This is a genomic window from Aeromonas sp. S13(2024), from assembly GCF_041402405.1.
GTDB classification, from domain to species: Bacteria; Pseudomonadota; Gammaproteobacteria; order Enterobacterales; family Aeromonadaceae; genus Aeromonas; species Aeromonas veronii.
Genome location: NZ_JBGLRA010000002.1, coordinates 286,422 through 343,499, shown reverse-complemented (window position 1 = coordinate 343,499; position 57,078 = coordinate 286,422). Strand labels below are relative to the sequence as shown.

General features: G+C 59.8%; 49 protein-coding genes, 5 tRNA genes and 1 pseudogene (2 of these 55 running past the window's edge). 34 read left to right on the top strand and 21 right to left on the bottom strand.

The window, feature by feature from the left end; all coding sequences use genetic code 11:
- Positions 1–601 carry the 3' portion of a TSUP family transporter gene (locus tag ACB042_RS05375; RefSeq protein WP_005333472.1) on the top strand. Its footprint begins 176 nt before the window's first position, so only the last 601 of its 777 coding nucleotides appear in the window; the start codon falls outside the window, past its left edge; its stop codon occupies positions 599–601.
- A gap of 76 nt (positions 602–677) precedes the next feature.
- On the opposite strand, the gene ACB042_RS05370 is transcribed toward ACB042_RS05375, so the two are convergent.
- Together ACB042_RS05370 and ACB042_RS05365 are read right to left on the bottom strand one after the other, a co-directional pair.
- Complete coding sequence (locus ACB042_RS05370; protein ID WP_371177970.1) at positions 678–1,544, bottom strand: LysR family transcriptional regulator; 867 nt, start codon at positions 1,542–1,544, stop codon at positions 678–680.
- Between the two features lie 69 nt (positions 1,545–1,613).
- The gene (locus ACB042_RS05365) at positions 1,614–2,531 is read right to left on the bottom strand and encodes a DMT family transporter (protein WP_371177969.1); all 918 of its coding nucleotides are present in this window, start codon (positions 2,529–2,531) and stop codon (positions 1,614–1,616) included.
- A 173-nt stretch (positions 2,532–2,704) separates the two neighbouring features.
- Between ACB042_RS05365 and ACB042_RS05360 the strand changes: the two genes are divergently transcribed.
- The 3 genes from ACB042_RS05360 to ACB042_RS05350 all read left to right on the top strand — a co-directional run bounded on the left by ACB042_RS05360 (position 2,705) and on the right by ACB042_RS05350 (position 6,400).
- Positions 2,705–3,583 (top strand): helix-turn-helix domain-containing protein, encoded by an 879-nt coding sequence (locus ACB042_RS05360; RefSeq protein WP_005333465.1) that lies wholly within the window; start codon positions 2,705–2,707, stop codon positions 3,581–3,583.
- Positions 3,584–3,845: 262 nt separating this feature from the next.
- Positions 3,846–5,483, top strand: coding sequence for an ATP-dependent endonuclease (locus tag ACB042_RS05355; RefSeq protein ID WP_005333463.1), 1,638 nt, complete (start codon positions 3,846–3,848; stop codon positions 5,481–5,483).
- Between the two features lie 197 nt (positions 5,484–5,680).
- Positions 5,681–6,400, top strand: coding sequence for a hypothetical protein (locus tag ACB042_RS05350; protein WP_371177968.1), 720 nt, complete (start codon positions 5,681–5,683; stop codon positions 6,398–6,400).
- A gap of 94 nt (positions 6,401–6,494) precedes the next feature.
- Here ACB042_RS05350 and glgX read toward each other — a convergent pair whose 3' ends face one another.
- A complete protein-coding gene (gene glgX / locus ACB042_RS05345) occupies positions 6,495–8,558 on the bottom strand; it encodes a glycogen debranching protein GlgX (protein WP_371177967.1) in 2,064 nt (687 codons plus the stop codon).
- A gap of 196 nt (positions 8,559–8,754) precedes the next feature.
- Between glgX and ACB042_RS05340 the strand changes: the two genes are divergently transcribed.
- The 6 genes from ACB042_RS05340 to yjjG all read left to right on the top strand — a co-directional run bounded on the left by ACB042_RS05340 (position 8,755) and on the right by yjjG (position 11,698).
- Positions 8,755–8,831 (top strand) — tRNA-Met (locus ACB042_RS05340).
- A gap of 94 nt (positions 8,832–8,925) precedes the next feature.
- Positions 8,926–9,002 (top strand) — tRNA-Met (locus ACB042_RS05335).
- An 88-nt stretch (positions 9,003–9,090) separates the two neighbouring features.
- Positions 9,091–9,167, top strand: a tRNA-Met gene (locus tag ACB042_RS05330).
- An 88-nt stretch (positions 9,168–9,255) separates the two neighbouring features.
- Positions 9,256–9,332: transfer RNA gene (locus tag ACB042_RS05325), tRNA-Met, on the top strand.
- A gap of 171 nt (positions 9,333–9,503) precedes the next feature.
- A complete protein-coding gene (locus ACB042_RS05320; protein ID WP_371178017.1) occupies positions 9,504–11,003 on the top strand; it encodes a leucyl aminopeptidase family protein in 1,500 nt (499 codons plus the stop codon).
- Between the two features lie 14 nt (positions 11,004–11,017).
- Positions 11,018–11,698 (top strand): pyrimidine 5'-nucleotidase, encoded by a 681-nt coding sequence (gene yjjG, locus ACB042_RS05315; RefSeq protein ID WP_371177966.1) that lies wholly within the window; start codon positions 11,018–11,020, stop codon positions 11,696–11,698.
- Between the two features lie 116 nt (positions 11,699–11,814).
- On the opposite strand, the gene ACB042_RS05310 is transcribed toward yjjG, so the two are convergent.
- The 3 genes from ACB042_RS05310 to dusC all read right to left on the bottom strand — a co-directional run bounded on the left by ACB042_RS05310 (position 11,815) and on the right by dusC (position 14,106).
- Complete coding sequence (locus tag ACB042_RS05310) at positions 11,815–12,534, bottom strand: transporter substrate-binding domain-containing protein (protein WP_335848449.1); 720 nt, start codon at positions 12,532–12,534, stop codon at positions 11,815–11,817.
- A 161-nt stretch (positions 12,535–12,695) separates the two neighbouring features.
- On the bottom strand, positions 12,696–13,064 hold the full coding sequence (locus tag ACB042_RS05305; protein ID WP_005333451.1) for a hypothetical protein: 369 nt from the start codon (positions 13,062–13,064) through the stop codon (positions 12,696–12,698).
- 97 nt (positions 13,065–13,161) lie between these two features.
- The gene (gene dusC / locus ACB042_RS05300; protein ID WP_335865500.1) at positions 13,162–14,106 is read right to left on the bottom strand and encodes a tRNA dihydrouridine(16) synthase DusC; all 945 of its coding nucleotides are present in this window, start codon (positions 14,104–14,106) and stop codon (positions 13,162–13,164) included.
- A gap of 123 nt (positions 14,107–14,229) precedes the next feature.
- Between dusC and ACB042_RS05295 the strand changes: the two genes are divergently transcribed.
- From ACB042_RS05295 to nfo, 5 genes are all read left to right on the top strand, one after another.
- Positions 14,230–14,607: a YbaN family protein gene (locus ACB042_RS05295; RefSeq protein ID WP_019445809.1), complete on the top strand. Its 378-nt coding sequence runs from the start codon at positions 14,230–14,232 to the stop codon at positions 14,605–14,607.
- Between the two features lie 134 nt (positions 14,608–14,741).
- Complete coding sequence (gene apt / locus ACB042_RS05290; RefSeq protein ID WP_005352403.1) at positions 14,742–15,287, top strand: adenine phosphoribosyltransferase; 546 nt, start codon at positions 14,742–14,744, stop codon at positions 15,285–15,287.
- A gap of 172 nt (positions 15,288–15,459) precedes the next feature.
- On the top strand, positions 15,460–18,066 hold the full coding sequence (gene dnaX / locus ACB042_RS05285) for a DNA polymerase III subunit gamma/tau (protein ID WP_371177965.1): 2,607 nt from the start codon (positions 15,460–15,462) through the stop codon (positions 18,064–18,066).
- A gap of 114 nt (positions 18,067–18,180) precedes the next feature.
- Entirely contained in the window at positions 18,181–18,510 is a 330-nt protein-coding gene (locus ACB042_RS05280; protein ID WP_005333445.1) for a YbaB/EbfC family nucleoid-associated protein, read from the top strand.
- A 316-nt stretch (positions 18,511–18,826) separates the two neighbouring features.
- Positions 18,827–19,669 carry a deoxyribonuclease IV gene (gene nfo / locus ACB042_RS05275; protein WP_069555787.1) on the top strand — a complete coding sequence of 281 codons (843 nt, stop codon included), beginning with the start codon at positions 18,827–18,829 and terminating at the stop codon, positions 19,667–19,669.
- A 96-nt stretch (positions 19,670–19,765) separates the two neighbouring features.
- Here nfo and ACB042_RS05270 read toward each other — a convergent pair whose 3' ends face one another.
- The gene (locus ACB042_RS05270; protein ID WP_235461184.1) at positions 19,766–20,671 is read right to left on the bottom strand and encodes a LysR substrate-binding domain-containing protein; all 906 of its coding nucleotides are present in this window, start codon (positions 20,669–20,671) and stop codon (positions 19,766–19,768) included.
- A gap of 102 nt (positions 20,672–20,773) precedes the next feature.
- Here ACB042_RS05270 and ACB042_RS05265 point away from each other — a divergent pair, with 102 nt between their 5' ends.
- The 4 genes from ACB042_RS05265 (at position 20,774) to ACB042_RS05250 (ending at position 25,214) form a co-directional block, all read left to right on the top strand.
- Positions 20,774–21,766: a TDT family transporter gene (locus ACB042_RS05265; protein ID WP_199415472.1), complete on the top strand. Its 993-nt coding sequence runs from the start codon at positions 20,774–20,776 to the stop codon at positions 21,764–21,766.
- Between the two features lie 256 nt (positions 21,767–22,022).
- Positions 22,023–23,012, top strand: coding sequence for a lauroyl-Kdo(2)-lipid IV(A) myristoyltransferase (gene lpxM / locus ACB042_RS05260; protein ID WP_031227861.1), 990 nt, complete (start codon positions 22,023–22,025; stop codon positions 23,010–23,012).
- Positions 23,013–23,162: 150 nt separating this feature from the next.
- Positions 23,163–24,158: a lauroyl-Kdo(2)-lipid IV(A) myristoyltransferase gene (locus ACB042_RS05255; RefSeq protein ID WP_162518405.1), complete on the top strand. Its 996-nt coding sequence runs from the start codon at positions 23,163–23,165 to the stop codon at positions 24,156–24,158.
- Positions 24,159–24,353: 195 nt separating this feature from the next.
- On the top strand, positions 24,354–25,214 hold the full coding sequence (locus ACB042_RS05250) for a PA4780 family RIO1-like protein kinase (RefSeq protein WP_100653643.1): 861 nt from the start codon (positions 24,354–24,356) through the stop codon (positions 25,212–25,214).
- A gap of 60 nt (positions 25,215–25,274) precedes the next feature.
- On the opposite strand, the gene ACB042_RS05245 is transcribed toward ACB042_RS05250, so the two are convergent.
- The 3 genes from ACB042_RS05245 to ACB042_RS05235 form a co-directional block, all read right to left on the bottom strand.
- Positions 25,275–25,799: a GNAT family N-acetyltransferase gene (locus ACB042_RS05245; RefSeq protein ID WP_371177964.1), complete on the bottom strand. Its 525-nt coding sequence runs from the start codon at positions 25,797–25,799 to the stop codon at positions 25,275–25,277.
- Positions 25,796–27,034, bottom strand: a complete 1,239-nt coding sequence (locus tag ACB042_RS05240; protein ID WP_371177963.1) for a GGDEF domain-containing protein — start codon at positions 27,032–27,034, stop codon at positions 25,796–25,798. Before ACB042_RS05240 ends, ACB042_RS05245 begins: the two co-directional genes overlap by 4 nt.
- A 263-nt stretch (positions 27,035–27,297) precedes the next feature.
- Positions 27,298–27,792 (bottom strand): prolyl-tRNA synthetase associated domain-containing protein, encoded by a 495-nt coding sequence (locus ACB042_RS05235; RefSeq protein ID WP_371177962.1) that lies wholly within the window; start codon positions 27,790–27,792, stop codon positions 27,298–27,300.
- Positions 27,793–27,958: 166 nt separating this feature from the next.
- On the opposite strand from ACB042_RS05235, the gene ACB042_RS05230 reads away from it, so the two are divergent.
- Both ACB042_RS05230 and ACB042_RS05225 read left to right on the top strand, forming a co-directional pair.
- The gene (locus tag ACB042_RS05230; protein ID WP_371177961.1) at positions 27,959–30,385 is read left to right on the top strand and encodes a DNA polymerase II; all 2,427 of its coding nucleotides are present in this window, start codon (positions 27,959–27,961) and stop codon (positions 30,383–30,385) included.
- A gap of 74 nt (positions 30,386–30,459) precedes the next feature.
- A complete protein-coding gene (locus ACB042_RS05225) occupies positions 30,460–30,711 on the top strand; it encodes a DinI family protein (RefSeq protein ID WP_005333426.1) in 252 nt (83 codons plus the stop codon).
- 176 nt (positions 30,712–30,887) lie between these two features.
- Here the strand turns inward: ACB042_RS05225 and ACB042_RS05220 are convergent, their stop codons facing one another.
- The 5 genes from ACB042_RS05220 to dcuC form a co-directional block, all read right to left on the bottom strand.
- Complete coding sequence (locus ACB042_RS05220) at positions 30,888–31,751, bottom strand: DUF2927 domain-containing protein (RefSeq protein WP_371177960.1); 864 nt, start codon at positions 31,749–31,751, stop codon at positions 30,888–30,890.
- A gap of 26 nt (positions 31,752–31,777) precedes the next feature.
- A complete protein-coding gene (locus tag ACB042_RS05215) occupies positions 31,778–32,281 on the bottom strand; it encodes a M48 family metallopeptidase (protein ID WP_005333421.1) in 504 nt (167 codons plus the stop codon).
- Between the two features lie 144 nt (positions 32,282–32,425).
- Entirely contained in the window at positions 32,426–34,069 is a 1,644-nt protein-coding gene (locus tag ACB042_RS05210) for a hypothetical protein (RefSeq protein ID WP_371177959.1), read from the bottom strand.
- Positions 34,070–34,255: 186 nt separating this feature from the next.
- Entirely contained in the window at positions 34,256–35,902 is a 1,647-nt protein-coding gene (locus ACB042_RS05205) for a bifunctional UDP-sugar hydrolase/5'-nucleotidase (protein WP_371177958.1), read from the bottom strand.
- Between the two features lie 91 nt (positions 35,903–35,993).
- Entirely contained in the window at positions 35,994–37,346 is a 1,353-nt protein-coding gene (gene dcuC / locus ACB042_RS05200) for an anaerobic C4-dicarboxylate transporter DcuC (protein ID WP_005336914.1), read from the bottom strand.
- A gap of 195 nt (positions 37,347–37,541) precedes the next feature.
- Here dcuC and ACB042_RS05195 point away from each other — a divergent pair, with 195 nt between their 5' ends.
- Both ACB042_RS05195 and ACB042_RS05190 read left to right on the top strand, forming a co-directional pair.
- On the top strand, positions 37,542–38,006 hold the full coding sequence (locus tag ACB042_RS05195; protein ID WP_069555799.1) for a hypothetical protein: 465 nt from the start codon (positions 37,542–37,544) through the stop codon (positions 38,004–38,006).
- Positions 38,007–38,189: 183 nt separating this feature from the next.
- Positions 38,190–38,786 carry a DUF922 domain-containing protein gene (locus tag ACB042_RS05190; RefSeq protein ID WP_042055397.1) on the top strand — a complete coding sequence of 199 codons (597 nt, stop codon included), beginning with the start codon at positions 38,190–38,192 and terminating at the stop codon, positions 38,784–38,786.
- 95 nt (positions 38,787–38,881) lie between these two features.
- On the opposite strand, the gene mnmC is transcribed toward ACB042_RS05190, so the two are convergent.
- Positions 38,882–40,900, bottom strand: a complete 2,019-nt coding sequence (mnmC, locus tag ACB042_RS05185) for a bifunctional tRNA (5-methylaminomethyl-2-thiouridine)(34)-methyltransferase MnmD/FAD-dependent 5-carboxymethylaminomethyl-2-thiouridine(34) oxidoreductase MnmC (protein ID WP_371177957.1) — start codon at positions 40,898–40,900, stop codon at positions 38,882–38,884.
- 90 nt (positions 40,901–40,990) lie between these two features.
- On the opposite strand from mnmC, the gene fabB reads away from it, so the two are divergent.
- Positions 40,991–42,202: a beta-ketoacyl-ACP synthase I gene (fabB, locus tag ACB042_RS05180; protein WP_005336905.1), complete on the top strand. Its 1,212-nt coding sequence runs from the start codon at positions 40,991–40,993 to the stop codon at positions 42,200–42,202.
- Between the two features lie 351 nt (positions 42,203–42,553).
- Here the strand turns inward: fabB and ACB042_RS05175 are convergent, their stop codons facing one another.
- Positions 42,554–44,239: an aspartate:alanine antiporter gene (locus ACB042_RS05175; RefSeq protein WP_005336899.1), complete on the bottom strand. Its 1,686-nt coding sequence runs from the start codon at positions 44,237–44,239 to the stop codon at positions 42,554–42,556.
- Between the two features lie 137 nt (positions 44,240–44,376).
- On the opposite strand from ACB042_RS05175, the gene ACB042_RS05170 reads away from it, so the two are divergent.
- A complete protein-coding gene (locus tag ACB042_RS05170; protein WP_236271367.1) occupies positions 44,377–44,541 on the top strand; it encodes a hypothetical protein in 165 nt (54 codons plus the stop codon).
- A 470-nt stretch (positions 44,542–45,011) separates the two neighbouring features.
- Here the strand turns inward: ACB042_RS05170 and ACB042_RS05165 are convergent.
- Positions 45,012–45,087 (bottom strand) — tRNA-Asn (locus ACB042_RS05165).
- A 133-nt stretch (positions 45,088–45,220) separates the two neighbouring features.
- Between ACB042_RS05165 and uvrB the strand changes: the two genes are divergently transcribed.
- The 3 genes from uvrB to ACB042_RS05150 all read left to right on the top strand — a co-directional run bounded on the left by uvrB (position 45,221) and on the right by ACB042_RS05150 (position 48,314).
- Entirely contained in the window at positions 45,221–47,233 is a 2,013-nt protein-coding gene (gene uvrB, locus ACB042_RS05160; protein ID WP_371177956.1) for an excinuclease ABC subunit UvrB, read from the top strand.
- Positions 47,230–47,487 carry a YkvA family protein gene (locus ACB042_RS05155; protein WP_201905226.1) on the top strand — a complete coding sequence of 86 codons (258 nt, stop codon included), beginning with the start codon at positions 47,230–47,232 and terminating at the stop codon, positions 47,485–47,487. The genes uvrB and ACB042_RS05155 overlap by 4 nt, the downstream gene beginning before the upstream one ends.
- A 179-nt stretch (positions 47,488–47,666) precedes the next feature.
- Positions 47,667–48,314, top strand: coding sequence for a DedA family protein (locus ACB042_RS05150; RefSeq protein WP_041202713.1), 648 nt, complete (start codon positions 47,667–47,669; stop codon positions 48,312–48,314).
- Between the two features lie 77 nt (positions 48,315–48,391).
- Here ACB042_RS05150 and dsbB read toward each other — a convergent pair whose 3' ends face one another.
- Both dsbB and nhaB read right to left on the bottom strand, forming a co-directional pair.
- Entirely contained in the window at positions 48,392–48,913 is a 522-nt protein-coding gene (gene dsbB / locus ACB042_RS05145) for a disulfide bond formation protein DsbB (RefSeq protein ID WP_005336895.1), read from the bottom strand.
- A 98-nt stretch (positions 48,914–49,011) separates the two neighbouring features.
- A complete protein-coding gene (gene nhaB / locus ACB042_RS05140; protein ID WP_371177955.1) occupies positions 49,012–50,592 on the bottom strand; it encodes a Na(+)/H(+) antiporter NhaB in 1,581 nt (526 codons plus the stop codon).
- Between the two features lie 333 nt (positions 50,593–50,925).
- Between nhaB and fadR the strand changes: the two genes are divergently transcribed.
- The 4 genes and pseudogenes from fadR to ACB042_RS05120 all read left to right on the top strand — a co-directional run.
- On the top strand, positions 50,926–51,639 hold the full coding sequence (fadR, locus tag ACB042_RS05135; protein WP_026034983.1) for a fatty acid metabolism transcriptional regulator FadR: 714 nt from the start codon (positions 50,926–50,928) through the stop codon (positions 51,637–51,639).
- A 265-nt stretch (positions 51,640–51,904) separates the two neighbouring features.
- Positions 51,905–52,045 (top strand): TIGR02808 family protein, encoded by a 141-nt coding sequence (locus ACB042_RS05130; protein ID WP_005345965.1) that lies wholly within the window; start codon positions 51,905–51,907, stop codon positions 52,043–52,045.
- A 188-nt stretch (positions 52,046–52,233) separates the two neighbouring features.
- Positions 52,234–52,791, top strand: a complete 558-nt coding sequence (locus ACB042_RS05125; RefSeq protein WP_371177954.1) for a YaeQ family protein — start codon at positions 52,234–52,236, stop codon at positions 52,789–52,791.
- Positions 52,792–52,803: 12 nt separating this feature from the next.
- Positions 52,804–53,091 (top strand): annotated as a pseudogene (locus ACB042_RS05120) (AEC family transporter); the annotation flags it as partial.
- Positions 53,092–53,367: 276 nt separating this feature from the next.
- Here ACB042_RS05120 and ACB042_RS05115 read toward each other — a convergent pair.
- A complete protein-coding gene (locus ACB042_RS05115; RefSeq protein ID WP_139493910.1) occupies positions 53,368–54,114 on the bottom strand; it encodes a helix-turn-helix transcriptional regulator in 747 nt (248 codons plus the stop codon).
- Between the two features lie 408 nt (positions 54,115–54,522).
- Here ACB042_RS05115 and ACB042_RS05110 point away from each other — a divergent pair, with 408 nt between their 5' ends.
- A complete protein-coding gene (locus ACB042_RS05110; protein WP_371177953.1) occupies positions 54,523–56,736 on the top strand; it encodes a DNA-binding protein in 2,214 nt (737 codons plus the stop codon).
- A gap of 42 nt (positions 56,737–56,778) precedes the next feature.
- Positions 56,779–57,078 carry the 5' end (the start) of an AAA family ATPase gene (locus tag ACB042_RS05105; RefSeq protein WP_029300291.1) on the top strand. 423 nt of this gene lie beyond the right edge of the window, so 300 of the gene's 723 nt are visible here — the first part of the coding sequence; it begins with the start codon at positions 56,779–56,781; its stop codon lies beyond the right edge, outside the window.

Genomic DNA, 57,078 nt, shown 5'->3' with positions numbered 1-57,078 from the left:
CTCCGCCACCTGGTTCTATGCCCGCAAGGGGCTGCTGGAGTGGGCCATGATCTGGCCTGCGGTGATCTGCACCTTTATCGGTGCGGCCATCGGCACGCTGGCGGTGCAGACCATAGACGCGGCCATTCTCGAGCGCCTGCTCCCTTTTCTGCTGATGGCCTTTGCCTGCTACTTCTACTTCTCGCCGCGGGTAAGCGATGCCGAGAGCTCCCGCCGTCTGACTCCCATGCTGTTTGCGCTGCTGGTGGGGGGCGGGGTCGGCTTCTATGACGGCTTCTTCGGGCCGGGGACCGGTTCATTCTTTGCCATCGGTTTCGTGGCGCTGGCGGGTTTTGGCATGGCGCGCGCCACCGCCCATACCAAGCTGCTCAACTTCACCTCGAATATCGCTTCCCTGCTGTTCTTTGCGCTCGGCGGCAAGGTGGTGTGGAGTGTCGGTTTTTGCATGGCGCTGGGGCAGTTCATCGGCGCTCGTTTTGGCTCCAAGATGGTGCTGAAAAAAGGGGTGAAGCTGATCAAGCCGCTACTGGTGACCGTCTCCTTGCTGATGTCCGCCAAGCTGGTGTGGAGCCAGTATCCGGAGCTGTTTGCCTGGATCTGATGTGCGCCTTGCTTGCCGCATCGCAATTGTTAACGGGGCCCTCGGGCCCCGTTGTCATATCTGGTGTTTTACAGCGCTAGCGCGGTGTGTCGCTGCGGTGGCGAAAGTGTTGTTGCAGGGCGCTCACCAGCCTGGCAATCCGCTCGCGCTTGAGGCTGTTTGGCCGGTAGACCAGATGCAGGGGGCGGCCCAGCCCGGGCAGTGGGCGGGCCATCTCCCCCTGTTCTCCCACCAGCCCCAGCAGGCCAGCGGGGAGCAGCACAGGGCCAATACCTGCCTTGGCGAGTTCGATGAGCGCAAGATAGGAGTCGAGCTCCATGGCGGGCTCCAGCCCCAAATAAGCCAGCGGTTCGCGCAGGTAGCGGTTGGAAGGGTTCTCCAGATCCATGGTGAGGATCTTGCGCCTGCTTTCTGCGCTGGCTGGCGGCAGGATCTGCTGCGCCTCGCCAACCAGATAAAAGGGCTCCTCAAGCAGCAGATCGGCGCCGAGGCCATGGCCGGGCGGGAGCCGACCGGCGCAGATGCCGAGCAGGGCATCACCGCTGCGTACCCGCACCAGAATGACCGGCGTGTGGTGGGTAGAGAGGGCAAGGTGGGGATCGCGCTCCAGATAGTCGCGTATAAAGTGGGCGAGATAACCGGCCAGCAGGGTTTCGGAGCAGGCGATGGGGAGGGGGCTCTGATCCGCCAGATCCTGACTATCGGCCAGCACTCCCTTCATTTCGGCCAAGCTCGGGGCCACTCTCTCCAGCAGCTCCTGCGCCTGCGGGGTGAGCCGGATCTGGCGCCCCTCCGGCTCGATCAGCTTCTTGCCAAGGCGCAGCTCCAGCTGGGCAATCCGCTTGCTTACCGCTGACTGGCTGATATAGAGGCGACTGGCCACCTTGGCCATGGTCCCTTCACTCGCCAGCAGGCTCAGCGTCTCCAGCCCTTCCAGTAACATCTCGCCCCCTTGTTTATCGCCATCAGGATCGTCACAGATTGATCAGCGCTACCTTAGGGGCTGACTGGTTCAGGAGCAAGGGTCGTTTGCTGCCTTGGCCGGTCGAATGCGCCACTCGCTCAAGGGCGGTGCGAAGATCACCAGATTGCCGATCAGGCTGATCACCACTCCGGCCACCGAGACCGGCTGCCAGACAAAGCCTTCATGGAAGGTAGAGAGGGTAAGCGCCACCAGCGGAAAGAGCACGGTGGCGTAGGAGGCCTTGCTGGCACCGATGCGTCCCACCAGCGTCAGATAGGCGGTAAAGGCGAGCACCGAGCCAAACAGGGCGAGGTAGACCATGGCCGCCAGATAGTGGCCATCGGTCGGCACCACCAGTTGCTGCCCGAGCAATGTGACCCAGCCCAGCAGCAGCACCACGCCGTAAACCATGCCCCAGGGCACCAGTTGCAGTACGTGGTAGCCATGGCGCTGGCCCCGGGCCGAGACCAGATTGCCCAGCGAAAAGCAGAGGGTGCCGCCGCAGGCGAGCAGCAACCCCTTCCAGCCGTTTGCACCCAATTGCGCATCTGCCAGCACCGGCCAGAACAGCAGCAGGGTGCCAAAGAGCCCCAGTAGCGACCCTTGCAGCCAGCGCAGACTCGGTCGTTTGCCCTCGAACAGCCAGAGGTTGAGGCCGTTGAAGATGCTGGCGCTTGCGAAGATCACCGCCGACATGCCGCTCGGAATATAGCGGGTGGCGTGGTAGAAGCAGAGAAAGTTGGTGGAAAAGAGCAGGGCACCGAGCAGTGCGGCGTAACGCTGGCCGTGCCAGGGGAGGCGTGGAAAGCGGCCGCTGGCGGTAAGCAGGGCAAACAGTGCCACCGCCGCCAGCAGGAAGCGGTAGAGCACCGACACCTCGATGGGGATGGGACCAAGTTGCCAGGCGATGGCAATCCAGGTGCTGCCCCAGATAAGCACGGTGGCAAGATAGAGCATCAGGTTCATCACAGTTCCGGTGAGTCAGGGAGAGATGACCCACTATGGGGCGAGCCCTGATGGCTGGATTGCACCATCTTGCGGTTTTTCATCGCCCTTCGCTGTCATCTGCGGGCGCGGTCGGTAAGATGGGGGGCAGCGGCATAACACGTACACATAACCGGAACAGGCGGCAGGGGCGAATGAAAACAGCAGGGGTATTTGATGCACTGGTCAGCACCGGCGCCCGGCTGGAGGACGCCTGCTGGCTCGAACCCGGGCTTGGCGTCGCCAGTTGGCGAAACTGCTATGACCAGACCCGCTATCACAAGCCGGGCCACCACACCCTGAGCGTCTATCTGCAAGGAGGCGAGCAGACCGAGCGACTCGATGGGCCGGGTGGCCACGGTGGCACCGGCAAGGTGTGCATCATGCCGGATCACCACAGATCCGAGTGGCTGGTGCGCGAAGAGTTTCGCTTCTTTCATCTCTACTTCACCCCGGCTCACCTCACCCGTATCGCCGAGGAGGTGTGTGACAAGGAGGGGCGCCACCTGCAACTGGTGGACAAGACCTTTATCGACGATCCGCAGGCGGCCGGGCTGGTGCAGCGCCAGTTGATGCAACTGCAGTGGCAGCACGGGGTCGATCGGTTGGCACTCTCCCACGGCGCCTGGATGTTGATCCTCCACGCCTATCGCCACCACACCGAGGAGGCTCCCGGCCTGCCGCCTCTGCGCGGCGGGCTGGCGCCCGTGGTGATCAAGCGGGTGCAGGAGTATCTGCAAGCCCATCTGGCCGATTCGGTCACGCTGGCAGAGCTGGCCCAGCAGGCGGGGCTGAGCGAGTATCACTTTGCCCGCATGTTCGGCCAGAGTCTCGGCTGCCCGCCCCATCGTTATCTGCTTGGGCTGCGGCTCAAACGGGCCAAGCAGCTGTTGGCTGGCCCCGAGCCGCTGGCCAGCATCGCCAGTCAGTGTGGCTTCTCTTCCCAGGCCCATTTCGGTAATCGTTTTCGCGAGGCGTTTGGTTTGACGCCGGGGCAGTGGCGGGCGCAATTGTCATCTTCTCGTCACAGATAACCCTGAGACTTTGGGCAAAAGAGGTGTACTCTCTACCACTTATCCATTGAAAGGAATGCCCATTGAATTATCGCAAACGTCAAATCCGTACCCGTCATCTCTGGTTCAGCCACTGGAATGCCCCGCAAGATCGCACCGCTGTTGTTACCCCTCCCGAACCTGCAGTGCCTCACAGTTCACGTTGAAAAAGCCCCGCCTGCGATAGGATTTTTCCGGTAACTTTGCCACTATTGCCCCATCACAATGATGTGGACATGGCTGGATGTTTCTGGAACGTATTGAAGTCAAAGGTTTTCGCGGTATAAATCGCCTGTCGCTCGGGCTGGATCAGACCACAGTGCTGATTGGTGAAAATACCTGGGGTAAATCGAGCCTGCTGCGCGCCCTCTGGTGTCTGCTGGGGCAGGATGCCGAGCCCTATCAGTTCACCGCCGAGGATTTTCACCAACCGGAAGATCCCGAATTGGCCCCGGCGCGCCACCTGCAACTGGTGCTCACCTTCAGTGAGCACAGACCCCAGATGTGTCAGCACTCCCGTCGGCTGGCCCGTCTTTGCCCCTCCTGGGTGCTGCACAAGGACAAATTCCACCGCATTCACTATCGCGCCAGCGCCGAGCTGCAGGCGGATGGCTCTGTGCTCACCATTCACGACTTTCTCGACGGGGTAGGCAAGAGCTTGCCCATCGCCAATACCCACGAGCTGGTCTGCATGCTCATCACCATGAACCCGGTGTTCCGGCTGCGGGACGCCCGTACCGCTCGCAACGGGGTGGAGACATTGCAGTGGGGAGATCTCTCCGAGCATCGCCTGAGCGAGCTGGCGGACAAGCTGATCGACGAACCCCAGCGGATCGGCGAACCGGAGCTCAAAGAGGCGCTGCAGGCGGTGCGCCAGCTGATGGATCACTACTTCAACGCCCTGGCCCCCATCAAGAACAAGCCGCGCAGTCAGCGCGACATCATCAATCGCCCCATGACATTGCGCAACCCGGGCAACCTGCATACCCTGCTGCGCCGCGCCGATAACCGCGCGCTGCAGCTGGCGATGGCAGGGATGGCGGCTACCCTGTTGCAAGCGCGGGGCAACCGCGAGCTGGAGGAGGGGGCCCGTCCCATCATGATCCTGGAGGATCCTGAGAGCCGGCTGCACCCGACCATGCTGGCGCTGGCGTGGGGGCTGCTGGAACAACTGCCGGGCCAGAAGCTGCTCACCACCAACTCGGGGGACTTGCTCTCCTCCCTGCCTCTCAATCAGGTGCGGCGGCTGGTGCGCCGTCAGCAGGATATCCTCTGTCACCAGCTGGGGGGCGAGCGTTACAGCAGCGACGATCTGCGCAAGATCGCCTTCCACGTGCGGATCAACCGCCCCATGTCGCTGTTTGCCCGTTGCTGGCTGCTGGTGGAGGGGGAGACCGAGATCTGGCTGCTCTCCGAGCTGGCGCAGATCTGCGGTTACAGTCTGCGGGCCGAAGGGGTGCGGATCATCGAGTTTGCCCAGTGCGGCCAGTCGCCGCTCATCAAGGTGGCGCGGGACTTTGGCATCGAGTGGCACCTGCTGACCGATGGCGACGAGGCGGGGCTCAAGTATGCCACCTCGGCCCGGGGCCAGCTCAAGGGAGAGCGGGAGCGGGACCGACTGACCCAGCTCCCTGCCGCCGACATCGAGCACTACCTCTATCACAACGGTTTTGAAGCTGTGTTTCGCCGCGAAGCCGGGGTGGGCGGGCGCGCCATGTGGAGCGCCAGTCACATCATCAATAAGGCTATTCATCACCGCAGCAAGCCGGGAATGGCGCTGGCGGTGGTGGAAGAGGCGGAGCGGCTCGGCGCCGAGCATATTCCTCCGGTGATCCGCCAGATGTTTGCCCGGGTGGTGGCGCTGGCCCGCGGTCAGGGCTAAAGCCAGCGCCGTATCCCGTCCCTATGGACATGGCTGCCAGCAGGGCACCCTTCAAGGTGGGCCCTGCTGGCGCAAATTGCCCCGGATTGTTTGCCCGCGATTGTTTGTCGCGATTGGGGATAGCCGCCGGTTTGGGTATACTCGCCCCTCTCTGGCGCCCCGGTGGCGCACCTCGAATCTTTACTGCTGGAGGCGTCGTGTTCGTCCAACTCCCTTTTTGGCTCTTTCCTCTCACCGGATTGATGGCGCTTGGCGCCCTGATCGCCCTCGGCATCGTGCTGTGGCGCGGTGATATCTGCCCTGGCCAGCGCTCGCGCATCAGTCAGCAGCTCTTCTCCATCTGGGTTATTACCGCGCTATCTCTGATGCTGGCGGTCGAGGCCAAGGCGGCCAGCTGGCTCATCTGGAGTGGTGGGGCTGCACTGGTGCTCGGGGTTGGCTTGTCGCTGGCCCAGTCACGGCTGGAAGGCAAGCGTTCAGTCCCCTCGACACTGCTCTGGCTACCAGCGTTGCCGCTCGCTCTCTATGGCATCGGGCTGCTGCAACTGCAGGGCTGGGTGAGCGGCCTGCTGCAGATGGCGATACTGGGGGCGGCCTTTGCCCACCTGATGCTGCTGCGGGCCCGTCATCGTCTCAAGGCATTCAACACCCTGTTGCCGCTGGCCGGTCTGGTGGGGGCGATGGCCAGCCTTGTCTGGCTGGCAGTGCTGGTGGGCTGGCAAGGGGGGGAGGCCAATCTTGATGCCCTGATCCCGGCGGTGGTGACCCAGGCAGCGTTGCTGGTGGCCTCTCTGCTGCTCTGGTTCAGCCCGCTCTATTTGCAGCGTGATACCGCGCCAGTGGTGGTCTCCACCTCCCTGTGTGGCCTGCTGATCGCCCAGATTGCCGCTACCAGTGTGTTGCACCAGCTGATCTGACACTGGCGCTGAAAAGAGAAAGCCCCGAGCCTTGGCTCGGGGCTTTTGCATATCTGGCTTGCAGGAATCGCAACTATCAATTCACAGCAATCGATCAATAGAAATCGTCGGCCCCGCAGATAAAGAGGCAGCTGCTGCGCGGCTGGGCGAGATACTCCCGGGTCAGCCCCTCCAGCGGCATGCCGAAGGTGCAGATATCTTGCGGCGAGGGGAGGGCGGTATCGAGGATCCGCCGCCAGTAGCCGCCGACCCCCTTTGGCGGGCTCGGCAGGTTGAAGGTGAGGGGCTCCCAGTAGGCGTTGAACAGCACATAGAGCGCCAGCTTGGTTTCGCTCGACAGCGCCGACATGGCGATGGCGTGGGAGTGGGGGCTGAAATCCGGTTGCCCGGCGTTGACCCCGTGCCAGCAGATCTCGCTGTGGCGCAGGATCTCGGTGAGTGACAGCGGCATGCTCTCCTGTTCCGGGCGCTGAAACAGGTGTTTGCGGTACTGGATCAGCTCCTTCATAAAGCGGAACATCTCCTGACTGCGGGCATTGGGCAGCCAGTTCATCCAGCAGGTGGCGTTGTCCTGACAGTAGCCGTTGTTGTTGCCCCGCTGGGTGCGCAGCAGCTCGTCTCCCATCAGCAGCATGGGGGAGCCCACCGAGAGCAGGGTCGCCACCATCATGTTTTTGGCCTGGCGCATCCGCAGGGCGTTGATCTGGGGATCTTCTGTCACCCCTTCATGGCCGTGGTTCCAGCTGAAGTTATGATCGCAGCCGTCACGGTTCTCCTCCCCGTTGGCCTCGTTGTGCTTGCTGTTGTAACTGGCCCAGTCCCACAGGGTAAAACCGTCGTGGCAGGTAACGAAGTTGATGCTTTTCTCGGGATCGGCGTGGTGATAGTGGTAGATGTCGGGACTGCCGCACAGCCGCTCGACAAAGGCGGTGACGCTGTTGTCATCCCCGCGCAGGAAGCGGCGCACATCATCCCGGAACTGGCCGTTCCACTCACGCCAGCGGGCGCCGGCCAGTGACCCCACCTGATAGAGTCCCCCCGCGTCCCAGGCTTCGGCAATCAGCTTGATGTCGGCGATGTTGGGGTCGGTATCTATGGTGCGCAAGGTAGGCGCATTGGCCTGCGGTTGACCCGATTCATCCCGCGACAGAATGGCAGCCAGATCAAACCGAAAGCCATCGACGTGCATCTCCTGACGCCAGAAGTGGAGGCTGTCCATGATCATCCGCAGCACCACCGGATGGGCGCCGTTGAAGGTGTTGCCGCAGCCCGAATAGTTGGTGTCCTTCTGGTTGTTGTCGAGGATGTAGTAGGCCTCGTTGTCGATGCCGCGAAACGAGAAGGTGGGGCCATCATTTCCCCCTTCGGCGGTGTGGTTGTAAACCACGTCCAGGATCACCTCGATATTGGCCTTGTGCAGCGCCTTGACCATGTCGCGAAACTCGGTCAGCGGATCATCGCCGCAGGCGTATTGGGCGTGGGGGGCGAAAAAGGACATGGGGCTGTAACCCCAGTAGTTGGAGAGTCCTTTGGGCGCATCCTGAGGATCGAACTGGAACACCGGCAGCAGCTCGACGGCGGTGACACCGAGAGATTGCAGGTAGGGGATCTTCTCAATCAGCCCTAGATAGGTGCCACGCAGCGCCGGATCGACCCCGGAGCTCGGGGACTTGGTAAAGCCCCCCAGATGCAGCTCGTAGATCACCGAGCGGGAGAGGGAGTGAGCGGGCAGTTTGTCTCCTTCCCAGTCGTAGTAGCGAGTATCAACCACCTTGTTCTTGGCGCAACAAGCCAGATTGCTGCCTGGACGGGCCGCCGCCCATCGATCGTAATTGGCGCCAAGCTCGATGCTGCGGCCGTAAGGGTCGAGCAACACCTTCTCGGCATCGAAGCGGGTGCCGCCATATGGGCGCCACGGGCCCTGAATGCGATAGGCGTAACGTTGCCCGACCGAGATCCCCTCCACATGGATATGCCAGTAGTAGGCGGTGCGGTTTAGGCGCGGGGAGAGGGGGATCACCTCGGGGGTCGCATCGTCTGCGCTTGCGAAGAGCAGCAGTTCGACCCGGCTGGCGAGGCGTGCCCAGATCGCAAAGTTGACGCCGTTACTGTCGGGTGTGGCCCCCAACTGACGGCAGTGACCGGCGGAGATGCGCATATTCTACCTACCCAAAATGAGGAGTGTTCACCTTATTGAGTGTAGTGCCGGATGCCTGGCAAGGACTCGATTGCCTGAAAAAACAGCATGATGCTGCTAATGACCGCACTATTTGTCCGATTAATCTACGAATAAACTTTTTTTGAGATATTTACTTGCAATCTGTGCGCTGGCGCCTATTATTGGCGACCTCAGACGCGGGGTGGAGCAGCCCGGTAGCTCGTCGGGCTCATAACCCGAAGGTCGTCAGTTCAAATCTGGCCCCCGCAACCATCTGAGATCCTGACCAGTCAAGCCGGTGTAACCGGTTGGTGGGAAAGGAGAAATCGAACTGGCTACTGCTCGGCCACTTCGAGAAAAATTCGGACGCGGGGTGGAGCAGCTCGGTAGCTCGTCGGGCTCATAACCCGAAGGTCGTCGGTTCAAATCCGGCCCCCGCAACCAACTTTTTCGTCAGTTTTCGATTGTATAAACAGTCGAAAGCAGACAAACGCCAACAAGCTACTGCTCGGCTTGAGGGTGACAATTCGGACGCGGGGTGGAGCAGCTCGGTAGCTCGTCGGGCTCATAACCCGAAGGTCGTCGGTTCAAATCCGGCCCCCGCAACCAACTTTTTCGTCAGCTTGCGATTGTGTAAACAGTCGAAAGCAGACAAACGCCATCAAGCTACTGCTCGGCTTGGGGGTGACAATTCGGACGCGGGGTGGAGCAGTTCGGTAGCTCGTCGGGCTCATAACCCGAAGGTCGTCGGTTCAAATCCGGCCCCCGCAACCAACTTTCTGAACGTTCCCTTCCTGCATTGCCAATCATTGAACAATCCTTCTTGATGCTCGTCACCATCTGGTGATTGCTGCTATTTCTGACGCTTTTTCAAGACCAAAACTGGTCGTATCAACCATTTGTTGGGTATCATCAGGTATCTCTTCATGGATGAGGCACGCGCCTGTGATCACTCCCTTCACCTATCTTCCTCCTGCTATTGAAAGCCGGGATGCCACGCTGGCCGAAGCCCTTGCCCAAGGGCTGCCGTTGCAACTGCTGCTGATCGCCGAAGAGCAGAAGGAGTCCTTGCTTTCGCTCCCCGCCCTTGCGGGTCTCCAGACCCAGCTTGCGCTGGGGAAAAAAGCGCCCTTTACCCTGATGCATGGCAATACCCTGTTGCAGGTGATGTTTGTGGCCGGCAGTGTGACGCGGGATCACCGCCTCTATAAACAGATCAGAGGCTGGATTGCTCCTCTTTCTGGGCTCAATGTGGAGCGGCTCGGGCTGCATCTGGAAGGTTTTTCTCCCTCTGAGCGAGTGATGCTGGCCGAAGTGATGTTGTCGACCCTGCTTGCCGCCAATATTTCGTTGCCCACCAGCAAGCGCCGCAGTGAAATCAGCTGGAGCTATCAGCAGATCAAGGTTTCACCCGCAGTGGTGCTGGACTTGGCACGCCTTTACAGCGAAGCGGGGGGCAACGGGCTGGCTCGCCATCTGGCGGTGTTGCCTGCCTCCGAGCTGACGGCCGCCAGCTATCGCGAGTTTGTCAGCAAGCTGGCGCAAGATGAGGGGTGGCAGTGCCATCACTATGATCAGGCGCAGCTGGCCGAGCTGGGGGCGGGGGCGTTTCTGGCTGTTGCTCGTGGCTCGGAAGACAATCAGGGGGCCATGGTCAAGCTCAGCTACTACCCACCCAAGCCGGTGCGCCGCATTGCGTTGGTGGGCAAGGGGATCTGCCACGACTCTGGCGGTTACAACCTCAAGGTCTCTGGCAGCATGTATGGCATGCATCTGGACATGGGGGGCAGTGCAGTGGCGCTTGGTACCCTCTACGCCATCAGCCGAGCTCAGCTACCGTACGAGGTACACTGCTGGCTGGCCATTGCCGAGAACCATATCGGCCCTCACGCCTATCGCCCCGGCGAGGTGGTGACTGCCATCAATGGCACCTCCATCGAGGTGGTCGATACCGATGCCGAAGGGCGGATGGTATTGGCCGACACCTTGGCGATGGCGGTGCAGGATACTCCGGATCTGCTGCTTGATTACGCGACCCTGACCGGGGCCTGCAAACGGGCGCTGGGTAGCCGTTACAGCGGCGTCTTTACCAATCGCAGCGAATGGATGGCATCGCTGGTCAATCTGGGTCAGCGCAGCGGCGAGCGGATCTGGCCCTTCCCGCTTGATGACGATTACGACGACAACATCGAAAGCGAGTGGGCCGATCTGTTGCAGTGTGCGCCGGGCAGTTCGCCGGATCACATCGATGCGGCCCGTTTCCTCGCCCACTTCGTGCCCGAGCAGACCCCCTGGCTGCACTTCGACCTGAGCGGTTTTCGCAACAAGGGGGGCAATGGGGTGGTCTCCAGCGAAGTGACCGGCTTTGGCGTGCGTCTCACGCTGGATCTGCTGGCCAGCCCGCTTGGCAGAGTTGGTCGTCAAGCCTCTGAACAATCTGAATGATAACAAGGAGTTCTGTGAAACAACCAAGCTATGACTGGGTGCTGTTCGATTTGGATGAAACCCTGCTCGATTTTCCGGTCGCCTCTGCGCTGACGCACACCTTGCAGATCTATGGCGTACAGGCTGATGACGCCAGCATGGCGCAGTATCACGCCCTCAACCATGGGCTCTGGCAGCAGTACAACGACGGCGAGATCGATGCAACGGCGTTGCAGCAGACCCGCTTCTCCCTCTTTGCCCAGCAGGTTACCGCCGATCCCATGGCGATGAACAACACCTTTCTGGAGCAAATCATTGCCCTTAGCATGCCTCTCGAAGGGGTGGTCGAGACCCTGCAGCAGCTGCGCAGCAAGGTGCGGATGGGGATCATCACCAATGGTTTCAGCGTGCCTCAGCGGGGGCGGCTCGGCAAACTGGGCTGGAGCGAGTGGTTCGAGCCGCTGGTGATCTCCGACGAGATCCGGGTGACCAAGCCGGCGCCAGCTATTTTCCAGCACACCCTCTCCCTGATGGGGCAGCCGGATCCTGCGCGGGTGCTGATGGTGGGGGATAATCCGAAAACCGATATTGCCGGGGCGGCGGCGCAGGGGCTGGCAACCTGCTGGTACAACCCGGCGCGGCAAGCGGGCGAGTGCGATGCCACACACGAAATCCACCACTTCGCCCACCTTGCCGACATTGTGCTGGGACGCTGATAGCCAAGTTTAACCATCACGTTATCGGTGACCAAAACGTCCTGGCAAGTTGCAACCAGGGTTGTTTGAGACAGGATTGGGTTTGCTTGAGACAGTAAGGGGAGCTGATGCTCCCCTTACTTATGAATGTTTTCCTGTGAATGCAGGGATCTGAACTGGTAGCGATCGAGGATCTGCTGATAGTCGGGACTCTGTTTCAATTGATCGATAGCCTGATTGATCCGCTGCAGTTGCGCCTCAGTAGTGCTCTCTTTGCTCAGCATCAGGTGAACCGGCGTGACTTCGATACGCAGCAGGGTATGCAGCTGATCCTGCACTTCATCCTTATCCTGCCACCCCTGCAGTCCGTGGGGATCCAGAATAAACCCCTGGATCCGTCCCCCTTGCAACATCTTCAGCAGCTGATCCAGCCGCAGGCGCATCTGCAAGCGAGGCTGCAGCTCGGGCCTTGCCATCAACTGGCGGAAGGTATTGCCGTAATCAAAGCCCTTGAGCACCCCGATATGGAAGTCGGGGGTGTTGATCAACTGCTCGAGGGTGGTGATCCCGCGCCAGCGTTCGGCATCTTGCCGACGGATGATGATGGCCGTCTCCTCTTCCCGATAGGGGTGGCTGAAGCGGGCATATTGCTGCCGCTCGGCGGTGATATTGGCTGACATGGTCAGCTGAACCGTGCCGAATTTCAGCTCGTGCAGCACGCGAGCCCAGGGCATTTCACTGAATTTGGCCTGATAACCGGCCCGAAGGAAGATTGCGTTGAGCAGCTCCACATCCAGTCCGCGGAGCTGTTGCTGTTCATTGCGATAACTGAAGGGCTGCCAGTCGACCCAGCCCACGACCAATGACTCCTGTGCCTTAGCCTGGCAACACAAACACCATAACAACAAGAGTCTGTACACAACGCATACCCTCGAACAGGCTGATACGGTTGAGTATTGGACAGGAACGACGGAGTAACCAGTGCTGAGGGTTGAGCGGATGCACAGATGTGCATCCCTCACAGTTCGTGGGCGTGGAATCCCTTGCGATAACGGGTTTCACAGCGCGGGCAGCGTTGCAGGGTCGGATCCTGTTCCAGCTGTTCGATGGAAAGCGGCTCTTCACAATCGGAGCAGAGGCCATAGAGGCCGAGATCCATCTGGCAGAGTGCTGCATCGATCCGCTTGAGGCGGGCCACGCTCTGCTCAACCTTCGGCAGATCAAGCCGGCTGGTCAGTTCCACCAGTTGATCCTGCTCGCAGTGACCGACCTGTTCGGCCCACTCGTCACGGCGGCAGGCTTTAAGCTGACCGATCAGCGTTTCTCTTACTTGGGCCCAGTCTGACAGCAGGCGATTACGCCAGACAGTCAACTGTGCTTGCGTCATTTCACACACATTATCCCCCACAGGACAGACGACAGATTCGGGGCAGTATAGGGATCCGATAACTCTATCAAGATGATATGCGTCAAGTTAAACGTGGTTAGCCGTGGCTTTTGGCTGCTTGCAGCAGGGCATCGCGGATCGGATCCGTCTCTTTGAGCACCCGGATCTCCTGAAACAGCAGGTCCGCTTTGGGATATTCCCGCTTGAGATAGCTGAACCACTGCTTGATGCGGCTGGGGTAGTAGTCGGCTTTTTCGCTGGCCAGATCCTGCTCGGTATAGCTCACCATCAACTGCAGCACCTCGGCCCAGCTCATGTGCGGGCAGCCGGTTTTCATCACGTTGGCCAGATTGGGCAGGGAGATGGCGCCGCGCCCGACCATCAGGGCATCGCAACCCGAGACCCTGGCGCAGGTGAGGGCATCTTTATGATCCCAAATCTCGCCGTTGGCGGTGACGGGGATGGGCAGGGCGCGGCGAATGGCGTCCACATACTCCCAGTGAGCGGGGGCCTTGTAGCCTTCGCGCTTGGTGCGGGCATGAACGGCCAGCTCGTTGGCGCCCCCCTGGAGGACCGCCTGAGCGTTCTCCAGATAGAGATCCTTGTCATCGTAACCGAGGCGAATTTTGGCGCTCACCGGCAGATGGGCGGGCACCGCCTCGCGCACCGCCTTGACGATGCGGTAGATGGTCTCGGGCTCTTTGAGCAGCACCGCACCGCCCTTGCTCTTGTTGACCGTAGGGGCGGGACAGCCGAAGTTGAGATCGACCCCGGGGGAGCCCAGCTCGATGGCGCGCACGGCGTTCTCGGCCAGCCACTCGGGGTGTTGCCCCAGAAGCTGGACCCGCACCGGGGTGCCTGCACGGGTTTTGCCATCTTGTAGTAGTTCAGGGCAGAGGCGGTAGAACACCTTGGCGGGCAGCAGCTGATCGACGACCCGGATAAACTCGCTCACGCAGAGATCGTAATCATTGACGGAGGTGAGAACCTCCCGCATCAGGTGATCCAGTACCCCCTGCATGGGGGCCAAAATAACGCGCATAACGGCTTTCCGACGAGAGTGGGGAGAAAAAAGAGCGCAGATTGTAGTGGGGTTGCGGCCCGCTGTCAGCACCCGCTCAAACTCTGTTAGGCTAGAGGGAGATAAATCACGCAAGGAGAAGGAATGAAGCGTTGGTGTCTGATGGCGCTCGGGTGGCTGGCATTTGCCACCGGTATTGTGGGCATTGTGCTGCCGCTATTGCCGACTACCCCCTTCATGCTGCTGGCTGCCGCCCTGTTTGCCCGCTCGTCGCCCCGTTTTCATCGCTGGCTGTTGACCCATCCCTGGTTCGGCCCGCCCATCGTGGATTGGCAGCAGTATCGCGGTATTCGTCGTCAGGCCAGACGGCGCGCCATTATCTTCATTTTGCTCACCTTTTCGGTGTCGCTGGCGGTGGTGCCACTGCTGTGGGTCAAGGGGCTGCTGGTTGTCATAATGGTGATCCTGCTCACCTGGTTAATGCGTCTGCCGGTGCTGGAGCCAGTTGCAATGGCGAAGTGAAGTCCCTAAGCTATTGCAGCAATAATGCTATGGAGTCGGCCTGTCATTTTTGCGTGACAGGCTTTTTTATTTCCCGCAGAAGGGAATTGAGAAAAAATGGCCACCCCTGGGTCAAAAAAATAAGCGGTCAACACATGAATCCGGAAACCCTGAAATTTATCGAAGCAAGCATCAAGACCATTCCCGACTATCCGAAGCCGGGCATTCTGTTTCGTGACATCACCAGCCTGATCGAGAACGCCGAGGCCTTCAAGGCCACCATCGATCTGCTGGCCAATCATTATCGTGATCAAGGGATCACCAAGATTGTTGGCACCGAAGCTCGCGGCTTCATCTTTGGCGCGCCGGTTGCCTATGCCATGGGGCTGGGCTTCGTGCCGGTCCGCAAGCCGGGCAAGCTGCCGCGCGAAGTGATCGAGGAGTCCTATGCCCTCGAGTACGGCACCGACACCCTGCAACTGCACACCGATGCCATCGTGCCCGGTGACAAAGTGCTGGTCGTGGACGATCTGCTGGCGACCGGCGGTACCGTCGATGCGACCGTCAAGCTGATCCGCCGTGCTGGTGGTGAAGTTGCCGATGCGGCCTTCATCATCTCCCTGCCGTCTCTGGGTGGCGATGCCCGCCTGACTGCCGCTGGCATCAAGGTGGTCTCACTGGTCGAGCTGGCCGGCGAGTAATGCCTCTTCGGCCCGATCCTCTGCATCGGGCCTGCATTGAACCGGTGCCCTTGCGGGCATCGGTTTGAAAATCAAGCGATCCCTCCCGCTCTCACCGATAGCCGATACAGCCAGCCCGCCATTTGTGTTAGCATCCGGCCTCAATGCCCTGTCTTCCCTGCATGATGGATTTATGAGCTATCAGGTTCTGGCGCGTAAATGGCGCCCCCATACGTTTGAACAAGTGGTAGGCCAGCAACATGTGCTGACCGCCTTGACCAACGCCCTGGATCAGGGACGGCTGCATCACGCCTATCTGCTGAGCGGTACCCGCGGGGTCGGCAAGACCACCATCGCCCGTATTCTGGCCAAGAGCCTCAACTGCGAACAGGGGATCAGCAGCCACCCGTGTGGTGTCTGTGATACCTGCCGCGAGATCGATCAGGGCAACTTTGTCGACTTGCTGGAGATTGACGCGGCGTCCCGCACCAAGGTAGAAGATACCCGCGAGCTGCTCGACAACGTGCAGTACCGCCCAGCCCGCGGCCGCTTCAAGGTCTATCTCATCGATGAAGTGCACATGTTGTCGCGTCACAGCTTCAACGCGCTGCTGAAAACCCTGGAAGAGCCGCCCCCCTATGTGAAGTTTCTGCTGGCCACCACGGATCCGCAGAAGTTGCCCATTACCATTCTCTCGCGCTGTCTGCAGTTTCATCTGAAGAGTCTGGATCAGACCCAGATCGCCAAGCAGCTCGAATGGGTGCTGGATCAGGAGGGGCAGCCCTTCGAACCACGCGCCCTGCTGGCCCTGGCCAAAGCCGCCGACGGCAGTATGCGAGATGCCCTGAGCCTGACCGATCAGGCGCTGGCCCACGGCAATGGCAGCGTGCGCCTCGAGAGCGTGCTGGCGATGCTGGGCACGCTCGATCACCGCCATCTGCACCAGCTGCTGGAAGCCATTTTGCGGCAAGATGCCCCCGCGACTATGGCCAAGATCACCGAGATCGCCACCCTGGGCCCCGATTTTGATCAGCTCCACGCCGAGCTGGAAGGCTTGCTCCATCGCATCGCCATGGCGCAACTGCTGCCTGCCAGTGTGCAGGAGCAGGGGGCGGATGCTGATTCCCTGCTGCAACTGGCCAAGGCGATGAGCCCGGAAGAGGTGCAGCTCTGCTACCAGATCGTGCTGGGTGGCCGTAAAGATCTGCCCTGGGCTCCCGATGGCCGCACCGCGCTGGAGATGACCTGCCTGCGGATGCTCGCCTTCTCGCCCCGGCGCGATGCCCTGCATCCGGCCAGCCTCACTGCGTTGCCCCCGTCAATGACGAGCAATGCGGCGAGCAGCGCCACTCCGGTAGCCTCCTTGCCGGGAAAGCGCCCGGCCGCTGAATCGGCCGCACTGGCACCGATCAGCGGCGCCGTGCCTGCACCGCTAGCCAGCCCTGTTGCCAGCACGCCTGTTGCTACCAGTGCAGTGCCCGCGGTTGATGTCTCCCTGCCTGCGATGACGGATGACATCGGCAACCCCGCCGACAGCGAGGAGGAGGCGCAAGCCGCCGAGCTGTTCAGCCAGCAGGATGAGCTGCTGCGTGAAGCTGCGGGTATGGGGTATCAACCCGACCCCGCCCTCTCTGCTGCGCAGCCCGATGTGCCAGCGCACTCAACCGCACAGCCCGCAGATGCGGATGATCGAGCGCCTTACGCAGCCGATACGGACTATTCCCGTGACGAGTCGCTGACTGCCAGCATCCAGCCCGCACTAGAGCCGACAACCGCGCCGGTTAGCGCACCTGAAGCTGTTTCAGCGGTATCGAGCATGCAGAGCCTGCTTGGCAAGCGAAACATGCTGCGCAGCCGCCAGCGTGGTCAGGATGCCCCGGCAGCGCCCGCACCGCGCGCAGAGCCGGTTGCGCCAGCTCGCCCTGTTGCGCCCGCTGCTGCACCGGCCGTCGCGCAACAGCCAGTCTCTGTCAGCCAACCGGCCGGGCAGGGGATGGCGGCGATGGGTCACTATGATGATCTGCCGCCAGTGGATCTCTATGGCGACAGTTACGAGCCGCAGGGTGACAACGGGGAATACGAGGAGTACCTCAATCAGGGCTTTGCCGAGCAGACTCAGGTGATGAGCCACGCCCCTGTCACGGCACCGGCCCAGCCAACCGATCTGCCACCTTGGGATCTCGACGGGCAGCCGAGCTATCGACCCGGCGAGCGCAGCGCTGCGGCGCCTGCGGTGACGCCCGCCCCAGCGACCCAGCCGCCCGTTGCCACCAAGGCAGTGGCTGCTGCCCCTGTGACGCAGAGCGAACCCCCTCAGCCGGTGATGGAGACCATCGACTGGGATGAGCTCGAAAGCGACAGCGAGCCGCAAGAGGGGGAGGCGACTCGCCTTATCCCCTCCTCGCTGCTCAATGGTTGTGGTGACGCTTGGGCCGAGTTGATCGCTCACACTCAGGTGGGTGGTCGGCTGCGCCAGCTGGCCATCAACTCGGTGATGACGCGGGAAGGGGACAAGGTACTGCTAACCCTCAAGCCCGAGCAGCGCCATCTGGTGAGCGACAAGGCGCGCGCCGATCTGGCCGAGATCATCGGGCCAGCGCTGGGTCAACCGGTGCAGGTCGAGGTAACGCTCGGTGTGGTGCCTGACCAGGAGACCCCCCTCGAGATAGAGCATCGCCTTTATCTCGGGGTGCGCGAGCAGGTGACCCGGGATCTGGAGCAGGATCCCAACGTACAGTTTTTAGTTCAGCGGTTTGGTGCCGTGCTCCATCACGAGAGCATCGAGCCCCTCAACCGCTAAATTCCGTGGCCGGGAGCTCGCTTCCGGTTGAAAAGCAGTTTGGCTGTCCCCATCTAGGACAGACAAGCCCACAGCCCGGCGCTGGATGCCGGATTTCAAGACGAGAGACGACATATGTTTGGTAAAGGTGGAATGGGGAACCTGATGAAACAGGCCCAACAGATGCAAGAGCGTATGCAGAAGGCGCAGGAGCAGCTGGCTCAGATGGAAGTGACCGGTGAAGCCGGTGCTGGCATGGTCAAGGTCACCATGACCGGTAGCCACAGCGTCCGTCGCATCGAGATCGACCCCTCCCTGATGGAAGATGACAAGGAGCTGCTGGAAGATCTGGTCGCCGCCGCTTGTAACGATGCCGTGCGTCGTGTGGAAGAGCAGAACAAGGCCAAGATGGGCGAGCTGACCGGTGGCATGCAACTGCCGCCAGGCTTCAAGATGCCCTTCTAAGGCGACTCTCCCCGCGCATTCTTGCTCCCTTGTCGCTGGCCATTCGGGTCACGGCAAGGGGGACGGCCGAGAGACCCAAAGACGCAGCGTTATTGCTCAGGCGATACGCTGCGTTTTTTATGGGCGCCATGCTGGCGCGGGCGGGCTCTAACTATCCCTTCTGGGGAGAGGTTGCCACAGCGAAGGCCGATTACGCCATGAAACGCAGCGCCTTGTATAGGCGGTACTATTTGTCGATACCCGCTATCGGATATCCCGGTTTGGCGTGGCCGGGCGGGAGCGGCATAATGGCGGCTTGCCGTATTGAGGAGATTGTATGAAATATATCGGAGCCCACGTCAGTGCGGCCGGCGGGGTGGAGAATACCATCGCCCGCGCCCAGGCCATCGGGGCCAACGCGTTTGCCCTCTTTACCAAGAATCAACGTCAGTGGCAGGCCGCCCCCTTGTCGGATGCCACCATCCGCGCCTTCAAGGCGGCCTGTGACAAGGCCGGTTTTCTGCCGGAGCAGATCCTGCCCCACGACAGCTATCTCATCAATCTGGGCCACCCGGATCCCGATGGTCTGGCCAAATCCCGCGATGCCTTTCTCGACGAGATGAAACGCTGCGAGCAACTGGGGCTCTGTTATCTGAACTTCCACCCCGGTAGCCATCTCAAGCAGATCCCTGAGGCGGCCAGCCTCAAGCTGGTGAGCGAGTCCATCAACTGGGCGCTGGAGCGCAGTGAAGGGGTGACGGCGGTGATCGAGAATACCGCCGGGCAGGGGACCAACCTCGGCTGGTCGTTCGAGCACCTCGCCACCATCATCGAGGGGGTGGAGGACAAGAGCCGTGTCGGGATCTGTTTCGATACCTGCCACGCCTTTGCCGCCGGCTACGATCTGCGCACCGCAGAGAGTTGCGCTGCCGTCTTTGCCGAGTTCGACCGTACGGTGGGTTTTCACTATCTCAAGGGGATGCATATCAACGGCGCCAAGTGTACCTTCGGCAGCCGGGTCGATCGCCATCACAGCTTGCGGGAGGGCAATCTGGGGGAGGCAGTATTCCACCACATCATGAATGATGATCGCTTCGATCGCATTCCGCTGATCCTCGAGACCATAGACGAGTCCATCTGGGGCGAGGAGATCAGCTGGTTGCGCAGTCTGGCGCAGTGATACCGAGCAAGCGAATCAAAGAGAGGGAGCCGTGGCTCCCTCTCTGCTTTTTCCATCATTGGCGGGCGGGCCTGTCAGCGGCGCTCCGAGCGCGCGTTACTCTGCGCGGCTCACCTCGGCATCCTTCACCTGAGCCCGGCAGAAGTGGATAAAGTGGCGCAGGGAGGTGGAGTGGTACTTCTGCTTGTGCCAGATAAGGGAGAGCTGGCGCGGGAAGCGGCGGGAGAGGGGCAGGGCGATCAGCCGCCCATCTGCCAGGCGATCCGAGGCTGCCAGCCGGGAGATAAAGGAGATACCAAGCCCTTTCTCCACCGCCAGCATCACCGCCTCCAGGGTGTTGAGTTCAAGCCCTGGTTGCCAGCGGGGCAGCTCGGGCTGGATCTGCTGGATAAATTGCTCGCGGCTGCCCGATTGTGCTTCACGCAATACCCAGGTCTCGCCCCCCAGACGGGAGAGGGAGAGCTCCTTCTTGCTGGCAAGCGGGTGACCGGGTGGGGCCACCACCAGCATCTCGTCCTGCAGCCAGGGTTCGGCGAGCAGGTCGGGGTGGTGGTTCTCCCCCTCGATCAGTGCCATATCCAGCTCGAAGTTGGCCAGCGCATGGCAGAGCAGGTGAGTGTTGTTGATGGTCACCTTGGGGGGGAGCCCCAGCTCCTGTTTGCTGCTGGCGAGCAGGGTAGGGAGCAGGTAGTTGCCGATGGTCTGGCTGGCACCAAGGCGAAGCTGGCCGCTCGGCTCGGCATCGGGGCTGAACAGGTTCTCGATATCCTGCATCCGGGTCAGCAGCTCTTCGGCGGCCGGTTGCAGCAGGCGCCCCTCGTTGTTGAGCTGCAATCTGGGGTGAATGCGGTCAAACAGCGGGGTGGAGAGCTGGCGTTCCAGCTCCTGCAGCGACTGGGAGACGGCCCCCTTGCTCAGGCAGAGCTCGTTGGCGGCAAGGCCAAGGTTTCCATAGCGGGCAATGGTGGCGAACACTTTCAGCTGCTGCAGGGTCAGTTTCATCGTGTTTGGTTTTCCTGAATGATTGATTTAATTCATTTAGATATCGTAAACGATAAGGGGGCATTATCCTATCGCCATAGTCATCAATAGAAAGGTGTCATCATGATCGCAAGAACCCGTAAATCACTGGCTGCCGCCCCAACCCCCATGGCGGGTTTGGCGCTGGGCATCGCCAGCCTTGGTTGGTGTTGGGAAAATGCCGGTCACTTCGATGGCCGGATGCAACTGCTGGGCGCTGCCATTGCTGCCGTGCTGCTGGTGATCCTGACCTTCAAGTTTCTGCTTCACCCCCGCCTGCTGTTGCAGGATCTCGCTCACCCCGTAGTCGGCAGTGTGGTACCGACCTATGCCATGGGTACCATGGTGGTCTCCAAAGCGCTGGGTATGCTTGCGCCGCAAGCGGGCGAGGCCCTCTGGCTGTTTGCCGTAGCTGTTCACCTGCTGTTCCTGGCCACTTTTATCTGGCATCGCGCCAAAGAGTTTGAAATTCACCACATGGTGCCGAGCTGGTTCGTGCCACCGGTGGGGATTATTGTGGCTGACGTCGCCTTCCCGGGTGGTCAGTTTGCCCCGCTGGCCAACGGTCTGCTCTGGTTCGGGATCATCTGCTACGGCCTGATGCTGCCGCTGATGCTCTATCGCCTGATCTTCAGCCATGAAGTGCCGGATGCCGCCAAACCGACCATCGCCATTCTGGCGGCTCCTGCCAGCCTCTCTCTGGCCGGTTACCTGACCGTCAGCCAGGAGCCGTCACTGCTGCTGGTGGCCGTGCTGTTGGGGATTGCCATCCTGATGACCGGTATCATCTATCTGGCCTTCATCAAACTGCTGCGTCTGCCCTTCTCGCCGGGTTATGCCGCCTTCACCTTCCCGCTGGTGATCGGTGCCACCGCTCTGTTCAAAGTGGCTCATCTGGTTGAAGGGTTTGCGCAAGGGAGTCACTACGTTGAGCAGATCAGACTGCTGGCCCACTTCGAGCTGGGGGTGGCTACCGTGATCGTCGGGTATGTGGCACTGCGTTACCTGATGTTTTTTCTGCCGCAGCGTAATACCGAAATGAATAACGGCATGGCCCGCCAGGGGGCTCACCGATAAATCTTGATGATGTGACATCGGGAAATGGATAAGCAGTGCGCTCCGAGAGCGACGGGATAAACGACCAGTCATACGATGGATGGACAAAGAGCCTCCACCCTGGTTGTGTAACGAGCAAAATGCCCCGCAGTGCGGGGCATTTTTTTATGGTTTTTTGATGTGGCGCCCGTGGCGGGCTATTTGCCATGGATTTAACTGGTATTACCTGTCAGGACGACTACAATGCAGCACCACTTTTTTTGCTCGACCCCGATACATGTCGTCCCAAGATCCCGTATTTGACTCCTCTTTTGAAGCCCGTTTTCTGCATCCTCGCTACTGGTTCAGCTGGCTGGCGCTCGGCGTGCTGATGTTGCTCGCCTTTGTGCCGGTGCGATTGCGCGACCGTTTGGCCGAAGCCTTGGCTCCGCTGGTGTTTCGTATCTCGAAAAAACAGATTTATATCGCCAGAACCAATCTGGAGATCTGCTTCCCGGACAAGAGCCCGGAAGAGCGGGATGCCATTGCACTGACCTCGATCCGGGTCGGCCTCAAGAGTCTGTTGGGATTTGGCGAGTTCACCATGCGCAGTCAGCGTTATCTGATGAGCCGGATGCAGGTGATCGGTTGGGAGCATATTGAGGCGGAGCGGGCGGCCGGCCGTCCGGTGATCCTGGTAGTACCCCATACCTGGCCGGTGGATGCCGCCGGTTACTGCTTCACCCAGCGCGGGGTGCCCATGTGCACCATGATGAAGCGGGCGCGCAATCCGGTGTTTGATTGGCACCTCAACCGTGCACGAGCCAAGAACGGTTGCCGCGTCTATGAGCGCAGCGCCGGGATCAAGGCGGTGATCAGGACCATCAAGAGCGGTCGCAGCTTCTTCTATCTGCCGGATCAGGATCATGGCCGCGAGAAGAGCATCTTCGCCCCCTTCTTTGGCTATCCCAAAGCTACCCTGCCTGCCTTGCCCCGTCTGGTGCAGGTCAGCGGTGCCAAGGCGGTGCCGCTGCTCGCCTGCTATGACGAAGCGAACCACTGCTACCGGCTGGAGATTGAGGCACCGTTCGACAACTATCCCACCGAGGATGTGATGGCCGATACCTGTCGCATGAACGACATGGTGCAACAGCAGCTGATGCGCCATCCGGGCCAGTACATGTGGTTCCTCAAGATCTTCGATACCCGTCAGGATCAGGAGGGGCTGGATGGCCTTTACGAGGCGGGGATCCAGCGGATCCGCAAGGGATTGTCGCCCCACGGCTGACCCAGAATTTGCGTTGATTGAAATGGCCCCAGGTGGGCCATTTTTTATGATAACTAGTCTGATCAGTGCCTTGCAGGTCGATGGCCAGCCTCCCCAGGGTAGAAAAAAATGTCAGGATAACTACAATAACCGTTTGTTTTTGATGACTTGATGGCCGCCATGTCTGCGTTAGATCCGGTATTTGATACCTCATTTCATAGCCGCCTGCTGCATCCCAAATGGTGGGGCAGCTGGTGTGCGCTGGGCCTGCTCTCCCTGCTGGCATTTACCCCCGCGAGACTGAGGGATCGCTTTGCCGATCTGGTCTCTCCAACCCTGCTGCGTTTTTCGAAAAAGCAGGCCTATATCGCCGATACCAACCTCAAGATCTGCTTTCCCGAGCTGGATGCCGCAGCACGTCAGGCGCTGCTGCTCAAATCGATCCGGGTCGGGCTCAAGACCTTTATGGGCTTTGGCGAGCTCAGCTGGCGCAGCAAGGCGCGGCTGACCCGCCGCATCAAGGTCACCGGCTGGGAGCATGTGCAAGCGGAGCAGGCTGCGGACCGCCCGGTGATCCTGGTGGTGCCTCATACCTGGGCGGTCGACATGATTGGCCGCTACTTCTCCATGATGGGCATCGAGATGTGCACCATGATGAAGAGCCCGAAAGATCAGGTGTTCGACTGGTACATCAACCGCGAGCGGGCCAAAGGGGGCAAGGTGTACGAGCGCAGCGCCGGGATCAAGCCGGCGATCAAGTCGATCCGCGCTGGTGCCAGTTTCTTCTACCTGCCAGATCAGGATCACGGCCGCGAGGCAAGCGTGTTTGTTCCCTTCTTTGGCCGCCCCAAAGCAACCCTGCCAGCCTTGCCCAAGCTGGTGAAATTGACCGGTGCCAGGGCCGTGCCCATCTTCGCCAGCTATGACGAGGATGAGGGACGCTATCTGCTGGAGATCGAGCCGCCGTTTGACCCTTATCCCACCGCCGATCTGCTGGCAGACGTCAACGCCATGAACCGGGTGGTGGAGATGCAGGTGGCGCGCCATCCCGAGCAGTACATGTGGTTTCTCAAGATCTTCGAAACCCTGGAGCACCAGGAGGGGGATGACGGCCTCTATGAAGCGGGGATCCAGCGCATTCGTCAGGGCTTGCCGCCCGAACCTTGAAAATTGGCCCGCTTGCGGGCCATTTTTGTTGGCACTGGCGCCTTTCGTATTTGGTCTGCTGCTGGTGGTTTTTAAGGCGAACGGGTGGACAAAAACAGCGCAAACAGGGGATAACAGGGTGTCTTATGAAAGGGAGAGGCAGGTGAGCGTGCGCGGAGCTATCTTCGAGAGCGGAAATAGGGTAAAAGGGCGGCCATGAAAATTCCAAATCGAATCCAACCTTTGGTTGATGACGGCCTGGTCGATGAGGTCGTCAGCCGGTTGATGAGCGGCAAAGAGGCCGACGTCTATGTGGTGCGCTGCGGCGACGAGATCCGCTGCGCCAAAGTCTATAAAGAGGCGTCCAAGCGCAGCTTCAAGCAGGCCGTGGTCTATCAGGAGGGACGCAAGGTGCGGAACAGCCGCAGCGCTCGCGCCATGGAGAAGGGCTCCAAGTACGGCCGCAAACAGCATGAAGAGGTGTGGCAGAACACCGAGGTCGACGCCCTGTTCAAGCTGGCGGCGGCCGGTGTGCGGGTGCCGCAGCCCTATGTCTGCCTCGATGGTGTCCTCTTGATGGAACTTATCACCGATGAGGATGGCAATGTCGCGCCGCGCCTCAACGATGTGGCGCTTACCCCCGAGCAGGCGGTCATCGACCATGCCAAGGTGATCCGTTACGTGGTGCGGATGCTCTGCGCCGGTCTTATCCACGGCGATCTCTCCGAGTTCAATGTACTGGTGGATAGCCAGGGTCCCGTTATTATCGATCTGCCCCAGGTGGTGGATGCCGCCGCCAACAACCAGGCCAAGGCGATGCTGGAGCGGGACGTCAACAACATGCGCAACTACTACGGTATGTATGCCCCCGAGCTGCTCAAGACCCGTTATGCCCAGGAGATGTGGGCGCTGTTTGAAGATGGCAAACTCACCCCCGATAGCGAGCTGACCGGTCACTTTGAAGAGAGCCGCGCCGCCATCGATCTCGATTCGGTGCTGCAGGAGATTGAGAGCGCCGAGGAGGAGGCCTATGCCCGTCAGGCCCGGATGAAGGCGGAGCAGGAAGACAGTTACTAACGGTCTTGCCACGTTCGCAAAAAGAGCGCCTTCGGGGCGCTCTTTTTATTACTGCTGCGGCTATGGTCGGCTGGGGCTGGGGGCTAGCTGATACATCTCCAGCCAGTTGCGATCCCCCGGATGGAAGCGCCGTCCCAACAACACGCCACCGGCTGCTGTAATCACCTTGCGGGAAGCCAGATTGTCTTCGCCGCAGCTGAGCAGCACCGGCGCTGCCAGCACCTGTTGTTGTACCCAGCGCAGCAGCACTGTCGCGGCCCCTTCGCCACGGCGAGAGGGGCGAGTTTCGTAACCGATATGACCCAGCCACTGGCGGGTTGCCTCATTGTCACCGTGACGCAGACGCAGGGTGGCGATGATCTCCTCGCCATCGAGGGCAAAATAGGTGGTGGTCGGCAGGTATCCACTGGACAAGTTGCGTCCTTCTGCGTGATCCAGCAGGCTCTGTAGCCAGCCGTCCGGGTCAAATTGTGCCACCTGATAGAGCGGCTGTCCGTCTTTGGCGCATTCGGTGACATAGCGCCGGTAAGCCGGAGCATCTGCCAGTCTGGCCGGTCGACATTGCAGAGCGAGCACTGCGCTCATGACAGGAGCGCGCAGGGCTGCAGCGGTTGCGGTTCGCTGTGGTGGGGTTCCAGCACGCAGGCCCGTTGCCTTCCAGCCTGTTTGGCGGCGTAAAGAGCCTGATCCGCGCGCAGGTAGGCCGCTTCAAATCCCTCGTCAGGGTGCAGCGAGGTGAGGCCGATGCTGAGGCTGATGGGGCCACCAGCCAGCGCCCGGGTCGCCTCGGCGATCTGCTGTTGCAGGCTGTGACAGTAGTCGGGCAGGGTCTGCGGGTCCGCCATCAGCAGCAGGGCCAGCTCATCGCCGCCAAGCCGACCGGCCATGCCCTCGGCAGGCAGGGTATTGGCGATCACCCGACCCACGGCCCGCAGCATGGCATCACCGGCGGGGTGGCCGTGGCGGTCGTTGATCTGCTTGAAGTTGTCCAGATCGATCAGCAGCAGCTGGGCGGGGCTTGTCACCTCGCGGGCGCGCAGGGTCACCTGGCGTTCGAAATAGTGGCGGCTGAACAGACCAGTCAGCTCGTCCTGATTGGCGCGCCGCTCCAGCTTGCGCTGGGTGGCCAGCAGGGCTTGCTGTTGGCGGGTGTGGACCAGGCTCAGCAGCAGATAACTGCGGGCGATGGTAAAGAGCAGGCTGAGCAGGATCACAGGCCCGAGCAGCGGGTCGGTGAAGGAGTTGGCCGCCAGCTCCGGCTGCCAGAGGTGTTTGGCGATCCGCAGCAGTTGCAACAGCAGTTGCAGGCCGAGCAGCAGAATGGCAAAGCGCAGCACCCGATAGATAGGGGCCAGCCGCTGGTAGCGCCAGAGCTGCCAGATAAGCAGCGCAATCTGCAGCGAGAGCACGCCGGAGAGCACGATTATCCGACTGTGCACATCAAAGAGGGGTTGCTGCAGAGCAGTCAGGGCAAACAGGACGAAACCGCCGAGGGTAACGGCGGGCAGCAGCCAGCCCAGTTGGTCGGCTTCACGGCGAAAGAAGTGGCGCATCCCCCGTTCATAGAGCAGGGTGGTCGACATCAACAGCAGGTTGGTGCAGAGAATATTGGCAAGGGATGCATTTCCCTCAAGGGGGCGCAGCAGCAGGCAGCAAAAAGCCCCCGCGATAACCAGTTCCCCCGCTGACCAGTAGATCAATGCCCTGATCTGGCGATGGGTGTGCCACATGGCGGCGAAAATGGTGGCGACCCCCACATGTGACAGCGTGACGAACAGCACCAGACTCAACAACTGGGCCGAGGAAAACAGACTTGGCATCAAGGGGCTCTCTGGGAAGTCACCTGTGAACGAACAGGCGATGGGGTATCGCCCGCTGGCAGTGGCCGATCACAACATGAATCCAACCTATTATCAATGGGTTAAATGGCCGAACGTGCTCACCTCCGACTTTTTGCACGATGGCAATTGCTGACTCGATTTATCAGCGCACAAGGAGCCATTTTATTGTCTTGTCAGTCAATTGGGCTGCGTGAAAGGTGGTTGTGTTGGTGGCAGGGTGAACCCAACCGCCAGACGTTGTGCTAATCGCAGGTTGCAGCAGGCAAGCGCATTACGATGGCCTCCCTGTCCAGATGGGTCAGCAGACGGCGCACGTCGTCGAGGCGGATGATCAGGGTAGCTGTGTTGACCAGCGGATGGCACTGCACCTGTTCGGCCTGCCAGATTGCCTCGTCCACCACCAACGCTACCGCTTTTTCCCTGTCGCGCACCATGGCGAGCAGGGTCACCGAGCCCGGGGTAAGGCCGAGCACCGCATCGAGCCGCTCGGGGGAGCCAAAGCTCAGCCGCTTGACGCCGAGCATGGCAGCCAGCGCCTTGAGGTCGACCCGGTGATCCTCCGGACTCACCACCAGAAACAGCCGCTCGCTTTTCGGGTCGCGCAAAAAGAGGTTCTTGGTCTTGGCGGCGGGCAGGTCGGGCAGCAGCCTGCTCGCCTCCTCACAGGTATACACCGGGGGATGTTCAAAGCGCTGGTAGGGGATAGCCAGCTGATCCAGCAGGGAATAGATTGCCACAAAGACTCCTTTTGTCGGCGTAGAGTGGTCAGAACGGGATGGGCGGGAATAACGACCGGATCGAGCTTACCAGTTTGACTCCCGCCTCGCAGCCAGTGTGACGATTGCGAGCTGGCACTGTATGAACGTACAATAGTCCCATTCTCGGACAGCCCCTTTACGCTTCATGATTGCAACCCAGCCCACCGTACCCGCCACCCCACCCCTCGACGGTTTTATCCTGACCCGCCACGGTCGGGACGTGCGCGGCCGCCACGGGCTGCCTGCAACCACCGAAATCGTGATGTGGCTCTGGAGCGCGCAGGGGCCGGTACGGGTGGTGGTGCCGGGGCAGGAGCCGGTGTTCTTCCTGCCGCAGAGCCACATGGCAGAAGCCGCCGAGCTGTTCAAGGGGGCCGGGGTGAGCGGGCGGTTTCGCCGCCTGCCGATGCATACCTTCGACGGTCGCCCCGTGGTGGGCTGCTATTTCGCCACCCTGAGCGCCTTTCACCGCGCCATCGAGCTGTTGCTTATTCGCGGTCTGGAGCACTTCGAGGCGGATATCCGGCTGCCGGAGCGGTTTCTGATGGAGCGTTTCATCACCGCTGGTGTGCGCTTCGATGGCCGGGCGGTAAAAAAGGGGGGCAAGCAGGGCTACTGGGAGGTGAACGAGGCGCGCTGCGCGCCGCAGGCGGTGACACCGACCCTCTCCTGGGTGTCGCTCGACGTGGAGTGCGCCATGGACGGGGCGCTGTTCTCGGTCGGTCTTTACAGCGAGCAGGATGCGCGGGTCATCATGATCGGCACCCCGGAGGCGGATGCCGAGAGCTGGGGCACCCAGGTCCAGTGGGTAGAGGACGAGAGCGCCCTGCTGAGTGCGCTGGAGAGCTGGTTCAGTCACCATGACCCCGATCTGGTCATCGGCTGGAACGTGGTCAACTTTGACTTTCGCTTGCTGCTACGCCGCGCCGAGCTTAACAAGAGGCGGCTGCGGCTCGGACGGGGGCGTGAGCTCTGCTTCTGGCGCTCGTCACGGGGCGATCCCCAGACCGGCAACGTCATTATCCCCGGGCGCATGGTGCTCGACGGCATCGATACCCTGAAAAGCGCCACCTGGCAGTTTGCCAGCTACAGCCTGGATGCGGTGGCGAGCGAACTGCTCGGCCGTGGCAAGGATATTGAGGATGTGGCCAATCGGGGGGAGAAGATCACCGAGCTGTTCCACTCCGACAAGGAGGCGCTGGCCCGCTACAACCTGGAAGATTGCAAGCTGGTGTGGGAGATCTTCGACTACTGCCACCTTGTCCCTTTTGCCATCGAGCGCGCTTCCCTTACCGGCCTTGAGCTGGACAGGGTAGGGGGCTCGGTGGCGGCCTTTACCAACCTCTACCTGCCGCGGCTCCATCGTGGCGGCTACGTGGCGCCCAATCTGCCAGCCGACGGTGGGCTGGCAAGCCCCGGCGGCTATGTGATGGACTCCAAACCCGGCCTCTATCGCCATGTGCTGGTGCTCGATTTCAAGAGCCTCTATCCCAGCATCATCCGCACCTTCTGCATCGACCCCATGGGACTTATCGAAGGGCTGCAGCATCCCGAGCACGCCATTCCGGGCTTTCGCGGCGCCATGTTCTCCCGCGAGCGGCACTTCTTGCCGGATCTCATCGCTACCTTGTGGGCGGCACGGGACAGAGCCAAGGCCGCCAGCAACAAGGCACTCTCCCAGGCCATCAAGATCATCATGAACTCCTTCTACGGCGTGCTGGGGTCGGGGGGCTGCCGTTTCTATGATCCGCGCCTAGCCTCGTCCATTACCCTGCGTGGCCACAGCATCATGCAGCAGACCCGGGAGTGGATTGAAGAGAAGGGGTTCGAGGTGATCTATGGCGACACCGACTCCACCTTTGTTCATCTGGGGCGCGAGACCAGCCCCGATGAGGCGGACGAGATTGGCCAGCGGCTGGCGAAGATGATCAACGATAACTGGGCTGCACTGATCAGGCGCGAGTTCGACCTGCCGAGTTATCTCGAGATCCAGTACGAGACCCACTATCGCCGCTTTCTGATGCCCACCATCCGCGGCTTGGAGAAGGGGAGCAAGAAGCGCTATGCGGGGCTGGTTGGCAAGGCCAGTGAGGGGAGTGAACAGCTGGTATTCAAGGGGCTCGAATCGGTGCGCACCGACTGGACCATGCTGGCCAAGCAGTTTCAGACCCGCCTCTATGAACTGGTGTTTCACGATGAAGATCCCAGCGGCTATGTGCGCACCATGGTGGACGAGACCCGCGCCGGTCGTCACGACGATCTGCTTATCTACCGCAAACGGCTGCGCCAGAAGCTCGAGGAGTATCAGAAGAATGTACCGCCCCATGTGCGGGCGGCGCGGCTGGCCGATGAGGAGAACCTGCGCCGCGGTCTGCCCCAGCGCTATCAGCATCGGGGCTCCATCGCCTATCTGATGACCCTCAATGGCCCAGAACCGCTGGAGTACCGGCGCAGCGCCATCGATTACGAACACTATATCGACAAGCAGTTGCGACCCATTGCCGAGGCCATCCTCCCCTTTATCGGCGAGTCGTTCGACCGGATCTGCGGTCAGCAGCTGGATCTTTTCTGATTGGTGCAAGTTGGCACTTTACTTCCCATGAACACTGGATAAAAATACAGTTATAAATCATGGAGAAGTTTCCTATGCGTCTTGAAATCATCATCGACAGAAAACATCAGATCCCGACCTCGACCATGGAGGCGCTGCGTCAGGAGCTGCTCAAGCAGCTTGGCGAAAAATTCCCCGACATCCATGTGCGGGTCGCGCCGGGCAGTGCCATGGCCCTGACCGTCAGCCGTGCCAGCAAGGAAGATAAAGAGCTGGCCGAAGCCATGGTGCAGGAGGTGTGGGAGAACGCCGAGAGCTGGATGCCGGAAGAGAATGTCGCCTCTTGATCCCGCACTGTCAGTGGATAACTCGGGCGTTGGATAAATGGGTCGCTGATAAACGGGCATGCCCGCGAATGATCCGCCGATCCTCGGACAACAAAAACGCAGCCAGGTGGCTGCGTTTTTTGTTGGTGGTGAGAGGTTCGCGGTGGCTTGTCTGGCTCTGGGTTGAGCCATGCCCGTTACAACCCCGCCCAGCTTTTCAGGCTCTGCTGCTGCACCCGGCGGTTGGCTTCGCGGATCTCCCCTTTGGCGCGCAGGTCGGCCAGCGCAATGGGCAGTGCGGTGCGGATCTCGTCACTGCTCATTCCGGCTTTGAGGGCCGGGTGATAGGCCATCTTGAGCAGCACATAGTCGAGGCCAGTCAAAAAGCTGTCGATGCTGTTGTCATTGAAGATGGAGGGAAACACCTTGTCCGAGTCGTTGGGCAGCCCCATCACCTGGGTGAACTCCTCCACCACGCAGTCGAGAAAGCGTCCCTTGGCCCGGCTGTAGTCTACCGGAATGATGATGGTGGCACGGCTGATCTCGTGTTTTGCATTGGTTGCGAAGTTGGCAAGGCAGAGCCCCTCCTTGAGCGCCATCTTGACTGATGGATCCCCCCCCATGGTGCGGTTGGCCCAGCTCTTCATCTTGCTGTAGTCGGTCATGATCAGGGTGAGGTTGGGCTTTGCGGCCACCATGCTGATGGAGTGGCCGGTGATGCGGGCCAGATGGGCTGCCTGTACCTTCACCACGTCGGCCTGCAGCGGCTTGTCACCCGATTCGTTGATAAGTTGCAGCCGGATCGGCTGCTGCCAGCGGGCAAAACGGGTCTGCCTGGCTTGGCCATACTCCCGCTCCATGGCGATGGCCATAAAGCTCTCGGTGAGATAGCTGTCGCTCTGCCAGCGCTCATCGGCACGGGCGCTGTGGCCCGCGAGCAGAAGCAGCAGCGCCAGCAGCCCACGTGACGCGCGGCGGGGATGGGCAGCGCGGCCCAAGCTGGCCATTACCAAAGTGGCAATAAAGCGCGTGGCACCAAAGGGGGTTGCGGCAAATGACATGTTTCCTCCCTGAAACGGTTGTCTACCTAGCGGTTGGCCTTGTCGATATCACGCCAGGTGAGCCAGAGCCTGAGATCAAACTCCAGTTGATGATAGTCGGGCTCCATGTGCTGGCAGAGCTGATAGAAGCTCTTGTTGTGATCCTTCTCTTTGATGTGGGCCAGCTCGTGCACCACGATCATTTTCAGGAACGGGGGCGGCGCCTCCTTGAACAGGGCGGCGATGCGGATCTCGTTCTTGGCCTTGAGCTTGCTGCCCTGCACCCGGCTGACGTAGGTGTGCAGGCCGAGGGCATCCTTGATCACGTTGATCTTGCCATCGAACACCACCTTTGACAGGGGGGCCGAGCTTTTGAGGTAGCGGTTTTTCAGCTCCATGGTGTAGGCGAGCAGCGCCTTGTCGCTCTGGATCTGGTGGCTCTCCGGATAGCGTTTGGCCAGCATTTCACCCAGCTTGCCTGCTGCAATCAGCTGCTGTACCTGTGCCTTGAGGGGGTCTGGATAGCCGCCCAGATAAGTCAGTTCCGCCATGGTGTCACTCGTTACATCAAAAAGAGCGTCATTGTAGTTATCTCGGGCGGGCTTGCCTACTGCGGGCCGTCGCTGCAAGGGGCTTTGGCGCAAGAAAAAGGGCGTCCATTGCAACAATGGCCGCCCTGCGGGGCGTATTGACGATCAGCGTCGGCGATAGAGACCTGGATCTACCTCTTCATAGTGGCTGGTCAGGTATTGATAGAAGGCAAGATGGGAGGGGGAGCTCGGTTTTTTCAGCTCCTCGCTCACCCGATCCGGCTTGGCGATGATGAACTTCGGATTCTGGCGCTGGATATCGGCCAGCACCCGCTCGCGCACGTCATAGGGCGGATTGACGTTGGCAAAGAAGAGATAGGCGGACGCCGGCTGGCGATTGGTCCAGAGATAATATTGCGGCTGGATGCCATCGACCCAGATCTTGTCGCTCGGGACTGTCTCGGCCTTGATGCGATCGACCCGTACCTGCGCCGCCGGATTGAAAGGGCGCCCCTTGAGGGTGCCTTCCCAGGCGTTGTTGATCATCAGCAGCAGCATGGCCAGCGTTGCCAGCCAGGGGGTGGCACTGCGCACATCCCAGGCTCGCCAGAGGGGGATGAGGATCAGCACAGGCAGCGCCCACAGCAGGCTGGTAACGAGCACCTCATTGACCCGCTCGAGGGACCACTCCTTGGTGCTCCAGCCAAAGGCGAGTTGCTGGGCCAGCAGCCAGCTGGCGGTGAGCACCACCAGCGAGATGCAGAGCAGGCCGATGGCATCTGCCTGCTGTTCGCTGCGATCCAGCAATACCGCCAGCGGCAGCACCGCCAGTTGCAGATAGAGCACGTCATAGTGATCAAACACATGGCCGGAGACCGAGTTGGCGATCAGGGTAAACAGCACCCCAAACAGGGTCGCCAGCAGGGCGGGCAGATACCACTCCTGACGGCGGCTCAGCATCAAAATGATGAAGGCGGGCAGCAGCATGATAAGGCCGGTGCGCAGCAGGCCGACGGCGCCCACCATGGGGGAGAAGCCGTTGCCATAGCTCCCCTCGAAGAAGATGTCGAAGGCGTAGTATTTGAAGGCAGCCAGCAGATCATGCTGCTGGAAGTAGGCGTAAAGCGGGCCGCCAATCAGCGCTAGTCCCAGCAGGCTGGAGATGAGCAGCAAGATGGCGTCACGCCACTTCTCATGCAGACACCAGTGGCAGAACAGCACCAGATACCAGGCCCCCCAGAAGGCGCCGTTGTTGGTGCGCATCCAGGCGACGATGGCGAAGGTAAGGGCCGCCACCAGCGCCGGCCACCAGCGAAATCCCTTGTCCAGCAGCAGGGTAATGAAGGCCCACTGGGCGATGAGGGCGAGGTGGAAGGTCCAGTCCTCAGTCATGTTGCCGTAGTAGTAACGGGTGCCGTAGAGAGCCAGCACCGCCAGCATGGCGCCAAGGCGCGCCTTGAACGAGAGTCCAAGTTGGGCAAAGGCCTGCCAGCTGGCCATCAGCCCGAGCCAGCAGAGCACCCACTCCAGCGCCCAGATCCCGACAAATCCCCCCAGACCATACCCCAGCGCGTCGAGGGCGAAGATCATCGGCCCTTTGATGTCGATCATGTCGCGATAGAGCACGCCACCTTCGCTCCACATCTTGCCCATCACCGCGAACAGTGAGGCATCAAAGCCCGGCGCCATGGCATGAACGAGCGGGTTGCGCAGACAGAAGAGCAGCGCCAGCAAGGCGGTCAGCAGCACGATGGCTGGCTTGATGGCCGGGTTGACGCGAGGAGGGGTGAAACGGATGGAGTGATTCATGAAGTCGCCTGTTCCTGCAGCTGGTCTTGAAAGCGGGCCTATCTTGCCGAGCTAGTGAGTGCGATGCAATGGGGCAGGCCCGTGTGGGGCAAATATTCTCGAAAAAGCCCGGTTCTTGCAGGGAACCGGGCGCTGGCTGCGGCAATATTGGCCGTCAGGGGGATGTGGCAAAGCATCCCCCCGATATCAACTGAAGTACTCAAGCAGGGGCGGCTGCGCTTCCAGTGTCGGCAGGTGACGGGCCCAGCGGATAAAAGCGTCGGCCAGGGTGATGCCGAGCTCCTGATTGTGCTGGGTCAGGGTCCGCGCCAGTGCGGTGTAACCCTCCTTGCCGGAGGCGGTATAGGCGCTCGACACTCCGCGATAGACCTGTTCGGCATTGACCGCTTGCCACTGGCCGGGGGCGGCTTCCCACTCCAGTCGGGTGATGCGCTGGCCCTTGGGCCGATCGGCCTGATAGGTGAATCGCACCCCTGCTGTGTAGGGGAAGCTGCCGTTGCCATTGCCGACCACGCCGTTGTTGGTTGCGTTGTCGATGGCATTCTCCAGTGCCTCCGCCAACTCGTGACCGTGCACCCGATAGAGGGTGAGGGGAATGGCAAATGGCAGCAGGCGACCGGCGATATCCGCTTCGCTCAGGGGGCCCGGCTCCAGCGAGCAGCGCACGCCGCCAGCATTGTGCAGGGCAAAGTCCACCTCGCCTACCTGTTCACGGGCGGCGGTCAGCATGGCGCGGGCCACCAGCGGGGCGAGCTGGCTGCCGTGGGGCTGGGTGGCATCCGGTAGCCGCTGATGGGGCAACGGCGCCGCAAGCCGGGTGACGATGCGCTGGCTCATGGTTTCAATCTCCGGCCGGTAGCGTTTGGCCAGATGTTGTTCCAGTTGTGGATCCGGCTCGCAGAAGGTGAGCCCGACAGGTGGCGTGGAGGCGTACGGCCAGGGCTGCCAAGGGAGCCACTCCAGCTGACCCTGACTCTGCACGACGCGGCCCGCCTTATCGAAGGTGAGCTCGCAGACACCGAGGCAGAGGGCGCTGTGGCCAGCATGCAAAATAGCCACCCCGTTGTTCATCAGCGGATAGCTGCCTTCACTTGGCAGACCCAGCGGCGCGAGATCCCCCAGCAGACTGTGGGTATGGCCGCCGATGATGAGGCTGAGTTCGGGGAAGCGCTCGGCCAGCAGCTTGTCCTGATCCAGCCCGAGGTGGCTCAGCAGCACGATATGGTGGATCCCTTCGCGCTTGATCTCCTGCAACACCCGGGTGAGGGTGTCGGCGACCGCGTGGAAACGGGTGTGGGGATCCGGGTTGGCGATGGCGGCCATCTGGGCGAGAGTGATCCCCAGCAGCGCAAAGGGAACCCCGTCGATCACCCGGCGATGCCAGGGCTGATGGGCGTCGTAGAGGTGGGGGATATCCCACAGCCCGAGTGGCGTGTCGGCAGGCTCCTGACTGTTGTCCAGATTAGCGGCCAGCACCGGAAAATCGAGCTGGCGCAAGAACTCCACCAGCGGGCCATTGCCCAGATCGAACTCGTGGTTGCCGAGCACCATGGCATCGGGGGCCAGCATGGCGAGCAGGTCGGCGTTGGCACGCCCTTTGAAGCGGTTGAAATAGAGAGAGCCCTGAAAGGAGTCGCCACCGTGCAGAAACAGAAAACGCTGGCCGGCTGCTGCGGCTTTGGCACGCAGTTGGGTCAGTCGGGTCAGGATCCGGGCATAACCGCCGCACTGGGTGCGCCACTGACTTTCACCGACAGGGGAGAAGCTCATGGGCGCGCCATCGAAGTGGGAGTGGCAATCACTGAAATGGGCAAGTTGAACCGTAATACTCATCTCGGTCCTCCTTAGGGGGAAAATGAGCACCGAGTCTACTGCAAAGGGGGGGGAAGATACCAGCCCGGCAGGGTGCCGGGCTGGTCAACGATTAGGCGGGTACCATGATCTGGGTGGCGACAATCACCACCAGCAGGCCGACGGCGACCGGCATACTGGTGCGCTTGACCACCTCGAACGGCGAGAGCTTGCCCATCCCGGCACAGGCGACCACCACCCCGGATACCGGAGAAATGGTACGACCTAGGTTGGAGGCTTGCAGCATGGGGATCACCAGATAGGCCGGGTTGATGCCAAGGCTGCTGGCCAGGTTGGGGATCAGCTCCACGAAGGCGTAGAAGGGGGCATTGCCCGAGCCGGTGGTGAAGGCGGCCAGGGTGGTGATCACTACCAGTGACAGCATCATGATCAGGCCACCCGAACCGAGATCCTGCGCGTGGGCCAGCAGGGTGTCGATAAAGCCGATGGTCATCAGACCCTGGGCAAAGACACCGGCACCGACCAGCAGCATGACCACACCGGCAAAGGCGTCAGCCATGTTGCGCCAGCATACCTGCAGACCGTCCAGTAGCTCCTTGCCATTGCGGATCCGCACCAGCTCCAGCAGGCTGGCCAGCACCATGCACATGACGATGATGGTGACGATATCCAGCTGCGGACCCCATTTGCCGTCAAATACCAGCACCCCGATGATGGGGGTAAAGGGCAGGATGGCGTAGAAAGCAGGCGCAGTCGTCACCAGATCACCCGGGGCGACCGGCTCGTTGTGCTCACCGGATTTTTGATCAAGGTAGCGCTGCCAGAAGAAGTGGGTCACCGCCATACAGGCGATCGCCACCAGCGAGATGGGCAGGGTCAGCTTGAAGGCAAAGTCCAGCAGCGGCATGTTGGCGGCCTGGGCGGCCATCACCACGTCCCCTGAGGTCGGTGCCAGAATAATGGCGGCTGGCGAGGCGCACACAGCCGCCGCCGCGCCACGGGAGATCCCCATGTTGACCATCAGCGGGAACAGGGTGGCCATCAACAACACGCCGAGGCCGGTAGCGGAGCTGACCGCCAGCGACATGGCGCAGGCCACCAGATAGGCAGCCACCAGCAAGATATAAGGGGACTTGATGATGCCGAGCGGTTTGCTGGCCAGCTTGACCAGAATGGTGTTGGCACCGATATGGCTCATGTAGCCGGCAAAGCCGCACAGCACCATGATCAGCATCCCCAGTCCACCGCCACGGTCATTGAGCAGGAAGCGGACGTATTCGAAGATATCGGTTGCGATATAACCGGTGCTGACCACCTTGCTCGGCAGTACCGGCTTGCCCATCATGGCGGTGATGACCAGCAGCAGCAAGCCGCCGCTCAGCAGCACCCCGGTCGCGGAGTATCCTTTGAAAATGGCACGGCCCACCACCAGGGTGACCAGGGTGCCAACGATGAGTTCCAGCATATGTTGCCTTCTGATTGGATGATAGTGGAGGGAGTCTATTCCGATAGGGGTAGAGTGGCGACTGGAAACAGGATGTTGTGTGAGCTAAATCAACGTTTAACCCCATGAACAGAATTAAAGAAAGGTAAAGGTACTTTACCCAGCGGGTTTGGCTACCTACCCTTGCCAGCCTTGGTTGTCTTTTGAGGCTTTTATATGGTGGTTGGTGATTTTTCAGGCATTAAACGCTCTATTTTCCTGCTTGCGATGCTATTTTCACCTACTTGCGTGTTTGCAGTAACCAATGACGGTTTTCATCAAACCGGTCCTCATCAGGCGGTCGCCATGCGGCGTCTCATGGCTCCTCACTCTTACGGCGTACTGGTGGTTGCCGAGGGGAACAGACCCCGTTTTGCCGCGCTGGCATCCAAAACCACCGAAGCAAACTGCCTGGCTCGTCATGCCATCCGGGTAGATGGGGTTGCGTTGCTGGTCACCCCGAGATTCTATGCCAAAGAGGGAAAACGGGGACTTTGCGAACTGTGGCTCAATGAGGGGGCAGATCAGGACTTTTTTGCCAACCGCCTTAAAAATGATCATTTTATTCAGATAGATGGTCATGACATCAATGTGAAAAACTATCACCTCGACTGGCAGCGCATCAGCCGTCATGCTCAATAAAAATACAGTTTTGCCCTTGTGCCATACTCTGCTCACGCAACCTGTGAGCGTGCTCTGATTTCTGGGCGCATCATTGTGTTGCGCCGCCTCGTCGTCACACATAGGCTATACCCGTCATCTGTGTGGCGGTGGGGTTCACCAAGGTTGGTACTCCGCCCGTGCAATCAAGGAAGGTAGTCTGGCATGGTCAGCAAGGTTTATGGAGTAGTGGGGGTCGGGTTGTTGCTGTTGCCCCTGATGAGTCAGGCTCAGCCGAGCCGGCCGCAAGTGGTGCCAGAGTCCCGCATCAATGTCCGTTTTTATGAGGTCAATGCAACCAGTCCGGAGCAGCTTGCCCGGGCGATTGCCCAGAGTGCTCCCAAGGTGAATGGCAAGCCAGTGCTCGGCAAGGCGAGTTATCAGGTGGACTGGCAGCTGGATACCGAGCAGTTGCCGGGGCGCTGCCAGCTCAACCGGGTGACGGTGACCACTAACGCCACCGTGTTGCTGCCCCGCTGGCGTCAGAGTGCTAACAGTAACGATCCTGCCCGTCAGCGCTGGGGGCGGCTGCTCTCCAGCATGTTTGACTACGAATCCCGCTTCAAGGAGATGGTGCTGCAAGGGGCCAATCAGGTGGGTGGCGCTATTGTTGGGCTACCCGGACATGCAGATTGTCAGGCACTGCGCTATGCCGCGTGGGCTGCAGGTAGTGGCGAGCTGAGCAAGGTCAAGGGACGGCTCGACGGATTCCAGCGGCAGACAGGTTACGGTGAACAGCTTGGGGTGCACTGGCCCAAGTGAGCGCTATCTCAAGACGCAATAGCCAGCATCGCACGATTTGATAAATAGAATGGCCGCCCGATGGGCGGCCATTCTATTTGCTTGCAGAGTCCGGTTCAGACCAGCGCTTTGCCCTTGAGCAGCTTGCGTACCCAATAACGGGCCGGGTGGAGCGCTTCCAGCAGATCGGCGGCCAGCGGCAGGGGCTCGCCGCAGATCTCGCTGGCGAGCAGCTCACCACAGAGCGGCGCCGAGCAGAGGCCCCGCGAGCCGAGCGCGCCCAGCATATAGAGGCCGGGGTGAAGGGGGAGCGGCTGGGCGTTGTGCTGATCATGCTGCAACTGCGCATAGTGATCCGCCAGACCTTGCAATCTGGCCACTGGCCCCACCACCGGCAGGTGATCCCGGCTGGCACAACGCACCCCTACGCGCGCCTCGTTGCCGCTCACATCCACCTCGGCGGGCCAGGTTTGCTCCGGCAGGCAGGCTTGCAACCGCACCTGATTCTGGATTTGCTCCTCGGCACGAAACTCAAGGCTGCTCTGGTTGCGGCCATAACTGGCACCGATGCAGTGGTGATCGTTGTGCATCGGCGTGAGGTAGCCATCGTAGCAGAGCACTGTGTTGAGTTGACTCAAGCTGGCCGTGGTCGGCACATGGCTCACCTGACCGCGCACCGGATAGAGGGGCAGCTCGGCAAAGGGGAGCAGTGCTGGCAACTGGTGACCGGCTGCGACCACCAGATTGGGAGCCAGCCAGTGGCGGCCATCCTGGCTCTCTACTTGCCAGCCATCGGCCTGCTCGGCAATGGCGCTTACTTGGGTGTGGTACTCCACCTGCAGCAGACCACGGGCTTGTGCCTCCTTGATGGCTGCTCGGGTGAGATCGGCCGGGCAGAGCCAGCCCCCCAGCGGGTAACTGACGCCGCTGTGGCCGCAGGGCAGGCCAACCACCTGCTCTACCTCTGCTGTAGAGAGGGGATGCATCAGTTCGGACGGGAAGGGGCCCTGACTCATTTTCGTCAGCTTGGCTGCCGATTTGTCGTCATAGCCGAGCTGGGTCACTCCACATAATTCGAAAGCAATAGGATGGCGTTCGGCCAACGCCAGCAGCCGTTGGCGGGCATAGCCAAAAGCGAGCGAATAGAAGCGTGACAGCGCATCGTGCTCGCCGTTGAGCAGCGGATAGATCGCCCCCTGGCGATTGCCTGAGGCGCCGGTAGCCGGTTCGCCATCTGCGCACAGCAACGTCACCTTGCGACCCCGCTCCACCAGAGAGAGCGCCGTCATGGCCGAGGCGATGCCGCCGCCGATGATCACCACCTCGCCAGCGCGTCCGGCAGGGCGGGCATACCAGGGGGCGATGGTCAGCTGCGGCTGCTTGTCGGTGCGATCCCCCACCAGCATCTCCCGCTTGCTACCGTGGCCCTTCACCTTCTTCATGGCAAAACCGGCGGCAATCAGGCCGCGACGGACAAAACCGGCACAGGTAAAGGTGGCGATGGAGCAATCGGGACGGGCGAGGCGAGCGAGACCATCAAACAGCTCCTGTGTCCACATTTCAGGATTCTTGGCCGGGGAGAAACCATCCAGATACCAGGCATCCACCAACCCTTCTGCCCGGTGAGGCACCTGCGGCAGCATATCCTTGATGTCGCCAAACCAGAGATCGAGGCGAATGCGGCCGCCCGCAAAATGCAGGCGGTGGCAACCGGAGATCGGCAGCGGCCACTGGGCGACAAGGTCCTGACTCAAGTGGCCAAGTTCATGCCAGGCGGCCAGCGCCTTGTGCAGATCGTCTTGGGTCAGGGGGTATTTCTCGAAACTGATGAAGTGCAGACGGGAGCCGTTACCGGATTGGGGCGCCTGTTCCAGGAAGGCTTGCATTGTCGCCAGAAAGTTAAGGCCTGTGCCGAAACCTGTTTCACCTATCACGAAACTGTCACTATCGTGGTGCGAAAATCGCGCAGGTAGCCGGTTTTGCTGCAAAAAGACGTAGCGGGTTTCACTTAGACCGTTATCATTGGAAAAGTACACATCCCCGAAGTCACTGGAGACAGGAGTTCCCGCTTCATTCCAGTCCAATCGGGCATGATGTAAGGATGTTTGACTCACGTTTTCCTCGGCTCGCGTCACAAAATCGCGGGCATTCTACGTGAAAGCAGACCAGTTTGGCAGCCGAAAGCGGGTAGACTTGGCGCCAGTTTTTCCAGACGAGATGAATTAATGAGAAGAGCAGTGATCACCGGTATCGGCGTCATCTCCAGTATCGGCAACAACAAGGAAGAAGTGCTGGCCTCCCTGAAAGCAGGTAAATCCGGCATCACCTATTCCGAGCAGTTCGAGCAGCACAACCTGCGCAGCCGTGTCTGGGGTAACATCAAACTCGATCCGTCTGAACTGATCGACCGTAAAGTCATGCGTTTCATGGGCGACGCTGCGGCCTACGCCTACCTCTCCATGCAGCAGGCCATTGAAGATGCCGGTCTGGCGGAAGATCAGGTCTCCAACGAGCGTACCGGCCTGGTGGTCGGTTCAGGTGGTGCCTCCGGCAAGAACACCTCGGAATCTGTGGACATCGCCCGCGAGAAAGGGGTCAAGCGTGTGGGCCCTTACATGGTGCCGCGTACCATGTCTTCCACCACCTCTGCTTGCCTGGCGACCCCGTTCCAGATCAAGGGTGTCAACTACTCCATCAGCTCAGCTTGCGCCACCTCTGCTCATTGCATCGGTCACGCGCTTGAGCTGATCCAGCTTGGCAAACAGGATGTGGTCTTCGCCGGTGGCGGTGAAGAGCTGGACTGGTCCTCTACCATCCAGTTTGATGCCATGGGCGCCCTCTCCACCAAGTACAACGACACGCCGGAAAAAGCGTCCCGTACCTATGATGCGAACCGCGACGGTTTCGTTATCTCCGGTGGCGGCGGCATTCTGGTGATCGAAGAGCTGGAACATGCGCTGGCCCGTGGTGCTCACATCTATGCCGAGCTGACCGGTTACGGTGCTACCTCCGATGGCTATGACATGGTCGCCCCGAGCGGTGAAGGTGCGGTGCGTTGCATGAAGATGGCGATGCAGGGTGTAGGCAAGGTTGACTACATCAACACCCACGGCACCTCCACTCCGGTGGGTGATACCAAAGAGCTGGAAGCTATCCAGACGCTGTTTGGCGCCAACGGTCCCAAGATCTCTGCCACCAAGGCGATGACCGGCCATGCGCTGGGCGCTGCGGGCGTGCACGAGGCTGTCTACTCCCTGCTGATGATGGAACACGGCTTTATCGCCCCCAGCATCAACATCGAGACCCTGGACGAGAAGGCCGAAGGTCTGCCCATCGTGCGTGAGTACGAAGCGGCCGAACTCAACACTGTCATGTCCAACAGCTTCGGCTTTGGCGGTACCAACGCCTCTCTGGTGTTCAGCAAGTTCAAAGCTTGATCATCCGGTTGATATGAAAAAAGCGCCTCAGGGCGCTTTTTTTGTCTTCGGGATCTGCCATCACTCATTGCAGAGCAGAGCAGAGCAGAGCAGAGCAGAGCAGAGCAGAGCAGAGCAGAGCAGAGCAGAGCAGAGCAGAGCAGAGCAGAGCAGAGCAGAGCAGAGCAGAGCAGAGCAGAGCATCGGCCATTGTGGAATAGGAAGAGTGGGTTAGTGGCAGATTTCAGCGCAGATGGTGGGGGGAGGTGACGCCACACCAATGAACCTGATCTACATCTCTCTAGCGGAGTAGATAGAAAGAAGGGAGCCTGAGGCTCCCTTCTTTGTTAGCGGTAATGTGATGGCTGTTGGCTAGAACCAGAAGCCGATGATAAAGGAACCCGCCAGGGTCAGCATCACGTTGGCCACCGCATAGGTACCGGCATATCCGAGCGCCGGAATGGAGCTGTTGGCTGCCTCGTTGACCACATCCATCGCCGGGGCACAAGTACGGGCACCTGTGATGGCACCGAGCAGCAGCGCCGGGTTCATCTTGAGCACCCAGACCCCGAACAGATAGCCTACCAGCACCGGCAAGGTGGTCACCAGCATGCCGGAGAAGAGCACTACCGTACCTACCTCGCTGAGGTGGTCGAGGATGCCGCCACCGGCTTTCAGTCCCGTGCTCACCATAAAGACCGCCAGACCGAGATCCTTGGCCAATCTGAGCGCGCCGGGCGGCACATAGCCGACCGTCGGGTGGTTGGCCCGCAGGTAACCCATCAGAATGCCTGCCAGCAGCAGGCCGACGGCGTTGCCGAGACCGAATTCGATCTGACCGAACACCAGCGAAACGGAGCCGATCAGCAGGCCGAGTACGAAGAAGGTGGTGAAGGCCACCAGATCCGTGGTCTGGCTGTGGATGCTGATAAAGCCGATCTTGTTGGCCAGCAGTTTGACCCGCTGCTTCTCGCCGCTGATCTGCAACACGTCGCCCTTTTGCAGCATGATGTTGCGATCGAACGGCATCTCGATCTGGGAGCGCACTACCCGGTTGAGGAAGCACCCTTTCTCGGTGAGGTTGAGCTCCACCAGATGGCGGCCTACCACGGAGTCATTCTTTACCACTATCTCTTCGGTGACGATCTGCAGGTCAAGCAGGTTGCGGTCGAACACCTCTTTACCGTTGCGATAGTTGACGTCCAGCTTCTCGTGGCTCTCGGGATAGCCCACCAGAGCGATCTCATCCCCTTCCTGAATGACGGCATCGCCATCGGGACTGGCCAGAATGCCGTTGCGGCGGATCCGCTCTACATAGCAGCCGGTATGGGGATAGATGCCGGTCTCCCGCAGGGTACGGCCACCGATCCAGGCTGCCAGTTCGGGGCCCACCCGATAGGCGCGGATGATGGGCAGATAGGTCTTGCGACTCTCGCTGTCGGAGAGACCCCGCTCGCGGGCGATTTTTTGCGCCTCGGTATTGAGGTCGAGGCGAGCCAGTGAGGGGAGGTAGCGCACCACCAGCATCAGACCCACCAGACCCACCAGATAGGTCAGGGCGTAGCCGATGCCCATATTGTCGAGCACAGCCTGCATATCGGTCTGATGGGGCAGGTTGAGCAGACCGCTGCGCAAGGCATCCTGGGCACCCACCAGCGCCGGGGTCGAGGTGAGGGAACCCGCCAGGATCCCCGCCGCCATACCCGGCCCCAGATTGAAGAACTTGGCCAGCCCCACCGTCAGCAGCAGGGCGGTCAGCAAGATCACCAGGGTGAGAGTGATGTAGTGGATGCCGTCGCGCAGGAAGACGCTGAAGAAGTGAGGGCCCGCCTCGATCCCCACACAGAAGATGAACAGCATAAAGCCGACGTTTTCAGTGGTGGCTGCAAATTCGAAGCCCATCTGGCCGAACAGCAGGGCGGTAAACAGCACACCTATGGTGTTGCCAATCTGAAAGTTGCCAATTCGCACCTTGCCAAGCAGCAGGCCGAAGGCCAATACCACGAACAGCAGCAGGGAGTCGCTTTGATGTAGCAGTGTCACGAAATCTATGGTCATGCCCGGAAAAACCGAGGAAAAAAGTGGGGTCGATATTGTGCCGGATCTATCCCCAATAAAGAAGCGCAAGGGAGCGATTAATCGGACGTTATCGGACGCTATTTGTGGAGCCGGCGGCGTGATAGGGAGACAAGCGGATGAAATCTGGCAATTTTTGCTGTAACCGTTGTTGTCAATTAGTGAAATCTGCTGCCCGCGACCGAAGTGCTCTGGCGCAGGCCGATATTTTAGATTCTGCTGTCCAGCCGCTTGGCGGGGATCAGTTTCAGCAGATTCAACCGATGGCCACCATGGTTGGCTGAGGGGCAAATCAGCTTGATATTTACCCGTTCGCCCACGGGGCATGGGTTGGCAAAAAGATGCTTCTGAAAAGTGCCAATAGAGCCTGTCACTAGGTGGTTCCGGAGGGAGCAAAAAACAGCATAAAATCAGGTTGGCCAGCAAAATGACTCTTCGCCGGGGGCCATCAAGGGCAATCCCGCGTCCTGACAGGGCTTGCTGCACTTACCCACAGAATCTGTGGATAACCCTGTTTATGAAACTTGTTCATCGCCCTGAAAGCCGCGCCAGTACTGGGATGCAAGGGCTGTTCAAAAAATACCGGAAGAAAAATGTTTGTATAAAAATCAAATAGTTAGATGCGACAGAAGAAAACTCTGTCGAGCCGGGACGGGTAACAAAAGGGAGCGTCAGCAGCAAGAAGGATCTTGTGCATTAAAATTGGCAGGAGAGGGCACTAAAGTGGATAACTTGCACCGAGATGGTGAGGAATTGGCTCCCCCGACTGGACTTGAACCAGTGACATACGGATTAACAGTCCGCCGTTCTACCGACTGAACTACGGGGGAACATCAGGCAAGGAGGAGCATCATACAGAAGGTATCCTGGGTGGTCAAGCCATTCGCGGGATGATGGCACGGGTGTACCGCTGCCAAACCCTCGGTTACACTGCTCCTCTGCTGTTTTGTGTCGGGAGTGTTCATGAGCAAATTGTTCAAGTTAGCCAGCCAGTTTCAACCCGCCGGGGATCAGCCCACGGCGATTGCCCAACTGCTGGATGGCATCGAGTCGGGGCTGGCCCACCAGACCCTGCTCGGGGTGACCGGTTCGGGCAAGACCTTCACCATGGCCAACGTCATCGCCACCCTGAACCGCCCGACCATGATCCTGGCCCCCAACAAGACCCTGGCCGCTCAGCTCTATGGTGAGATGAAGGAGTTCTTCCCCGACAACGCGGTGGAGTATTTCGTCTCCTACTACGACTACTACCAGCCCGAAGCCTATGTGCCGACCACCGACACCTTTATAGAGAAGGATGCCTCGATCAACGATCACATCGAGCAGATGCGATTGTCGGCCACCAAGGCGCTGCTGGAGCGGCGCGACGTGGTGATCGTCGCTTCGGTGTCGGCCATCTATGGTTTGGGGGATCCCCAAGCTTATCTGAGCATGATGCTGCATCTCAAAGTGGGGGATGTGATCAACCAGCGGGATATCCTGCGTCGCCTCGCTGAGCTGCAGTACACCCGTAACGACATGGCGTTTCAACGCGGCACCTTCCGGGTGCGTGGTGAAGTGATCGATATTTATCCTGCCGAATCGGACAAGCTGGCCCTGCGGGTAGAGCTGTTCGATGAGGAGGTGGAGCGCCTCTCCCAGTTCGACCCGCTGACCGGCGCCATCGAGCAGACGGTAGTGCGCTATACCATCTATCCCAAGACCCACTACGCCACCCCGCGCGAGACCATCCTGGGGGCCATCGAGCATATCAAGGAGGAGCTGCGCAGCCGCCGCGAGCAGCTGTTGTCCCTCAACAAGCTGGTGGAAGAGCAGCGCATCAGCCAGCGTACCCAGTTCGACATGGAGATGATGCAGGAGCTGGGTTACTGCTCCGGCATCGAGAACTACAGCCGCTACCTTTCCGGTCGTGCGCCGGGGGAGCCGCCGCCCACCCTGTTTGACTACCTGCCGGGGGACGGTCTGCTCATCATCGATGAGTCCCACGTCACGGTGCCGCAGATCGGCGCCATGTTCAAAGGGGACCGCTCCCGCAAGGAGACCCTGGTGGAGTACGGCTTCCGGCTCCCCTCGGCGCTGGACAATCGGCCACTCAAGTTCGACGAATTTGAAGCGCTGATGCCGCAGACGGTGTTTGTCTCGGCGACTCCCGGCCCCTACGAGCTGGAGAAGTCCGGCGGCGATGTGGTGCAGCAGGTGGTGCGCCCAACCGGCCTGCTCGATCCGGAGATCGAGGTACGTCCGGTGACCACGCAGGTGGACGATCTGCTCTCCGAGATCCGCAAGCGGGTCGCCGTCGAGGAGCGGGTGCTGGTCACGACCCTGACCAAGCGGATGGCGGAAGACTTGACCGAGTATCTGGCGGAGCACGACGTCAAGGTGCGCTACCTCCACTCCGATATCGACACGGTCGAGCGGGTGGAGATCATTCGCGATCTGCGCCTCGGCAAGTTCGATGTGCTGGTGGGCATCAACCTGCTGCGGGAAGGTCTCGACATGCCGGAAGTGTCGCTGGTGGCGATTCTGGATGCGGATAAAGAGGGCTTCCTGCGCTCCACCCGCTCGCTGATCCAGACCATCGGCCGGGCGGCGCGTAACCTCAACGGCAAGGTCATTCTCTACGGCGATACCATCACCAACTCGATGAAGGTAGCCATTGAGGAGACCGAGCGGCGCCGCGCCTTGCAGCATGCCCATAACCTCAAGCATGGGATCACCCCCAAAGGGCTCAACAAATCCATTGGCGATGTGATGGACATGGGGGGCAGCCGCACGGCAGGTAAACCAGGCAAGGGGATGCGCAAGGCAGCCGAGCCGCAAGGGGAGTACCATGTCCGCTCTGCCAGCGAGATTGCCAAAGAGATCAAGCGGATGGAGGAGCAGATGTTCCAGCATGCCCGGGATCTGGAGTTCGAGCTGGCGGCGGCACTGCGGGATCAGATCCAGCGGTTGCGCAGCGAGTTGATCGAATCATGAGCCGTAAACGCTGGCTGATTTGGCAACGACTGCGTCGTCTCTATCAGGGTTTTCGCCATCCCGGTACCCCCTGGTGGGCGAGGGGAATGGTGATCCTTATCCTGCTCTATGGCATCAGTCCGGTGGATCTTATCCCTGACGTGGTGCCCTTGCTGGGATGGTTCGATGATGTGACCCTGCTGCTGGTGTTGCTATGGGGCTGGGAGCGTTGTCTTCCCCCCGCAGTGCGCAGCGATCTGGAACAGGCCTCCTAGTTCACCTTTTCAACTCCATGCTCGGCATCTCTCTTTGTGCTCCCATCCTCGAAGGAAGCGGAAAAACGGTTTCATTTGAAGGTGGGCGCTGCGGGATGAAAAAGAGGCTGCCTCGGTGATTGTCGCCCGAATGGCATTGGCGTAGACTCCACGCCGTTCACTTTATGGGTATGGAAAAAATGGATCTGATCCTCTTTGCAATCGACTTTATCCTGCACGTTGATGTGCATTTGAAAGAGCTGTTCGAGAACTATGGCGTCTGGGTTTACGCCATCCTGTTTCTCATCATCTTCTGTGAAACCGGGTTGGTAGTGACGCCGTTCCTGCCGGGTGACTCCCTGCTGTTTGCTGCCGGTGCGCTTACCGTGGGCAGCGTGCTGGACGTCCATACCCTGGCGGCCGTGCTGATCATCGCTGCCGTGCTGGGCAACGTGGTCAACTACACCATTGGTCACTTCTTCGGCGAGCAGCTGTTCCGCAACCCGGACTCCAAAATCTTCCGCCGCGACTATCTGGAGAAGACCCACGCCTTCTATGCCAAGCATGGTGGCAAGACCATCATCATCACCCGCTTCCTGCCCATCGTGCGTACCTTTGCGCCGTTCGTGGCAGGGATGGGGGCCATGACCTATCCGCGCTTCCTGGCGTTCAACCTAGTTGGCGGCCTTCTGTGGGTACTCTCCTTCGTTTATGCCGGTCACTTCTTTGGCAATCTGCCGGTGGTGCGTCACAACTTTACCCTGCTGATCTTCGGCATCATCGGTATCTCCCTGTTGCCCATGGTAATTGGCGCGGTCAAGGCCAAGATGAGTACAGCCAAGGCGTAACCAGAATACGGTCAGCCAGAACGAGAAAGGGGGAGCCACAATGGCTCCCCCTTTTTATCTCCACGCGGGCATGACACTCAGTTGCAGCAGCGCCCTTTCACCAGATTGCCGATGGCCACTACGGTGAAGACCAACAGGTAAGCGGCGAAGATGACGACCAGCCACTGGGGCATGGAGTAACCGAAGAACTGCCAGGTGATCTGGGCACAATCCCCTTCCGGCATAAAGAGCCAGGGGAGCCACTGATCGAGCGGAGCCCAGCTCGGGAAGTCGGCAAACGGGCTGCAGACGTTGAACGGGGAGGGGTTAACCTGATAATCCACATGCTTGAGGGCCAGCTGGAAGCCGCGGAAGGCACTGTAGCCCCACAGCAACATGGCACTCCAGCGAACATACCACTTATCCGGCGCCACCATGCCGAGCAGACCGGCGGCCAGCACACCCAGGGTCGCCAACCGTTCGTAAACGCACATCACGCACGGGGAGAGGCCCAGCACATGCTGGAAGAAGAGGGCGCACAACTCGAGGAACAGGGCTGATGCTGCCAACAAGCCCCAGGCCAGCCGATGGGCGGCGATACGGCGGAGAAACTCGATCATCTAATTGATCTCTCAGAAAAAACAGTGGCTGAATTAGAGCAGAGCGGAACCGAAAAGAAAAGGGCCCTGAAAGGGCCCTCGGAAACCATCTCAATGGATTAATGCAGCGCCGGCTGTACCGCTGGCAGCGCACTCTCCATCACCAGCCATCCGTGCTGATAGAACCACCCGGTGGCAGGACCAAGCAGCAATTCGACAGAGAAAAAGCCGATCAGCCCCAGCACCAGGGTGTAGGGCAGCGCCATCCAGACCATGCGGCCATAGGAGAGACGCAGCAGCGGCGCCAATGCCGAGGTGAGCATAAACAGGAAGGCGGCCTGACCATTGGGAGTGGCGACCGACGGCAGGTTGGTACCTGTATTGATGGCTACCGCCAGCAGATCGAACTGGGCGCGGTCGATGGCACCATTGAGCATGGCCGTCTTCACCTCATTGATGTAGACGGTGCCGACAAAGACGTTGTCACTGACCATGGAGAGCACCCCGTTGGCCAGATAGAAGAGGGCCAGCTGGTTCTCCGGTTTTGCTGCCAGTACCAGCTGGATCACCGGCTTGAACAGCTGCTGATCGATGATGACGGCGACTACGCTGAAGAAGACCGCCAGCAGGGCGGTGAAGGGGAGTGCCTCCTGGAAGGCTTTACCCAGCGAGTGCTCCTCGGTGATCCCGGTCAGGGAGGTGGCCAGCACGATGACCGAGAGGCCAATCAGACCAACGGCAGCTAGGTGCATGGCCAGACCGACGATCAGCCAGACCGCAATCAATGCCTGAACGATCAGCTTGGCCTTGTCTTGCGGGCTGCGTTTTGCCTCTTCGTAGCGGTTGTACTCCTCCATGATGGCACGCACCGTGTCTGGCAGGCGGGCACCATAGCCAAACCAGCGGAACTGCTCCACCAGCACGCAGGTCAGCAGTCCGCAGATAAAGACGGGGATGGTGACGGGAGACATGCGAATGGCAAATTCGGCGAAGTTCCAGCTCGCTTGCTCGCCGATGATGAGGTTTTGCGGCTCGCCCACAAGAGTGCAGACACCACCCAGCGCGGTACCGATGGCGGCATGCATCATCAGACTGCGCAGGAAGGCGCGAAAATCATCGAGATCCTGGCGATTGAGCTCGGCGACTTCCTTATCATCGGTATGGTCATGGCTGTGACCAAACTCCTTGCCGGACGAGACCTTGTGATAGATAGCGTAAAAGCCGGTGGCGACGCTGATCACCACGGCAATCACGGTCAGGGCATCGAGAAAAGCTGACAGGAAGGCGGAGACCAGACAGAAGGAGAGGGAGAGCAGGATCTTGGAGCGTACGCCGATCAGCAGCTTGGTGAAGACATAGAGCAGCAGCTGCTTCATGAAATAGATGCCTGCCACCATGAACACCAGCAACAACAGCACTTCGATATTGGCGACCAGCTCGTGCTTGACCTGATCGGCGGAGGTCATGCCGATCAACACGGCTTCGATCGCGAGCAGACCACCCGGTTGCAAGGGGTAGCACTTGAGGGCCATGGCCAGGGTGAAGATAAACTCAACGACCAGTAACCAGCCCGCAATGAAAGGATCAAGGTGGAAGGCAATCGGATTGATCACCAGAAATAGCAAGATGGCGCTTTTATACCACTGTGGTGCATTGCCCAAGAAGTTCTTGGCGAATGCCTGCCCTAGGCTTATTGGCATGATAATGGGTCTCAACTTTGTTGTTAGGATCTGCTTCTATGCAGTCAAGGATGATTCGACCTGTGCCTCCGGATGTTGGCCTTTATCTGTCTGATTCCTCGTGATTTTAATCAAAAAGCGTGACGATTATAAATGATAGCCGATGGATCTCTGCCCATCTGTCTGTTTTATAACCACCTTGTCGGGGTTGGCTGGCTCCCTCGTGGCGATTAGATACATATTCCCAACACTATATTTGCCATATGTGAGCAGAGGACTGACCTTATGCTTGCCAGCCATCATCGCTTTGATATCATTCGTCAGCCTTTTTACGCATTACAACAGAGTCAATTCATGGTTATAAAAGCGCAGAGCCCAGCTGGGTTTGCCGAGGAATACATCATCGAGTCCATCTGGAACAATCGCTTTCCTCCCGGATCTATTCTGCCCGCCGAGCGTGAATTATCCGAGTTGATCGGGGTGACGCGGACTACCTTGCGCGAAGTGCTGCAGCGACTGGCCCGTGATGGCTGGTTGACCATACAGCATGGCAAGCCGACCAAGGTGAACAATTTCTGGGAAACCTCCGGCCTCAATATTCTGGAGACGTTGGCTCGTCTGGATCAGGACAAGGTACCTGATCTGATAGCTCAGCTGCTCTCCGCCCGTACCCACATCTGCACCATCTTTATCCGCGGGGCGATCCGTCACAATCCGGAACAGGCCGCCGAGATCCTGCGTGGCGCCGATGGGGTCGAGAACAACGCCCAGGCTTATGCCGAGTTCGATTATCGCCTGCACCACCAGCTGGCGTTTGCTTCCGGCAATCCGATCTACGCCCTGATCCTGAACGGTTTCAAAGGGTTGTATAGCAGAGTCGGCAGCTACTACTTCTCCGACAAGCAGGCCCGCGAGACCGCAGATGCCTACTACAAGACCCTGCTCAATCTGGCGGAGACCAAGAACCACGAAGCCGTGTTCATGACGGTGCGTCAGTACGGTATCGAGTCCGGCAAGCTGTGGACCCGCCTGCGTCAGGACATGCCAAGCGATCTGTGCGACAACTGATCCCTTGCCTGTGCTGTCCAAGAAACGCGCCATCCGGCGCGTTTTTTTATTCTGCCGTGTTTGTGTCTATCCTAGATTGGTGATGGTAATTGCTTGAACTGCATGGATATTTGGCCAAAAAGCTTGATCCAGCGCAAATGAACCCTGCATTTATCACTTTGGTGGCATAGGACCCAACCGCTGATTGAGGTCAAATGGAGGCATCAAGAGCGGAGCCAATATCCGCCAGAAGGAACACACCTTTCACCGGATGAAGGACACAACAATGAGTCTTCTTGAACACACCATCTGGACAGTACTGGGATACGGGGCCATGCCCTTTATCTTTCTGAGCGGATTCGTGGCGGTGGCAGTGACCTGTTGCATGCTGCTGAATGCGTTCGGGGTACAGTCCGCCGAGAAGTGAGTCGCTTCTCCATGCCGCCAAATGCCAGTCTTCGGACTGGCATTTGTTTTTTGTGTCTTTTAAAGCACTTATCCCGGCAGGGAAGGGGAAATCTTTGGTCAGGATGGTCGAACCTGCCGCCGATTTTGATTACACTGGCGCCCGTATTTCCCACTCACCCTTCTCTTATCAGGTGTTCAAGGTTTTCTATGGCTCTCAAGGCAACCGTATTCAAGGCCCAGATCAGTTTGTCTGATATGGATCGCAATCAGTATCAGGACTTCTCCCTCACGCTGGCGCGCCACCCCTCCGAAACCGATGAGCGGATGATGATCCGGCTGGCGGCCTTTGCCTGGCACGCTGCCGAGCGACTGGAATTCACCAAGGGATTGAGCGCCGATGATGAACCCGAGCTCTGGTGCAAGAACTACTCGGACGAAATAGAGCTCTGGATCGAGCTGGGCCAACCCGATGAAAAACGGCTCAAAAAAGCCTGCAACCGCGCCCGTCAGGTGGTGCTCTACCTCTACGGCGGTCGTGGCACCAGCGTCTGGTGGAAGCAGAACCAGGGCAAGCTGAGCCAGCATGACAACCTCAGCATCATCGAACTCTCCGACAGCCAGACTCTGCCGCTCACCGCCATGGTCGAGCGCACCATGCAGCTCACCTGCACTATCTCCGATGGTCAGCTCTGGGTCAGTAACGGGGCACTGGAAGTGACGCTGGATCCGGTGGTGCTGATGGGCAAGCCGGCCCGCGAACTGTAACGGACGCCGCCCATGTTCAGCGCCTTGCTCAATATCGTCATCCCGGTGTTCGGTGTGGTCGGGCTCGGCGCCTTCTATGGGCGATTGCGACCGGGGGCCGCGCTCGGTTACGTCAATCGGGCCAATATCGAGCTGTTTACCCCGGCGCTAGTCTTCTCCGCGCTGGTCAAGTATCCGCTGGCGCTGGCGGAGCATATGCCGCTGATTGCGGCGGGGGCGCTGGTTATTCTGTTACCCGCTCTGCTGCTTGCGCTGCTCAAACTCAAAGGGATTGAGCGGGCAGCCCTGATCTTGCCCGCCTGTAACCCACCACCAAGAATGAAAAACCGGGAGCTGGTAAAAACAAGTGGGAGATGGCGGGACAAACTCAGGAATGGCGGGGCTTGTGGCGTGATGCGGTTAAACCAAGCCGTTTAACCGCAAAATGAAAAGTTGGTACGCTCAGGCGATTGGGATGCGCTGAAAATGAAAAACAGGCTGGCGCCTGTTTTTTCTTTTGTGTGACCGCTAGTAGTGGTTTAAATCTTGGTTTAAGGGCTGTACAAGCGAGACTCTCTCACATGTGAGCATGTCTCGTTAAAAGAAATCGTGCCCGGCCCAGACTACCTTGCCGATCACGGCCAGGTTCTCCAGCTGGTTGGCTGGAACGACCTGCAGGGGGTAATCATCTCGGTTGTCGCTGATGATGGTGATCCCGCCATCGAAGTTTTTCTGCAGGCGCTTGGCGTAGAGCTCTTCTCCCAGGCGCAGCACGAAGATGGATCCGTCTTCGATCTGATTCTTGCTGATATCGACCAGGATAGAGTCACCAGAGTGGATGGTGGGCTCCATGCTGTCGCCTTTGGCGAAGACCACCACCAGGTTATCCGGGTTTAACTTGCGAAACGTGAGCCACTTACGGCGAAAAGCCAGCTTGCGTTTAACCTCATGATCATCATTAAACGCACCATGGCCGGTACTGACGGTGACATGGTAGCCATCGATCAGCGCGTACTCTTCATCAAACTCCTCACGTTGCACCATCTGCTCGGCCGTTCCATCCGGGTGTTTCGGGCCCTGACCGGTGGCCAGCCACTCCAGATTCACATTGAACGTCCGCGCGATGCGCAGCGCCTTGTCGATGGTGGGTAGTGAATTAAACGGGGGGAAGTATTTGCGCATCCCCGACTCACTCATCCCCACCAGTTCGGCAAATGCCTTGTAGCTCAGGCTCCCGCGCAGCTCATCCAGACGGTCACTCAAAGTATCCATTCCCGCCGTCAGAAAAGATACCTCACCGTCTTTTTGTACTGATTGTGGTTTTTCTTCATAACGCTCTGACATACAAGGAATTCTCAGCTAGTGGCTAATGCTGGTGAGTCGATAGACAAAAAATTCCGCACAAAAAGACTTGTCAATCTTTTTGGGGTGATCAATCATTCATATGTGACGCATAGCGACATAAAATCATTCTTTTATGAATGGTGAAGATACGCACTGCGACACTTGATGATACCGAAACGGGGTGAGTATGTCAGGGAAAACACCAGAGTGGATCAGGGCTGAGCTCATAAAATGCGGATATTCCCAAGCTGCTTGGGCCCGCGCTAAAGGGTTGCACCCCCGAGCCGTACAGCGTTGCATCAAACACTATGCTCCGGCCAGAGGGATTAGCCCCAAGCGTCGGGAAAGCCGCGCCATCATGGCCCTGCTGTCCGAATCGCTGGGGATCGATCTGCTGGGAGGTGACCAATGAGCACCTGGTACACCGCCCAGGCACTGGCCGGATTGGTTGGCATGCCCGCTTACCCCGATGGTGTGCGCAAAAAGGCCGAGCGTGAAGAGTGGCAAAGCCGCAAGCGCGAGAAAGGCAAAGGGGCTGAATACCACATTGGCTCACTGCCGATTGAAACCCGCCGTTACCTGGCAGAACAGGCTGTGGCCGCACAAGGCCATGCAGTGACCGATCATGCAGCGGGTGGCAAGGCTATGGCCAAGTTGCTGGCACGCGAGGTGCCGGTCAAACCGGAGGCAGGCCGCAAATTGCTGACACTGGGGGAGGGGCCTCGCCAGAAGGTCGATGCCAGACTGCTGATCCTGCAGGCCGCCGATATCTTCCTGGCCCCCTATCACGCCTGCCAGCAAGGGGAGGTGGGGCGCCGCGCCTTTATCGAGGCATACCGTGCCCGCACTCTCGCCCTGCCTGTCAGCGTTTATGAAAGGCAAAAGCCATTCAGTCTGATCACCCTGCGCCGCTGGCAAAGTGCGCTGGCGGATGAAGGCCCCGCAGCCCTGGCTGGCAACTATCAGCGGGAGCGGCCATCAACCGTCGAACAGAGCCCGGATCTGGCCCAGTTTCTCACCGCACTGGTCACCACCAAGCCCCATCTGGCCAACAAGTGGGGGGCGCTGCACGAACTGGCCAGCCAATACAGCGAAATGAATCAGCTGGGATGGCAGATCCCCAGCCAATCCTCCTTGCGTCGCTGGATGGTGAAATGGTTGGCAGAGAACAAGGTGGCCTTTACCTACACCACCAACCCGGATGCCTACAACAACAAATACCGCAGCGCGATCGAGGAGATGTACCCCTGGATGGCCCAGCCCAACGACGTCTGGGAGTTCGATAGCACCCCGGTCGATGCCATGTTGGTGGATGGCCGTCACAGCATCATCGCGGTGATCGACGTGTATACCCGTCGCGTTCGTTTGCTGGTGGCCAAGAGCTCATCGAGCGAAGGGATCTGCTTGCTGCTGCGCAAGACCCTGCTGGCCTGGGGCACGCTCAACGATAACGGCGTGATGCGCACCGATAACGGCTCTGACTACGTGAGCCAGCGGGTCATGTCCATCTGCACTCTGCTTGGTATGAACGTCAGCCGCTCCAACGCCTACTCGGGCTGGGAGAAACCCCATATCGAGCGCTTTTTCCGCACCCTGAGCCACGGCCTGATCGAGCTGTTGCCCTCCTATATCGGCCACTGCGTGGCAGACCGTCAGGTGATCGAGGCGCGCAAGAGCTTTGCCCAGCGGCTGGAGGAGAAGCGCAAACCGGATGCGCAAAAAGAGATTTACGAGCTGGCCATGACGGCCGCCGAACTGCAAACCCTGCTCGATAACTGGCTCGATGCCCGTTACCACAACCGCAAGCACAGTGCCCTCGGGGTCAGCCCCAATGAAAAGTATCAGCTGGCCCGTTATCAGCGCCGTGCCATTCCCGATGAAGCTGCGCTGGATCTGCTGCTCAACCATATCGGCGAGGCGACCGTCTCCAAAGGCTTTATCAAGGCCGGTGGTCTCAAATACAGCGCCCCCGAACTGCTGGAGCACAACTGGAAGAGCCAGCGGGTCAGCGTCTTTCTCGATCCGTGCGATGTGGGCCGCGCCATTTTGTACCGCACCGGCGATTGGAACGAGCGGATCGAGGCCATCAACATCGACCTGCTGGGCAATGGCATCAGTCCCGATGCCTTCCGGGCGGCCAAAAAAGCCGATGCCAAGGCGTTGGCCAGCTTTCGCCGCGAGATGCGCAACCTTGCCAAGACCTTTGGCATCGACCAGCTCCATCAGGATGTGGTGCGCCACTTCGTCGATCAGGCCAAGGGTATTGAAGCGTTCAGTCGGCGCGATCTCACCCTCGATAACCCGGCATTGGCCGCGCTCACCGGGGTCTCAACGCCCGCTGAGCCCGCCCGTTTCAATGCGGCAGAACTGGCCGCCATAGAAGCCAGACGAGAAGCGAAAGCGCAGCGGGCGCAAGCCACCGCAGGGCAGGAATCGAGAGCACTCAAGACCGAGTACGAGCAAGCCATCTATCTGGCAGAGCGGGAGCTGGATACCCCGCTGACAGAGCGGGAGAAGGAGTGGCTGACCCGATACCTCTACAGCCACAAGCTGATGGCAAAACGCATTAACCGCCATCTGGATGAAGTTCGGGCTACCCGCTGCACCCAGGCAAAAGGTTAGCGAGTAGCCCGAAAAGGCCCAAAAACAAAGGACAAACCCACTATGAAACACAAGATCGTTGAAGTCAAAAACATGATCAAGACCGAGCAGCTGCTCGACAACTTGCTCAACCGCTCCAGCATAGTGCCAGGCATTGGTCTGATCCATGGCCCCTCCGGCTTTGGCAAGACCACCGCCGTGGAATGGCTGTTCAACCAGGACGAAGTGAACGGCATCTATGTCCGCTGCTACAAGGCCGACACGGTGACCAGCCTGCTGGAACAGATTGCCAAAGAGATCGGCATTCCCCAGCGCCACAACCTGCGTGCTCAGGTCGATAGCATCATCGAATCTGTACGCGCC

Coding starts and splice junctions, on each gene's coding strand:
- ACB042_RS05155 (WP_201905226.1), top strand. CDS start 47,230: ATGAGCCGTAAACGCTGGCTGATTTGGCAACGACTGCGTCGTCTCTAT.
- fadR (WP_026034983.1), top strand. CDS start 50,926: ATGGTTATAAAAGCGCAGAGCCCAGCTGGGTTTGCCGAGGAATACATC.
- ACB042_RS05175 (WP_005336899.1), bottom strand. CDS start 44,239: ATGACCATAGATTTCGTGACACTGCTACATCAAAGCGACTCCCTGCTG.
- dsbB (WP_005336895.1), bottom strand. CDS start 48,913: ATGATCGAGTTTCTCCGCCGTATCGCCGCCCATCGGCTGGCCTGGGGC.
- nfo (WP_069555787.1), top strand. CDS start 18,827: ATGAAATATATCGGAGCCCACGTCAGTGCGGCCGGCGGGGTGGAGAAT.
- ACB042_RS05240 (WP_371177963.1), bottom strand. CDS start 27,034: ATGCCAAGTCTGTTTTCCTCGGCCCAGTTGTTGAGTCTGGTGCTGTTC.
- ACB042_RS05150 (WP_041202713.1), top strand. CDS start 47,667: ATGGATCTGATCCTCTTTGCAATCGACTTTATCCTGCACGTTGATGTG.
- apt (WP_005352403.1), top strand. CDS start 14,742: ATGAATCCGGAAACCCTGAAATTTATCGAAGCAAGCATCAAGACCATT.
- ACB042_RS05360 (WP_005333465.1), top strand. CDS start 2,705: ATGAAAACAGCAGGGGTATTTGATGCACTGGTCAGCACCGGCGCCCGG.
- ACB042_RS05125 (WP_371177954.1), top strand. CDS start 52,234: ATGGCTCTCAAGGCAACCGTATTCAAGGCCCAGATCAGTTTGTCTGAT.
- dusC (WP_335865500.1), bottom strand. CDS start 14,106: ATGCGCGTTATTTTGGCCCCCATGCAGGGGGTACTGGATCACCTGATG.
- ACB042_RS05265 (WP_199415472.1), top strand. CDS start 20,774: ATGATCGCAAGAACCCGTAAATCACTGGCTGCCGCCCCAACCCCCATG.
- lpxM (WP_031227861.1), top strand. CDS start 22,023: ATGTCGTCCCAAGATCCCGTATTTGACTCCTCTTTTGAAGCCCGTTTT.
- ACB042_RS05250 (WP_100653643.1), top strand. CDS start 24,354: ATGAAAATTCCAAATCGAATCCAACCTTTGGTTGATGACGGCCTGGTC.
- ACB042_RS05130 (WP_005345965.1), top strand. CDS start 51,905: ATGAGTCTTCTTGAACACACCATCTGGACAGTACTGGGATACGGGGCC.
- ACB042_RS05295 (WP_019445809.1), top strand. CDS start 14,230: ATGAAGCGTTGGTGTCTGATGGCGCTCGGGTGGCTGGCATTTGCCACC.
- ACB042_RS05230 (WP_371177961.1), top strand. CDS start 27,959: ATGATTGCAACCCAGCCCACCGTACCCGCCACCCCACCCCTCGACGGT.
- ACB042_RS05170 (WP_236271367.1), top strand. CDS start 44,377: ATGAAATCTGGCAATTTTTGCTGTAACCGTTGTTGTCAATTAGTGAAA.
- ACB042_RS05215 (WP_005333421.1), bottom strand. CDS start 32,281: ATGGCGGAACTGACTTATCTGGGCGGCTATCCAGACCCCCTCAAGGCA.
- ACB042_RS05255 (WP_162518405.1), top strand. CDS start 23,163: ATGGCCGCCATGTCTGCGTTAGATCCGGTATTTGATACCTCATTTCAT.
- dnaX (WP_371177965.1), top strand. CDS start 15,460: ATGAGCTATCAGGTTCTGGCGCGTAAATGGCGCCCCCATACGTTTGAA.
- ACB042_RS05195 (WP_069555799.1), top strand. CDS start 37,542: ATGGTGGTTGGTGATTTTTCAGGCATTAAACGCTCTATTTTCCTGCTT.
- ACB042_RS05280 (WP_005333445.1), top strand. CDS start 18,181: ATGTTTGGTAAAGGTGGAATGGGGAACCTGATGAAACAGGCCCAACAG.
- ACB042_RS05115 (WP_139493910.1), bottom strand. CDS start 54,114: ATGTCAGAGCGTTATGAAGAAAAACCACAATCAGTACAAAAAGACGGT.
- ACB042_RS05305 (WP_005333451.1), bottom strand. CDS start 13,064: ATGACGCAAGCACAGTTGACTGTCTGGCGTAATCGCCTGCTGTCAGAC.
- ACB042_RS05270 (WP_235461184.1), bottom strand. CDS start 20,671: ATGAAACTGACCCTGCAGCAGCTGAAAGTGTTCGCCACCATTGCCCGC.
- ACB042_RS05190 (WP_042055397.1), top strand. CDS start 38,190: ATGGTCAGCAAGGTTTATGGAGTAGTGGGGGTCGGGTTGTTGCTGTTG.
- ACB042_RS05220 (WP_371177960.1), bottom strand. CDS start 31,751: ATGTCATTTGCCGCAACCCCCTTTGGTGCCACGCGCTTTATTGCCACT.
- ACB042_RS05370 (WP_371177970.1), bottom strand. CDS start 1,544: ATGTTACTGGAAGGGCTGGAGACGCTGAGCCTGCTGGCGAGTGAAGGG.
- ACB042_RS05355 (WP_005333463.1), top strand. CDS start 3,846: ATGTTTCTGGAACGTATTGAAGTCAAAGGTTTTCGCGGTATAAATCGC.
- uvrB (WP_371177956.1), top strand. CDS start 45,221: ATGAGCAAATTGTTCAAGTTAGCCAGCCAGTTTCAACCCGCCGGGGAT.
- glgX (WP_371177967.1), bottom strand. CDS start 8,558: ATGCGCATCTCCGCCGGTCACTGCCGTCAGTTGGGGGCCACACCCGAC.
- ACB042_RS05210 (WP_371177959.1), bottom strand. CDS start 34,069: ATGAATCACTCCATCCGTTTCACCCCTCCTCGCGTCAACCCGGCCATC.
- ACB042_RS05225 (WP_005333426.1), top strand. CDS start 30,460: ATGCGTCTTGAAATCATCATCGACAGAAAACATCAGATCCCGACCTCG.
- fabB (WP_005336905.1), top strand. CDS start 40,991: ATGAGAAGAGCAGTGATCACCGGTATCGGCGTCATCTCCAGTATCGGC.
- dcuC (WP_005336914.1), bottom strand. CDS start 37,346: ATGCTGGAACTCATCGTTGGCACCCTGGTCACCCTGGTGGTGGGCCGT.
- ACB042_RS05365 (WP_371177969.1), bottom strand. CDS start 2,531: ATGAACCTGATGCTCTATCTTGCCACCGTGCTTATCTGGGGCAGCACC.
- ACB042_RS05245 (WP_371177964.1), bottom strand. CDS start 25,799: ATGAGCGCAGTGCTCGCTCTGCAATGTCGACCGGCCAGACTGGCAGAT.
- nhaB (WP_371177955.1), bottom strand. CDS start 50,592: ATGCCAATAAGCCTAGGGCAGGCATTCGCCAAGAACTTCTTGGGCAAT.
- ACB042_RS05110 (WP_371177953.1), top strand. CDS start 54,523: ATGAGCACCTGGTACACCGCCCAGGCACTGGCCGGATTGGTTGGCATG.
- ACB042_RS05205 (WP_371177958.1), bottom strand. CDS start 35,902: ATGAGTATTACGGTTCAACTTGCCCATTTCAGTGATTGCCACTCCCAC.